The organism is Micromonospora sp. NPDC050417 (genome assembly GCF_044458865.1).
Lineage (GTDB): Bacteria > Actinomycetota > Actinomycetes > Mycobacteriales > Micromonosporaceae > Micromonospora_G.
In genome coordinates this window covers 57,672-114,197 of the sequence record NZ_JBITIH010000021.1, presented here as the reverse complement: position 1 = coordinate 114,197, position 56,526 = coordinate 57,672, and the positions used below count along the sequence as shown (strand labels likewise).

The following is a 56,526-nucleotide window of genomic DNA, read 5'->3' as shown; positions in this document are numbered from 1 at the left end:
CATCGAACGGTCGCGGTACGTCACGACCCGGCCCGACGCTGCGGGGCTGTGCCAAGGTGGGGCGGTGACCGTGCCCGCCACCGCGCCCCGCCCGCCGACCCCGGTCCGGCCGGGACGGATGCGACTCGTCCTGCGGGAGCTTCGCTCGTGGCGCCCGACCGTCGCCCGCCTGGCCGGGCTGCTGCGCAGCGCGGTCACCCTCTTCGTCGTCCTCGGCGGCACGCTCTGGCTGATGCCGGGAGTCGATGCGGACGGGTTGACCGCGATCGGCTGGGTGGTGGTCCTGGTCGCCGTCGTCGGCGCCCTGCTGCGACCCGTACTGCTGGCGTTGGCGACGGTGCTCGGGGGCCTGGGCGCGATGATCGTCGGCGCGAGCCTACAGACGATCATCCTGTACGTGGCGCTGCGGCTGGCCCCGGACGCGTACCTCTCCGGACTGCCGGCCGCGTTCGCGGCATCGTGGTTCGCGGTGGCGCTGGCCGCCGTGGTCAACTGGTTGACCGACTCCGGCACCGACGACGCCTTCGTCAGCGAGGCGCTACGGCTGATGCGCAAGGTCAGCCGGGCGGCCCACAAGCGGGGTACGCCACCTGAGGGCGACGGGCTGCTGGTCGTACAGCTCGACGGGGTGTCGGCTCCGCTGCTGCGCTGGGCGATCCACGCCGGGAACCTCCCCAACACCGGCCGCTGGCTCCGCCTGCGCAGTCACCGGCTCAGTGCCTGGCACACCGGCCTGCCGGCGACCACCCCGGGGGCGCAGGCCGGCATCCTGCACGGCAACGACCGGTCGGTGCCGGCGTTCCGCTGGTACGACAAGGAAGCCGGGCGACTGATGGTCGCCAACCGGCCGCGCGACGCCGCGGAGATCGAACGCCAGCTCTCCGACGGTCGCGGGCTGCTTCGCGACGGCGGTGTCAGCATCAGCAACATCTTCTCCGGGGACGCACCGGCGACGCTCTTCACCGTCAGCCGGGCCACCCTGCCGGGCCGCTCCTCCCGGGGCTATGCCGAGTTCATGATCAGCCCAGCCGGCTTCGCCCGCGCGATCGTGCTGGGTCTCGGGCGGGTGCTCAAGGAGCTGCACCAGGCCCGTGGTCAGCGGCTGCGTGACATCCGACCTCGGGTCAGCCGGTCCGGGGCGTTCCTGGTGCTCCGCCCCCTCGCCGGCATGCTGCGCGACATGAACGTCTCGCTGATCGCCGAGCAGATGGCACTCGGCACCCCGGTGATCTTCTGCGACTTCGTCGACTACGACGAGGTGGCCCACCACGCCGGGCCGGCCCGGCCGGAGTCGCTGGACGCGCTCGGCCGTCTCGACCAGGTTCTCGGCGTACTCGAACGGCTCGCCGCCGAGGCCGACCGGCGCTACCACCTGGTCGTCCTCTCCGACCACGGCCAGAGTCAGGGTGAGACCTTCCGGCAGCGGTACGGCGAGTCCCTGGCCCAGACGGTCGACCGCCTGGTCAACGCCACCGCCGAGGCGGCGCGGGCAGCCGACGACGGCCCGCTCCCGGCTGCTGGGGCCGGTCGGACCAGCCGAAACGCGCCGACCCGGAACGGCTCGGCCCGGGGTGAACGGACCGCGTCGGCCGCGACCGGCCCGGTCGAGCACTGGGGACCGGTGAACACACTGCTCACCGAGATCAGCGGCCGGCCGGGGCCGGGCGCGGCGGCGACCCGGGCGGCGGTCCGCTCCCGAACGGTCGACCGCGAGGTGCGACTCGGCCCGGCCCGCGAACATCCCACGCCACCGCGACCGGGCGGTGCCGGTGAGGCCCAGGAACTCGCCCGTACGGACGTGCTGGTGGTCGCCTCCGGCAACCTGGCGATGGTCTACTTCACCCGGTACCCCGGCAAGCCGACCCGGGCCGAGATAGAGGCCGCCCATCCGGGTCTGGTGAATGCCCTGGCCGCGCACCCGGGCGTCGGAGTGGTGGTGGTCGGCGACGAGTCCGGTCCGGTGGCCGTGGGCAAACGGGGCGAGCACCACCTCGGCGACGGTCGGGTGACCGGCGAGAACCCGCTGGCCGGGTACGGGCCACGGGCCGCCGCCGACCTGCTCCGGCATCAGGAGATCGCGCACGTCGGCGACCTGGTGCTGATCAGCACCGTCGACTCGGGCACCGAGGAGGTGGCCGCCTTCGAGGAGTTGGTCGGCAGCCACGGTGGGCTGGGCGGTTGGCAGACCGACGCCTTCCTGCTGCACCCGGCCGAGTGGCCGGTCGAGGCCGACCCGCTGATCGGGCCGGCCGCCGTACACCGGCAGTTGCTGACCTGGCTGCGGCAGCTCGGGTTGCGCGAGGCGGACGAGCCGGCGACCGCGCCGGACCGGAGGGCCGCGCCGATCCTGTCGGCGGACCGGGCGTTCGTGCCGGCGCAGGCGCCGGTCGGCGGCACGGGTCCGGCGCGGGGCTCCGGTGGTCGGTCAGGCGCCGGAACGCCGGCGGACCACACCGACGATCTGGCTGATCGCCACCACGATGACCACCGCGACCAGGACACCCTGCCAGGGCTCGGGGAAGATCGAGCCGCCGAGGACGCCGAACCCGGCGTAGACCACCGCCCAGAGCCCGCAGGCCGGGGCGTTGGCCAACGCGAAGCGCCGCCAGTCTAGGCCGGCCAGGGCGATGGTGAGCAGCACCGGGATCCGCCCGCCCGGCACCAGCCGGGAGATCAGCAACACCGACACCTCCCGCTCGCGCAACCGGGCGGCGAGCCCGTCGAGCCGGTCGCCGTTGCGCAGCCAACGCAGCCGGCGGGCGAGCTGTTCACCACCGACCCGGCAGAGAAAGTAGGTGACGGCGTCGCCGAGGTAGGCGCCGGCCGCCCCGGCCAGGACAACGAAGACGATCGTGAGCGAGTGCTGGTGGAAGGCGAGCGCCGCCGCCGCGCTGACCGCCGCACCGGTCGGCACGACCGGCAGTACGGCGCCGAATGCCACCAGTACGAAGAGCGAGGCGAGCACCCCGATGGCGTTGCTCACCGTACGGTTTCCACCGCTAGCGTCTCCCCCGGCAGCAGCTCGGTGGCCCGGATCTCGGGAACGGCGGTCGCGGCGTGCGTGACGAACCGCTGGCCCGGCTCGTGGAACATCCCCCGCCGGAACCGCAGGCCGGCCGGCCAGAAGGTGCCGAAGTGCACCGGCACCGCGTACCGGGGTCCGGCCAGCCGGGCCGCCTCGACGGCCTGGACCGGATCGAGGTGGCCGACACCGAGGGTGGGTCCCCAGCCGCCGACCGGGATCAGGGCGAGGTCGAGCGGCCCGAGGTCGGCCATCCCGGGGAAGAGCCCGGTGTCGCCGGCGAACCAGGTGTTCGCCCGACCGTGCACCGTGTAGCCGATCGCCATCGCGCGATGCCGCGACCAGGGCCCCCGCCCGCCGTCGTGGTTCGCCGGCACGGCCCGGACGGTGACCGCGTCGAGCTGGAACTCCTCGCCGGGCGCCAGTTCGACCGCCCGGGCCGCGCCGGCCGCGCCGAGCCGGCGACGCAGGAACGGGCGTGACCCGGCTGGCACCACCAGGGCGACCCGCTCCGGCAGCCGGCGCAGCGACACGATGTCGAGGTGGTCGGCGTGCAGGTGGGAGACGAGTACGGCGTCCGGCGTCCCGGGCAGGTGCGGGGTCGGCCCGCGCATCCGCCGCAGGTGGGCAATCCGGTCACGCAGGACAGGGTCGGTCAACAGCCGCACCCCGGAGTCCTCGATCCAGGCCGTGCTGTGCCCCCACCAGGTGACCTGAACCGCGGCTGCCACCCTGCCACCGTACGGGGGTGGGACGGCGGGGCGGGTGGGTGGGTGATCGGGGTCGCGGCGGTTTCGTCGCCGACGCCACGGGGCACAACCTTCGACAGCGGTGAACCACCGGCGCCACCCCGAAGCAAGTGGAGGTCACAGTGAGCATCAGCGACAAGATCAAGCACAAGGCCGAGGAGATCACCGGCGCGGTGAAGGAGAAGGTCGGCGACGCCACGGACAACGAGCGGTTGCAGGCCGAGGGCGCCGCCCAGCGGACCGAGGCGAACGTCAAGCAGGCCGGCGACCACGTGAAGGACGCCGCCCACGACACCCGGGACGCCTTCCGCCCCTGATCTGGACGAACCTCTGGTACGCCTGCCGGCTGGGCGCTCCGATTCCGGGGCGCCCAGCCGGCTTTGTCCGTATTTCGCCCACAAACGTTGACGAGGACCCACCGGGCGGCAGACCGCGCGGGTCGAGTCAGCTTCCCGCCGGCTCCTGGCGGCACAGGTAGACCTGATAGCCGGCGACGTTCCGCACACCGAGGATCTCGGTCGTCGACGGGGCCGATCGGGCGAAGTTTTCCGCCATGGCGCTTGCGGTCGGCAGCACGTACGCCACCAGCTCCGACTGTCGGACCTGCTCACGGTACGGGCGGTACCGGTCGAACCCCGGTGTGAGGTCCTCGTCGAGGACGGCACAGCGGATCTGTTCCCCGCTGACATAGGCGAGCCGGTTGCACGTCCAGTACTCGGAGTAGACCCGCGTCACGCCGTCGTGCCGCAACTGGTCCACCAGCACCCTCTCCGCGTCCGCCTTGGCCGCGTACGCGGGCTGGTGGGCAATGAGCTGCCCGGTGGCGACCAGCAGGCTACCGATGCCCGCGCCGGCGATCACAAGACAGGCTGCGGCGAGGGCCACACCGCCCCTGGTCGGCCGGGGCACCGTCACCCGACCCGGCCCGTGGTCACCAGGGGTCCCGGTCACTGCCCTGTCGGCGGCGGACTTCACGCCGACCCACAGTGGCCAGACAACCGCTGGCAGGGACACCATCCCATAGTGGAGGTAGCGGGCACTCTCGATCGGGGTCAGCGCCGACGAGGCGCTTGCGACGTACGCGCCCAGGGTCACGGCCCCACCGATGACGAGGGCGAGCCGACCGGCATGTAGACGGCGTTCGTCCGGGTCGACCGAACGGCGGATCCCGACGATCGCGATGACCACGGCCACGACCATCAGGCCCAGGTAGACCGGTCCCCACCAGAGCTGCCATGTCTCGCAGCGACTTGGCGCACACATACCGGAACTCAATGGCAGTCCGAGGATGACCCCGCCGTGTATCCGGTCTGACCACGCGGCCGTTTCGGTGGCACCGCTGAGAGATAGCAGGACCGACAGCGAATTGGGATGACCGGAACGGATGTTGAACCAGATCAACGGGGCCACGCCGCAGATGAACCCCGCGGCAGCCAGAAGCACGTGACGCTTTGTCAGCACTGACCGGCCGGCCCAGCCGACCAGGAGCACGGCAACTGCGACGTATGGCAGAGCAAGCCAGTGGGTCCACACGATGTACCCGGCCAGCAGGCCCCCCAGAAGGTAGGTGACCTGCCGCTTCTCCAGCCGCAGTGCCAATGCTGTCGCGGCCAGCATGAGCCCGGCGGTAGCGGTCGCAACGTCGGAGTAGCCCCCGGCGCCGATGATCTGATCCTTGACGACCCGATCGGATCCGAGCGCCATGACCACGACGGCAAGGGTCGCGAACCAGGGGGTGTACAGCGTGCGCGTCAGTCGAAAGACAAGAAAGAGAAACAGCGCGTACATGGCCAGGGTGGGTATCCGCATGACCCACCAATGAGTGCCGAGGGCTTGCACGAAGGGGGCCGCAAGATAGGAGTGGAGAGTTCCCATGTAGTCCTGGCCGTAGAAGAATATCGGCCAGTGGCGGCCCTCTCCGATGTGCAGCGCCGCCAGCGCGGCCGCTCCCTCGTCGCTGTTGGCCGGTGGAACGTCCAGCGCCACCAGAAACACCCGGTAGAGCAGGCCCGCGAGGCCGAAGGCAACAGCCAGACGACCGGGGGTGACCGCCCTCCTGACGAGCGATGCGGACGCCCCCACAAGCGTCTTCCTCGGTCCTTGTACGCGACTGCGAGGGAGAAGATCCCCGACCGACCGCCCCAACTGTGCTCCCTCGCTCGACGACTCCACTAGCTGGCGGAGCTTCGTGCGGCGAGTCTGGCACATCGCCGGCCGTCGCCACCGTCTGCTCGCACTGGTGCGGACGCGGGCGGCCGGCTGTCTCGCCAGGAGGTCTTCACGCTCCAGCCGTCGGCCATGGAGCGTGCTGGCCCGGCCTTCCCCGCAGGATCACGAACCAGCGGGGCTGGTCGCGTTCGGTCTGAGTGTCGCGCGTGCACCGGCGATCTTCACGGACCAGCGGACATCCCCGCTGGTCGAGCTTGTTTCCAAGCGATGAATTCACATCCATTGACTTTTAATAGTTAAGTTTCCTAAGCTTTCAGCCACCTGAAGCGTCGCAAACGGCACAACCCCACCTCCTGCCTCGAACCCGACCCTGGGCCCTGGTCGGCCGAGCGCTCTCGAACACCGCCCCGCCCGGAGCGGGGCCCATGGCGCGTACGTCGCGAAAGGTCGAACATGTCCAACACATCCCCCGCACTCGCCCGGACCGGCAGATCCCGCTTCCTCACCGGAGCGATGGCCCTGGTCACCGCCCTCGTCGGTACGGCAACCGCGCTCGCCCCGGCAACACCCTCGCAGGCGGCGGTGCTCCCCAACGGCTTCAAGAGCGTCGGTTACATGCCCTCCTGGGCCGGCAACGTCACCAGCATCCAGTACAGCAAGCTGACCCACATCAACTACGCGTTCGTGCTGCCGAACTCGAACGGCAGCCTTCAGGCGGTGGACCAGCCGGGCAAGCTCCAGCAGTTGGTCTCGCTCGGGCACCAGAACAACGTCAAGGTGCTGATCGCGGTCGGCGGTTGGAACGACGGCAACGACTCCGCCTTCGAGGCGCTGGCCGCCAACTCGGGCACCCGTACGACATTCGTCAACAACATGGTCAACTTCGTCAACCAGTACGGGCTCGACGGCGTCGACATCGACTGGGAGTACCCGGACCCGGGCGCCTCGGCCAACAACTACACCCTGCTCATGCAGCAGTTGAGCACCGCCATGCACAGCCGGGGCAAGCTGCTCACCGCCGCGGTCGTCTCCGGTGGCGGCACCGCCAACGGCATCCAGCCCGCCGTCTTCGGCTACGTCGACTTCCTCAACATCATGTTGTACGACGGCGGCGAGCCGCACGCCAACTACGACTGGTCGATCAGCAACGCCCAGGGCTGGAAGAACCGTGGCCTGCCGGCGAGCAAGACGGTGGTCGGCGTGCCGTTCTACAGCCGCCCGGGCTACCTCACGTACAGCCAGCTCGTGCAGCTCGATCCGGCGAACGCCAACCGCGACTGCACCACCGCCAACGGCGCCCAGCAGTGCTACAACGGCGTCCCCACGGTCAAGCGCAAGACACAGTGGGCGCTGGCCAACGCCGGCGGCATGATGAACTGGGAGTTGTCCCAGGACCGCAACGACGCGACCTCGCTGGTCAGCGCGATCTACGACACGGTGATGGGCGGTACGCCGCCGCCGCCGAGCGGTCGTACCGGCCGGATCACCGGCCTGGCCGGCAAGTGCGTCGACGTCGCGGCGGCCAGCACCGCCAACGGCACCCCGATCCAGCTCTACACCTGCAACGGCAGCAACGCGCAGACCTGGACGGTCGGCACCGACGGCACCATCCGGGCACTCGGCAAGTGCATGGACATCACCAGCGCCGGGACCGCCAACGGCACCAAGATCCAACTGTGGGACTGCAACGGCACCGCCGCTCAGGTCTGGCAGGGCCAGAGCAACGGCACCGTACGCAACCCGCAGTCGGGTCGGTGCCTCGACGTGACTGACAAGAGCACCGCCGACGGCGCCCGGCTCCAGATCTGGGACTGCTACAACACCAGCAACCAGATCTGGCAACTTCCCTGACCTGACCCTCGGCAGGACCGCACACGCAGGGCCCTCGGTGGACGCGACAGGCGTCCGCCGGGGGCCCTCCGGCTTGCCCGACGACTCGGCAACGTCCCCGCCGGGTGCTGGCTCGTTGGGATCTGGAGATCGCCGAAGCGACGAGGGGGCGCCGTGATCGACCCTGGCGCGGCTCGCCCCGGTCCACCGGGGCGCGGATCCTGTCGGGTCACCCGATGACCAGTGGTGAACAGTCGGAACGGGGAGTGCTGCGCAGCGCCGAGAGCTCGCAGCGGGCCACCTTCCTCGAACTCTTCTTCGACCTCGTCTTCGTCTTCGCGCTCACCCGGATCTCCCAGCGACTGATCACCGACTTCACCGACCGCCGGAGCACCCTGCTCGCCGAGGCCGGCCAGACGCTGCTGCTCTTCCTCGCCCTCTGGCTGGTCTGGACCTTCACCGCGCTGACCACCAGCCGACTCGACCCGGATCAGCCGGCGATCCAACTCGTGGTGGTGGGCACGATGATCGGCGCGATGGTGATGGCGGTCGCGGTACCGAAGGGCTTCGGCGAACACGCGGTCATCTTCGCCGTGGCGTACCTCGCGCTCCAGTTCGGACGTACGCTCTTCCTCTTCCTCGCCCACCGCCGGCAACGGGACGTACCCCTGCGGCTCTTCATCTGGTTCGGTCTCAGCGCGGTGCCGTGGCTGATCGGCGGGATCAGCGACGATGCCCGGCTCCGCGGACTGCTCTGGACCATCGCCATCCTGCTCGACTACGGCGGAGCCGTCGGCGGGTGGCCTATCCCGAAGCTGGGCCGGGCACCCACCGTCGAGCTTCCGATCGCGGGCGAGCACCTGGCCGAGCGGTACCAGCAGTTCCTGCTGATCACCCTGGGCGAGTCGGTCCTGGTGATCGGCCTGACCTTCAGCGCCGCCAGCTTCGCCGTCGAACGGACCAGCGCGTTCCTGATCTCGTTCCTGACCACCGTGCTGCTCTGGCGGGTCTACTTCCACCAGGCCGGTCACCTGCTGCCGGTAGCGATCACCACCGCCCGCCAACCCGCCCGGTTCGGCCGGTCCATGTCCTTCTCCCACCTGCTCATGATCGCCGGCATCGTGCTCACCGCCGTCGGCTACGAACTCTCCATCGCCCACCCACTCGGGCACACCACCCCGGTCTGGCTCTACACCATGCTCGGCGGCCCCGCGCTCTTCCTCGCCGGCCGATCCCAGTTCGAGTACCAGGTGTTCGCCAGGGTCTCCCGGTCCCGGATCGGTGGACTGATCGCGCTGGCCCTGCTGACGCCGGCGATGCTGCACGTACCACCGCTGGCGGTCGGCGGTGCGGCGGCGGTCGTACTGGCGGGGGTGGCGGTCGCCGACGCGCTCCGCTCCCGTGGCCGGACGATGCCGGAGGCGCCCACACCGCCGACCTGACCAGCACCGCTGACGTCAACCGGCGCCGCCGGCCGGCGGGGGCTCAGATCGCTTCGGTACGGACCAGTCATGCCCCCGTACCGCTCACCGGCTCGGGGGCATGACCCGGAGGGTCCGCGTCGCCGCTCAGCTCCGCTGGTCGAGGACGTGCTGGGCGAGCAGTTCGCCGTGCTTCTCGGCGGAGGCGTGTCCCGCCTCCAACTGCTGACGGGCCTGGTCGCGCAGTCCGGCCATCGCGGGATTGCTCTCGGCAAGGGTCAGCTCGATCTCACTGACGTGCAGTTCCATGCCGAGCAGGTCGCCGAAGATCCGGCGGTAGTACGGCGTGGCGTGGTCCCAGCCTTCGCGAGGGGTGCCGGGGCCGTAGCCGCCGCCCCGGGAGGTGATCAGTGCCGCAGGGCGTCCCGCCAGTGGCGGCTTCTCCGTCCCGATCAGCCGCCGGTCGGTGAGCAGCAGGTCGATCCAGCCCTTCACGTGCTGGGAGACGCCGTAGTTGTAGAGCGGGACGGCGAGCAGGTACGCCTCGGCCGCGAACAGTTCGTCGACCAACGCGGTGACGAGCGCGACGGCCTCGGTCTGCTCGTCGGTGCGCTGGTCGGCCGGTACGAATCCCGCGGAGACCGCCGAGGTCCAGGCGTACGGCGGCAGGGGCGACGCGACCAGGTCACGCCGGGCGACGAGGCCGGACGGGTGGGTGCGGGTCCACGCCTTCTCGGCGGTGTCGGCGACCGCGCGGCTGGTGGAGCGCTCGCCCAGGATGCTTGAGTCGAGTCGGAACAGGCTCACTGCTTTCCTCCAAATGTTCTGCGTTGCAGACCAAATTATTCGCAGACCATCTAGAAGCCAACACAACTGTGACCCGAATCATCTGCCCAACATCACTACAGGATTACAGAAGATCTGTTGGGCAGATTATCTTTTGAGATCGTTATGCTGGGGATGTGTCCCACGATGCAGCCACCACGCCGAACGCTCCCGGGTCTCCCGACAGGGGCGAGCAGGTCGCAGCCGACCTGCTCAAGGACGACTTCGGTTGGGCACTCGGAGTCATCCTGCGGCGCTACTCGAAGGCGGTCGAGGAACTCCTCGACGACGTCCCCGGCGGCGCGCGGGGCTACCAGGTCGTCGCATCGGCGAGCCAGAACCTCGCCATGAACCAGGGCGCACTCGGTGCCCAACTCGGCATCGACCGGACCGTCCTCACCTACCTGATCGACGACCTGGAAGCCGCCGGACTCGTCTCCCGCCAACCCGACCCGAGCGACCGCCGCAGCCGCAGGGTGGTCGCCACGGAAGCCGGGCAGACCCTCTGGCAGGACCGGCGCAACGCCCTCACCACCGCCGAGACGGAGATTCTCTCCGTCCTCGGCAACGAGCAGCCTGCCTTCAAGGAACTGCTCCAGCGGGTCGCGACACACGCGGACCGCCTCGACCCGCTACACAACGCCTGCCAGGTGGTGGAAGAACTCACCGAACCGCGCGGCGGGCGCCGGCGGCGCCGTACCGCCTGATCGCCAGGTCTCCCGGATGACCATCCGCGCCTGACCAGAGGTGCGTTACAGCAGGTCCTCCACGGTGATCGGAAGGTGCCGCACCCGGCGCCCGGTGGCGTGGTGCACGGCGTTCGCGATCGCCGCCCCGGAGCCGACGATGCCGATCTCCCCCACCCCCTTGACGCCGAGCGGGTTGACCACCGTGTCGGTGACCTCGATCGTGTCGACCACCACGTCCGGCACGTCGGAGTTGACCGGGATCAGATAGTCCCCGAAGCTCGGGTTCGCCCATCGCCCGAGGCGGGCGTCCATCCAGCTCGCCTCCAGCAACGCGTGGCTCAGTCCCCAGAGCATCCCGCCCATGAGCTGGCTGTGCGCGGTCTTGCGGTTCAACACCCGGCCCGGCGCGAAGACACCCACCATCCGCCGTACCCGGATCAGGCCGAGGTCGGCGTCGACGGCGACCTCGGCGAACTGTGCGCCGAAGGTGTGCAGTCCGTACCCGGGATCCGGCGGCGGCGGAGTCCAGACACCCAACGTCTCGACATCCGGGGTGAACTGCCGCGACAGCATCTCGGCGTAGGTCTCGCCGACGTCGGGCCGGTCGCGTAGCCGCATCCGCCCGTCCTCGACCGACACCGCGCCCGGGTCCGCGCCGTGCAGCGGCGACTGCTCGTCCGCGACGGCCCGTCCGACAAGCTGGTCGCGCAGTTGCGTGGCCGCGAGGTGCACCGCCGCACTGACCGCGCCGGTGCCGGCGGACCCGACCGCCGCGGTGATGTTCGGCAGGTCGCTGCCGCCACCGACGAACCGGACCCGCTCGACCGGCAGGCCGAGGCCATCGGCGGCGACCTGGGTCATCGCGGTGGTCACGCCGGTGCCGAACTCCGACACACCCGCCTCGACCACCGCGCTGCCGTCGCTGTAGAGCCGGGCCCGCGCCCGCTGCGGATTCGGGGGTGCCACGTGCGGGTACGCGGACGCGGCCACCCCCCAACCGATCAACGTCCGCCCTTCCCGGCGGCTGCCCGGGTTCGGGTCACGCCCGGCCCAGCCGAAGAGATCCGCGCCCCGCTGGAAGCACTCGCGGATGCCGTTGCTCGACCACGGGTGGCCACTGGTCGGGTCGGTATCCGCGAAGTTGCGCAGCCGCAGTTCGATCGGGTCCACCCCGATTCGCTCGGCGAGTTCGTCCACTGCGCACTCCAGCGCGAAGATCCCCGTCGCCTCCCCCGGACCGCGCATGAACGTCGGGGTGATGGTGTTTCCCTTGGCGATCCGGTAGATCCCCTCGTAGTTCGGCGTGCGGTAGAGGATCCCGGGCGACTGGAGCGAGGTCTCCGCCCAGTCGTCGAAGTATGAGGTGATGGAGAGCTTGTGGTGACGCAGGGCGGTCAATCGGCCCCCGGCGTCAACGCCGAGGGTGACGTGCTGCTCCTGCTCCTCGCGGTGCCCGCAGGAATGGAACATCTGCTCCCGGCTCAGGGAGAGCCGGACCGGCCGCTCCACCTGGCGGGCGGCGAGCGCGGCCAGGGTGACATGTGGCCAGATCATCGCCTTGCTGCCGAAGCTGCCGCCGACGAACTCGCTGACCACCTTGATCTGGGTGGGCGAGATGCCGAGCAGCGTCGCCACGGTCAACTGGGTGGCGGTCGGTCCCTGGGTGGAGTCGTAGACGGTGAGCCGGTGGGCGTCGTCCCAGACCACGGTGCTGGCCGAGGGCTCGATCGGGTTCTGGTGGTTGGCCGCGAACCGGTAGGTCACGTCGACCCGATCCGTCGCCTGGCCGAGGCCGGCTTCCACGTCACCCCGGACAACCCGGCCTGGCAGCATCCCGCCGAAGATCCGCTCCGGCTCGTACGCCTGGTCGCGTACCTGGTCGAGGGTGGTTTTGGCCGGCGTCTCCTCGTAGTCGACGCGGAGCAGGCTGGCAGCGTGCTCGGCGCGTTCGACCGTGTCGGCGACCACGATGGCGACCGGCTGACCGGCGTAGTGCACCACGTCGTCCTGCATCGGGAAGTAGCTCTGTCCCGGGGCCGCCATCCCGGCCAGTGAGGGAAGCAGTTTCGGTGTGCCGGGGATCTTCGGCAGGTTGAGGTGGGTGAGTACGGCGATTAGCCCGTCGGCCCGTTGAGCCGCGCCGGTGTCGATCGCGACGATCCGGCCGCTCGCCACCCGGGCGCCGACCAGGACCGCGTGCACCAGTCCGGGCAGCACCAGCTCGGCGGTGTAGCGGGCGGTGCCGCTGACCTTGGCCCGGCCGTCGACCCGGTCGAGGGTGGTGCCGATCGCCGGGCTCATGCCGCGCCTCCCGTTCCCGCGCTCTGCCGCCAGTCGTCGGCGGTGACCATCTCCAGGGCCCGTACGATGCTGCGCCGGGCAAGCTCGATCTTGTATTCGTTCATCCCGTGTGACACCGCCGGCAGCAGTTCCGCCCGCGCCGCCTCGCCGAAGTTCTGCACCGTCGCGGGCACCCCGGTCAGCAGCCGCTCGGCCTGACGTGCCCGCCACGGCTTGGTGGCCACCCCACCGAGCGCGAGCCGTACGTCGCTGATCGTGCCGCCGTCCAACGAGATCGCGACCGCGACCGCGACGAGCGCGAACTCGTACGAGTCCCGGTCGCGGACCTTGAGGTAGAGCGACCGTTCCGCCACCGGTTGGGGCGGAACCTCGACCTCCACGATGAGTTCACCGTGACCGAGCGGGTGCTCGCGTTCCGGGTTCTGCTCGGGCAGCAGGAAGAAGTCGTCGATGTCGATCCGACTCCGGCCGAAGGAACTCTCGGTGTGCACCACGGCGTCGAGCGCGACCAGCGCGACGGCGAGGTCGGAGGGGTGGGTGGCGATGCACTTGTCGCTCGTACCGAGCACCGCGTGCTCCCGGTTGACGCCGTGCAGCGCGGCGCACCCGCTGCCCGGCGACCGCTTGTTGCAGCCGGCGGCGAGGTCGCGGAAGTAGCCGCAGCGGACCCGCTGCATCAGGTTGCCACCGATCGAGGCCATGTTGCGCAGTTGCGGGGAGGCGCCGAGCAGGAGCGACTGGGAGATCACCGGGAACCGTGTCCGGACCAGCGGGGCCTGGGCCACGTCGCTCATTCGGGCCAGGGCGCCGATCCGTAGCCCTCCCCCGGGTGTCGGGTCGATCTGGCGCAGCGGCAGGTCGTTGATGTCGACCAGCCGGCCGGGCTGTTCGACGTAGATGCGCAGCAGGTCGACCTGGGTGGTGCCGCCGGCAAGGAAGGAGCTGTCCGCGTCCGCGCTGACGACGCCGACGGCGGTGGCGACGTCGGCCACCCGCGAGTAGCTAACGGGTCGCATCGGTCCCCCCGATGCCCATCTCGTCGCGTACCTGCCGGATCGCGGCCCGGATGTGCGGGTACGCCGCACAGCGGCAGAGGTTGCCGCTCATCCACTCGCGAATGTTCGCGTCGTCGGGCTGGTGTCCCTCGTGCAGGAACGCCACCGCCGACATGATCTGGCCGGGGGTGCAGTAGCCACACTGGAAGGCGTCCCGCTCGATGAAGGCGGCCTGCATGGGGTGGAGTTCGCCATCCTGGGCGAGCCCTTCGATGGTGGTGATCTCCCGGGCTTCGCAGGTGATCGCCAGGGTCAGGCAGGCGAGCACCCGCCGCTTGTCGACCCAGACCGTGCAGGCACCGCAGGCGCCCTGGTTGCAGCCCTTCTTGGTACCGGTGAGGTCGAGCCGGTCGCGGAGCGCGTCGAGCAGGCTTACCCGAGGTTCGATCGGGATCGTCCGTGGCACTCCGTTGACGGACAGCGTGATCATGACTTCCCCTGGGCCGCGTACGACCGCGGTGTCCGCGGTCCCCACCGCCCCGACGTACGACTTCACGCCGCACCACCCCCGCTCCTGGTCCAGGCGAGAGTATCGAGAAATCACTCTGTATCAGACAAAACCCGCCAAAAGCCTCCAGGGCTGACCGCTGTCGGACACCCCGACCTCGACCGGCGACTCCGGCCTCCAGCCACGCCGTTTTCACACCAGGACCGGTGTGCCGCCGAGCGTCGAGCCGCGCAGGCGGGCGGCGTCCTGGCTGGGCGGCGCGCCGAACTGACGGCGGTACTCACGGCTGAACTGTGACGGGCTGTCGTAGCCCACCCGCATGCCGACTCCCGCGACATCGTGGGGATGCGCGGCGAGCAGGAGTCGGGCCTCCTGTAACCGGATCTGTTTCTGGAACTGGATCGGGCTCATCGCGGTGACCGCCTGGAAGTTGCGGTAGAAGGCGGACGCGCTCATGCCGGACATCTGCGCCACGTCCTCGACACGGAACGCCTGCATGTAGTGGTCACGGATCCACCGGACCGCCCGCGCGACGTGAGTGAGGCTGCTGTCGGCAAGACCGAGTTGGCGGACGACGGCACCCTGCTCGCTGGTGATCAGCCGCCAGAGGACCTCCCGTTTGACCAGCGGCGCGAGCACCGCGCGGTCACGTGGCTGGTCGAGCAGACGCAGCAGCCTGATCACCGCATCGAGGAACTCGTCGGACGCGTCACTGACGGCCAGGCCGGACGGTGTGCCGCTGCCGGCGGGCGGAATGTCGCCAGAGGCCGCCTGCAAGAGCAGTTCGGCAATGGCGGCCGGGTGCAGGGTCAGGCCGAAGCCCAATGCCGGCCGCTCGGGGCTGGCCTCGGTGAAGTGGCCGGTGATCGGCAGGTCGACCGAGGCGACGAGGTACTGACCGGCGCGGTACTCGTACACGCGGTCACCGAGTGCGATGCGTTTCGCGCCCTGGGCGATGAGTGCGAGCACGGTGCCCGACATCGACGCCGACGGCGGTGGCGGCTGCTCGACCTTCGAGATCAGGACGCCGTCAATGGCGGTGGTCATGTCCGCTCGGGCATGTCGGGCGAGCAGGGTGCGCAACTCGTCAAGGCTCACGGACCGATTGAAGCACGGAACGATACTCGCGGCAAAGGTAGGATCAGGCAAGAGGTAAGGAGCATCCTTCTAACGTTTTTACTGGTCACAGTGTTTACATGGGTAGGTCGATATCCCAGGAACACGCGACAGTTCCACGAATGAGGAGATGCCCGATGACCGTCGACCACGGTTTCCACGCCACCATGACCGCGAAGCCCGGAAAGGGCGACGAGCTGGTCGAGTTCCTGCTCAACGCGCCGTCCCTGCCCCACGAGGACTGCGTCGTCTTCCTGGTCAGCCGCTCGGCCAGCAACCACGACATCGTCCACGTCACCGAGGGCTGGACCAGCGAAGAGGCCCACCGCAGGTTCTTCGCGACCGAGGAGGCGACAGCGCTGGTCGCGAAGCTCCAGCCGCTGCTCGCCGGCGAGTCGCAGTACGCCGACGCGGTGCCGGTCGGCGGCAAGGCCGCTTTCTGAGCCTGCCGGTCTGACGGCCCGCCCGCGCCGCCGGACAAGAGATCGACCTAATCCCCCTCGACGAAGGAACCCACCGTGACGCTGGCACGCCCCGACACCGACCCCGAGTTGCGCGCACTTCTCGCCGACATGCCGCTCATCCCCCAGCTCACCCCCGAGGTGCTCGCGCAGATCCGCCAACTCCCACCGACCCCGGTCGAGACCCTGCTCGAAGGTCGCGCGGTCGATCGGCACGAGGTCACCGTTCCCAGCCCGGACGGTGCGCGGATCCCGCTGGAGATCTTCCGCCCGACCGGGGCCGACCGCTCCACGTCGGCACCGTGCGTCTACTGGATGCACGGCGGCGGAATGGTCATGGGGGACCGCTTCTCCCAGATCGACATCCCGCTCGAATGGCTCGACCGGTTCGGCGCCGTCGTGATCTCCGTGGACTACCGGCTCGCCCCGGAGTCCACCCGCACGACGTTGGTCGACGACTGCTACCAGGGTCTGCTCTGGGTCGCCGAGCACGCCGACGACCTGGGCGTCGACCCCAACCGCATCGTCGTCGCGGGCACCAGTGCCGGCGGCGGCCTCGCCGCCGGAGTCACCCTGATGGCACGGGACCGAGGCGGCCCGACGATCGCCGCCCAGATGCTGATCTACCCCATGCTCGACCACCGCAACAACACCACCTCAAGCCGGCAGTACGCCGGCGGCCCGGGTGTCTGGACCCGCGAGATGAACGAGTTCGGATGGCGGTCGGTGCTCGGCGACCTCCCCGACGAGGACGTGCCCAGCTACATCTCACCCGCGCTCGCCGACGACCTCTCGGGCCTGCCGACCACCTACGTCGACGCCGGCACGGCCGAGGTCTTCCGCGACGAGGACGTCGACTACGCGACGCGGATCTGGGCGGCCGGCGGCCAGGCGGAACTGCACGTCTGGGCAGGCGGCTTCCACGGATTCGACGCGCTGTACCCGCAGGCGCGGGTCTCGGCCGCGGCACGCCGCACCCGCACCGACTGGCTCGCTCGGGTCCTGAACCCGGCGACTGAGGCGTAGGCGACCGAAACCTGGCGCGATACGTGGTTCGGCCGGTTGGTCTCCCCGGGTCCGCCCGGCCGAACCATTCGTACGGTCATTCGGGACTGGCGGCGCACCGCATGGTGACGCTCAGAACGGCCCCGTAACGTCTTTCCCGTGAATCGAACCTGGGATTACACCAGCTCGTTGCTCGCCGCCAACCCAGAGCCTGATTCGGGCGGGATCGTGGGTTTTGTCACCGGCCTGATGGAGACCCTCGGTGGTCCCGGCGCCGGGCTGGCGGTCGCCCTGGAGAACCTGTTCCCGCCCATCCCGAGCGAGGTGATCCTGCCGCTGGCCGGGTTCACCGCCAGTCAGGGCAACCTGAGCCTGTTCAGCGCGATCATCTGGACCACCATCGGCTCGGTGGTCGGCGCGCTCGCGCTCTACTACGTCGGCGCACTGCTCGGTCGGGACCGGGTACGCGCGATCGCCGCGAAACTGCCGTTGGTGAAGCTCGCCGATGTCGACCGGACCGAGGCGTGGTTTCTGAAGCACGGCGTCCAGGCGGTCTTCTTCGGCCGGATGATCCCGGTCTTCCGCAGCCTCATCTCCATCCCGGCCGGGGTGGAACGGATGCGGGTCACCACGTTCCTGCTCTTCACCGCACTGGGCAGCCTGATCTGGAACACCGTCTTCGTGCTGGCCGGTTATTTCCTCGGCGAGAACTGGCACGTGGTCGAGAGTTACGTCGGCGTCCTCCAGAACGTGGTGATCGCGGTGTGCGTGATCGCGGTCGGCTACTTCGTTGTCACCCGGGTACGCCGCGCCCGGCAGGCGAAGCTGGCGCCGGAGGAGGCGGACCAACCGGATCAGCCGTGGCAGGGGCAGTCGTGGGACGTACAGCCGGCGGCGGACCCGTACGCCGGGTATCCGGGTCAGGCCGATCCGGTCGCCGGGGCCCGCGCCCAGCGGGGCACGCTCTACGGCACCCCGCGCCGCCCCGACGACCACTGGTGAAGGAAGGGCCCCTTGTTATCGCTTTCGGTAGAGGAAGGGGCCCCTCCTCACCAGTCGTCAGGGTCGCGCCGGCTCCGGGACGCGCACCGTGACGACGGGCTGCGAGACCGCCGGGTCGCCGTGGGAGAGGCTGGGCAGCCAACCGAGCCACCTGGGCAGGTACCAGTTCCGCTCGCCGAGCAGGACCATCACCGATGGCAGCAACACGGCCCGGACGATGGTCGCGTCGATCAGCACCGCGACAGCCAGACCGAAACCGAGTTCCTTCATCGAGACCAGCGACCCGGTGGTGAAGAGCCCGAAGACCGCGACCATCACCAGCGCGGCACTGGTGATCACTCCTGCGCTGCTCCGGATGCCTCGGGAGACCGCGAGCTTGGTCGGCCAGCCCCGGTCGTGCCCTTCGCGGATCCGGCTGAGCACGAAGACGTGGTAGTCCATCGAGAGCCCGAACAGGATCACGAACAGGAAGAGCGGCACCCAGTTGGTGATCGACCCACTGGACTCGAAGCCGAGCGGTCCCTCACCGAAGCCGTGCTGGAAGACCAGGACCAGCAGGCCGTACGCGGCGGCGACGGAGAGCAGGTTGAGCACGATCGCGGTGCACGCCACCACCAGTGACCGGAACGAGACGAGCAGCAGCAGGAACGCCAACCCGAGCACGAACCCGAAGACCAGCGGGGCGCTGCGGCCCATCGCGTCGTTGTAGTCGACCGAGTCGGCCGCCCGTCCGGTCATCAGCACCTCCGTACCGGCGACCCCGGCGGTCGCGGCCGGGATGACGTCGTCGCGCACTGTCCGTACCGCCTGCTCGGAGGTGGCGTCGATGCCGGAGCCGGAGAGGCCCGCGCTGACGATCGCGACCGTACGGTCCGGGTTCACCTCGACCTTCACCGGCTGGTGCAGCGCGCCGGAGGCCAGCCCTCGCGTCTTGATGTCGTCGATGACGCCGGTGACCGCGGCGCTGGTCACGTCGTCGGCCCGGACGGTGATCAGGGCCGGGTCGCCGCCGCCGGGGAAGGCGGTCTGGACCTGGAGGAAGGTGGCGAGCGCTGGGGAGGAACCCTTCAGCGAGGTGATGTCCTCCTCCGCGGTCCGCATGCCGAGCGCCGGCACGGCGAGGGCAAGCAGTGTGGTCGCGGCGAGGACGGCGGCCAGCCCTGGCCGGCGGAGCACCACACCGAGGAAGCGACTCCAGCCGCGTCCGTTCGACCCGCGCCGGTACAGGCCCGGCACCCGGCCGAGGTCGATCCGGTCGCCCAGCTTCGACAGGACCGCCGGCAGCACGGTGAGCGAACCGAGGGCGGCGATCGCGACCACCAGGATGGTGCCGGTGGCGAGGCTGTTGAAGGCGGTGTCGCGGGTCAGGAACATGCCGGCGGTCGCGACGATGACGGTCAGGGCGGAGATCAGCACCGCCCGGCCGGAGGTGGCCGCAGCGATCGCCAGTGCCCATTCGGGGTCGGCGCCCCGGGCCCGTTCCTCCCGTTCCCGGCGCAGGTAGAACAGGCAGTAGTCGACGCCGACGGCGAGACCCATCAGCAGCATCAGGTGCATGGTGGTGTCGACCGTGGGAATCAGCCGGCTGGCCGCCGCGAGCAGACCGAGCGAGGCGGCGAACGCGGTCAGGGCCAGGCCTATCGGGAGTACGGCGGCGAGCAGCGCGCCGAACGCCACGATCAGGATGCCGAGTGTCACCGGGATGGAGAGCAGCGACAACCGGTGCATGTCGCCGGAGAGGATGGTGACGATCGACTCGTCGATGCTCGCGTCTCCGGTCTGGGCGACCAGCAGGTCTGGATGCTCCCGTTGTACGTCGGCGACGGCGTCGCGTACGGGGCCGACCCGGTCTGCGGCGGTGTCGGCCGGCCCGGTCAGGTCGAAGGTGACCAGCGCGGCGTGCCGATCTGCCGAGACGGTGTCGGCGTTGACGTTTGCGGTCAGGCCCGTTGCCTCGACGGCGGTGACGGTGGCGGTGATCGCGTCCCGGAACGCGGGCGCGTCCACCTCTAGCGAGTCGCCACGGATCAGCACCATCTCGCCGGCCTGGTCGGGGAAACCGGCTGCGGCGATGAGTTCGGTGGCCCGACCGGAGTCGCCGTGGCCGTACTCGCTGTCGGTGGCGTTGACGGTGCCGACGGCTGCGCTGAGCGCGGTCGCCGCGATCACGAACAGCAGCCAGCCGAGGATGGCCGTGGTGCGGTGCCGGGTACTCCAGCCGGCGATTCGCGCGGCGACGTTGCCGGCGGGCCTGCGTCGTGGTCCGGCGTACGGGTCCGGCCGGGCCGGCGGCGAGGGAACGGTCGTCGTGGTCATGGTTCGACGCTATGAGCCGGGCCGGCCGGGATCGATCCAGCTCACACCCCGGTTGCCGGTAGGGCTGACCGGGTCGTCCCGGTAGGGCAGGCCCAACCGTCCGGCCGGCACGCGGAGGCGACATCAATCATGAACCGTTTCATAAAGGGGAACTTCCCCCATGAAGCGTCGCAATCGTCGTACGCCGACTCCCCTCACTCCGGCCGACAACACCGCTCACAGCAGGTACTTTTGCTGGCTGGCGAAACAACCCGGACACCATCCGGTAACCGCTATTGACACCACGACAACCACGCCCCTACCGTCTGCGCTTGTATCGTTTCAGCTCTCTCGATGGAACAGCCGCGAGGAGGACGGAATGAGGGGTCTCACCACCAGACCATTCGGACGGACACTCGGTGTCCTCTGCGCCGCGACGCTGGCACTGGCCGGCGCCGCCTGCGGTGCGGGCGATCCGGCGGACAAGGACGACAACGCACCGGTCACCCTCCAGTTCGTCTGGTGGGGCAACGACGACCGGGCGGAGAAAACCCGCGCCGCCGTAGAACTCTTCGAAAGCAAGCACCCGAACATCACCGTCGAGACATCCTTCGGCGCCTATGACGCGTACTTCCAGAAGCTCTCCACCCAGATTGCCGGCGGCGACACCCCGGACGTGGTCCAAATGGACCGGGCCTACTTCCGCGAGTACGCCGAGCGCAACGCGCTGCTCGACCTCACCCCGTTCCTCGGCCGGACCCTGCACAACGAGGACGTGGCCAAGGCGCTCAAGCCGGCCGGCGAATTCGGCGACGCCGTGTACGGCATCCCCGCCGGGCTCACCACCCAGGGCCTCGCCTATGACCCGCAGGTCTGGGAGAAGGCCGGCGTCGCCGCACCGACCACCACCTGGACCTGGGACGACTTCCTCGCCGCCGCCACCAAGCTCAGCCAGAGCAGTGGTGGCAAGGTCGCCGGCACCACCGACTTCGGGTGGGCCATCGACTGGTTCGACGCCTGGCTGCAACAGCGTGGCAAGACCCTCTACACCGAGGACGCCAAGCTGGGCTTCACCGTCGGCGAGCTGACCGAGTTCTGGAACCTCACCGCCCAGTTCCGCGCTGCCGGCGCGGCCACCCCGGCAGCGGTGACCACCCAGGTCGACGGCGCGATGCCCACCTCCGCGTTCGTCAAGAAGCAGTCCTACTCGGAGATCAACTACGACTCCAGCTTCACCGCCTACCGCAGCTCGTACGGCGAGTCGGTGGCGTACGGACCGCTGCCCAGCAACACCGACAAGCGCGGCATGGTGGCACACGCCTCGATGTCGTTCAGCGTCTCCCGGGGCACCGAACACCCGGACCAGGCCACCATGCTGGTCGACTTCCTGATCAACGACGTGGAGGCGGGCAAGCTGCTCGGGGTGGCGCGCGGTCTGCCCACCAACACCAAGGTGCTCGCCGCGGTGGCTCCGGCACTCGCCCCCGGCGACAAGGCGGTCTACGACTACCAGCAGTCCGTCGCCGCCCTGCTGCTCCCCACCCCGCCCGCCCAGCCGAAGGGTGGCGGTGCGATCAAGCAGGAATTCCAACGGATCTACGACGAGATCATCTTCGGCAGGCTGCCGATCGGCGACGGCGCCAAGCGCCTGGTCGACGAGGCGAACGACGCCCTGGGCTGAGCCCAGCCCCACCGAACCTCCGTTCCGCACCTTCCACGCACCGTCGCAGAGAGGGTACGTCCGCTATGGAGTCACATCTCACGCCCACTCCGAATCCCCAGCCCGACTCCCCAGAAACCGAGACACCGGCCCTGTCCCGCCGGCTGGTGCTCCGCACCGGGGCGGTGGCGGCAGCCGCCGTACCGCTCGCCGGTGCCCTGGCCGCACCCGGCGCCGCCCAGGCCGCACCCGAGACCGGCGGCGGCACCACCGAAGCCGCTCCGGTGGCGGCGGTGGTCCCCGGACCGGCCAAGCTCCGCTGGCTCGACGGCCCACCGACCAGCAGCATCGGCGCCACCTTCGGGGTTCCCTGGCCGCGCGGCGGCCACCAGCCGGGCACCGAGTTCTGGGCCAGGGTCGGACACGACGCCGTGCCGCTGGACAGTTGGCCGCTCGCCTACTGGCCGGACGGCACGCTCAAGTGGACCGGCCACGCGATCGGCGCCAACGCCGCGCTCACCGACGAGTTGGAGATCCACCGCGGCAGGCCGACCAAACCGCCGCGCCGGATCGCCGTCACCGAGACCAGCGCCTGGCTGGAGGTGAACACCGGCGTCATCCGTACCCGGGTGATGAAGAGTGGGAACTTCCTGATCCACTCGATCAACCGGGGCCAGAAGAAACTCGCCTCCGAGGGCAAACTGGTCCTGTTGCTGGAGGACCGCACCCACGAGGAGAACGGCGGGCTCAAGACCGTCGAGTACGCCGGCACGGCCACCTCGGTCGAGGTCGAGCGGCTCGGTGATTCCTCGGCGGTCATCCTGGTCAAGGGGACCTACAACGGCAAGAACAACCGCAAGATCCTGCCCTTCACGCTGCGGCTCTACTTCTACCTCAACGCGGAGTCGGTGCGCCTGGTGCACTACTTCGTCTTCGACGGCGACCACAAGGTCGACTTCGTCAAGGGTCTCGGCCTCACCTGGGGCGTGCCGATGGTCAGCGACGAGGTGCACAACCGGCACGTCCGGTTCGTCAGCACCGAGGGCGGTGTCTGGGGCGAGGCCGTACGGGTGATGTCCGGCCTGCGCCGGGACGCCGGCTCGGCGGTCACCACCGCCCAGTTCAACGGAGTCGCCACTCCCCCGGTCAGCGCCTGGCCCTCCGGAGTCCGGTCCGAAATCGACGACGTGCCGATCTGGAACGACTACAAGCTGGTCCAGGCCAGCCCGGACGCGTTCCACATCGCCAAGCGGACCGGTGCCCACAGCACCTGGCTGGACCACGCCGGGCACGGCAAGCGGGCCGCCGGGCTCGGTTACGTCGGCGGGGTCAGCGGCGGGATCGCCTTCGGTCTCAAGGACTTCTGGCAGCGCTTCCCGACCCAGCTCGACATCCGTAACGCCGGTGGCTACAACACCACCGCCACCGTCTGGTTCTGGTCGCCGGACGCGCCCGCGATGGACCTGCGGCACTACGACAACAAGCGGCACGGGCTCAACCTGATGTACGAGGAGCCCGGCCGGGGCATCGACGACATCGCCGCCACCCCGGAGGGGATGGCCCGCTCGCACGAGGTGACCATCTGGGCCCTGGACGCCACCCCGTCCCGGGACCGCCTGGTCGAACTGGCCCGCGAGGTGCAGCAACCGGCGCGAATCGTGCCGACCACGGCGTACCTGCACGAGCAGCGGGTCTTCGGCGAGTGGGGCCTGATCGACAAGTCGACGGCCACACGGACGACGCTGGAGAACAGCATCGACGCCAGCATCGCGTACTACCAGGGGCAGGTCGACCAGCGACACTGGTACGGCTTCTGGCACTACGGCGACGTGATGCACAGCTACGACAACTCCCGCCACGCCTGGAAGTACGACGAGGGCGGCATGGCGTGGCAGAACGGCGAGCTGAACATCGACATGTTCCTCTGGTACCAGTTCCTGCGCTCGGGCCGGTCGGACGTCTTCGCGATGGCGGAGGCGATGACCCTGCACCTGGCCGAGGCGGACTCGTACCACGCCGGACCGTTCGCCGGTCTCGGCTCCCGGCACAACGTGGTCCACTGGGGCGACGGCGCCAAGGAGGCGCGGGTCAGCGCGTCGATCCTGAAGCGGGTCTACCACTACCTCACCGCCGACGAGCGCACCGCCGACTACATGCACCACATGCTCCAGGTCGACCAGACCCTGCTACGGGTGGAACCGCTGCGGCAGATCCTGCCGCCGCCGACCGCACCGACCCGGGTCCGGATCGGCCCGGACTGGACCGCGGTGGCGAGCAACTGGCTGGCCGAGTGGGAACGGACCGGCAACACCCACTACCGGGATCTGCTGCTGCGAGGCATGCAGGACATCGGAGCCATGCAGTACGGCTTCTTCAGCGGCTTCGCCGGGGCGGTCGGCTTCGACCCGGCGACCGGTGCGCTGACCACCGAGGGAACCGAGTTCCGCGACTCGTACAACCTGATGTTGCTCTTCGGTGGTGACCAGTTCCTCTACGAGCTGGTCGAACTGCTCGACGTGCCGGCCTTCAAGGAGCACCTGGTCAAGTTCGCGCTCTACGTCAACGGCACCGCCGCCGAGCGGACCGCGTTGTACGGGCGCAACTTCGGGCCGGGGACGTTCAACCAGTTCTACTCGCGGATGCTCGCCTGGGTCGGCAAGCAGCGCTCCGACAACACGCTCAAGCAGCGGGCATGGACCGGGATGGGTCCGAACAACGGCAACTTCCCGCCGGTGCAGACCATCTCCGGCACCACCACGCTGACCCCGGTCGACTACGCACCGGGCGTCTCGACCAACGATGTCGGCCAGCGCGGTCTGACCGTCATCCAGCTCCTCGGCCTCGCCCCGGAGCAGGCTCCATAGCTAGACAGGTAGGTCAGGGTCAGGGGCGCCGCCTGTCACGGGCGGCGCCCCTCCTCGCGTGAACAGCCCCTTTTCGCACACATCGCGTACAGACATCACCTATGGTCGGATGAGGTGCCGTCCGGACACACCTGCGCGAGTCGGAGCGCCTATCCGTGCGGCCCATCTCCACCAAGGGGTGATTTCCGTGGCCGAGTCCGACTACTACCCGGAATGGATCGACCAGCTCGACGAGAACGTGGTGCTCCAGGCGGCCGTACTGAACGCGGACATCACCGGCCGGGACCAGGTACGGAAAATACTTCAGTACGCCCGGACCCTGTACGAGTTCCAGGACTTCCGATTCGCGGGCCGCTACGACGACGGGTGGATCGAGGAATACCGGTCGAAGGTCCGGGGCGTCACGACCCACAACATCGCGATCATCCACTACAACGATCAGGGCAGGGTCGACCAGCTCGTCATGAACCACCGCCCGCTCTCGGCGATGTTGCGGTTCTCCCAGCTCGTCGGCGAACATTTCGGGGACGAGTTCGGGCCGGACATGTTCTACCGCCCGAGCGGGCAGGGGGTTTGACGTGCCGGACGGATGGCAGTGGGACAGCACCCTGTTCCGGGGCAGCGCGGCCTACTACGGGTCCGGCCGGCTGCCGTACGCACCGGGCTTCGCCCAGACGCTGGCCACCGCACTCGACCTGGACGGCCGGGGTCGACTCCTCGACGTCGGCTGCGGACCAGGCACCGTCACGCTCGCCCTGGCGCCGTTCTTCAGCGAGGCGATCGGTCTCGACCCGGACAGGGACATGCTGGCCGAGGCCGAACGACAGGCCAAGCGTGGCGAGGTGACCAACGTACGTTGGGTGGCTGCCCGCGCCGAGGACCTGCCAGCCGGTCTGGGTGAGTTCCGGGTCGTGGCGTTCGCCCAGTCCTTCCACTGGACGGATCGGGACCAGGTCGCCGCGACCGTGTGGGAGATGCTGGCACCGGGCGGCGCGTTCGTGCACGTGAGCGACCTCAAGAATCCGCCCGCCGAACCCACGCCGCTGCCACTGCCCGCTCCCCCGTACGCGCGGATCGGTGACCTGGTCCGGCACTACCTCGGCCCGGTACGCCGCGCGGGGCAGGGCAAACTCGTCAACGGTACGCCGAGCGGGGAGGACCGCGTCCTGGCGCGAGCCGGGTTCGACAGCTTCGAACGACGGGTGGTGCCGGCCGGGAACATCGTGATCCGGAGCGCGGACGACCTTGTGGCGTGGACGTTCTCCCGATCCGACTCCGCCCCGCACCTGTTCGACGACCGACTGGCGGACTTCGAGCGGGACCTGCGCACACTGCTGCGGCAGGCGTCACCCGAGGACCGTTTCGCCGAGCACCTTCCGCCGACCGAGATCATGATCTGGCGAAGGCCGTACGGCGAGCGGTGACCGGCGGCCGTACGGCCCCGCTCCGGTGATCTCGCGCTAGCGCGTATCCCCCTCGCACCACGTCCCGGGCCTGCACAGGCGGGACCACATGCGTTGGCCGTCCACGTCCAGGCACTGCCCGGACGCGGCCCGCCAGACCACCCGGCACCACATCTACCGTTACGTCCACTATGGATAACTTGTCCGAGCGCCTGATCCCGATCCTCGGCAACCGGTGTGTCGAGGAGCGCAACGACCTGCACCCGATCGACCCGGGCCTGGGCATCCCGCCCGATTCCCGGGTTCTTTACGAACGCTTTCTTGGCGGGGAGTCCGTACGGCGACAACCCTGATGATCGAGCAACGACCCGCGAAGGAGGGAGCCCGGACGTGACCGAGCCCGACGACGACCTGAGCGCCCCGCACCGCCCCGGCGACGACTGGCGCTGCCGCGACGACGGCCAGCCATGGCCGTGCCCGATCTTCCGACAGCGAATGCGGTTGCTTTACCCGGACGACCCGCACCGACTCGCCGCGTTCATGCGTCACTTCCGCGACAAGGCGGCCCCCGCGCTGCCTGAATTGACCGCCAAGCAGGTCGAGGCCCGGTTCATCGGTTGGATCAACGACTCGCCGCCGCGCCGGCTGCACATCGTCTGACCCGGCCATCGACGCCGGCGCATCGCGTCTTGCCATCACCCTTGCCCGGCGAGCATGATCGTCGTTCGTGGACCGGGCTCTCGAAGTGACGACACACATCCTGATCGTGGCGCTGCTGACGTTCAAACTGGCGGCGGTGGTCCGGGGTACGAGATACCGCGACCGGTTCCACGAACAGATCAACGCCACGCCCGAGGCGCGGAGCGTGTTCTACCGCCGGTTCATGGTCACCTCGTGGGCGGTGGCCGCCCTGGTCCCGGTCATCGTCCTCGCCAGCCCCGACCTGACCGCCACCGACGTCGGTTGGGCCTGGCCGAGCGGCGACGGGCTCGACTACCTCTTCGCGGCGGCGATGGTGGTGGCGCTCGGGCTCGGCGGCCTGCTCGCCCGACACCGGATGCGCCGTGGACACGTCTATGCCAGCCGGGCCCGGTCGGCCTCGATCGTGCCCCAGACGAGGCGCGAACGCCGACTCGCGGTCGCGGTCTCCGTCACCGCCGGCATCACCGAGGAAGCGATCTACCGGGGTTTGTTCATCGCGGCCGGCGTGCTCGTGTACGACCTGCCGAAGCTGCTGGTAGTGGTGGCCAGCCTGGTGCTCTTCGTGGCCGGGCACACCTACCAGGGCCGTCTCGCGCTGCTCGGCATCGCCTACTCCGGCAGCGTCTTCACCGTCCTCTACCTGGTCTCGGGCAGCCTCCTGCTGGCGATCGTGGTGCACGTCTGGCAGGACCTGGTGGCACTGCTGCTGATCCCCGCCCGGACCACGGCGCCCGCCTCCACCGAAGCCGAACCAGCGCTGGAGATCACCCGATCCGACCAGGTCACACTGGCCGGGCCGCCATCGCCGCAGCCGACCACACCGCAGCCGACGCCGCGCCCCGTGGTGCGTGCGCCGATCCCACGATGACCGGAGCCCGCACCGACGGGGCGAAACGGAGTCAGTCGAGCGCGAACGTGCCGGTGACGATCTCGCCCGCCGGCTCGTATCTGGTCATGATGACGCCGGTGGAGGAGACGGTGCTGTCGACGAGCTTCAGCCCGGCGGGCAGGGTGCCCTCGGCGAAGAGCCGCTTGCCCGACCCGACCACCAACGGAAAGAGCCAGAGGCGGTACTCGTCGACGAGGCTGTGGCGCAGCAGCGTCTGCATCAGATTCCCACTGCCGTGCACCTGTAGCTCTGGCCCGTCGCCCTGCTTGAGTGCCGCGACCGCCTCGGCCGCGTCACCCTCGATCAGGACCGAGTTGCGCCACTTCAGCTCCGGACGGCTGCGCGAGGCGACGTACTTGGTGGCACCGTTCAGTGCCGTGGAGGCGGCGTCCTCCGGGGCGTTCGGCCAGTGCGCGGCGAAGATGTCGTAGGTCTTGCGGCCCAGGACGAGGTCGAACGGCGGCGCCATCGACGCACCCATGACCTCACCCATCCGCTCGTCCCAGTAGTTCACCGACCAGCCGCCGTACGCGAAGCCGCCCTCGTCGTCCTCCCCCGGGCCGCCGGGGGCGTGCATGACGCCGTCGAGGGTCAAGAAGGTGTTCACGATCAGCTTCCGCATCCCTGGGTCCTTCCGATCGAATCGCGGGTACGCGCGCCTCAGCTACGGACGGCAACCGCCCCACTGACGTACAACCAGTCGGTTGTAGGTTATTGACGGCCGTCCCCGAACGCAAGCACCTGCGCGGATCAGGGGGCGGTGGCGGTCACGAAGACCCGCCGTATCGAATCGAACATCTCCAGGGAACGCCGCCCCTCCGCCTGGAGCGACCGCATCGCCTGGTCCGACCCGACCACGGCGACCACCTCCTCCCACATCTCCCGCTCGGCCTGCCGCCACTCGCGCATGTCGCGCACCTCCACCTCGACAAAGCCGGCTTCCGGCAGGTCCCGCCGAAGATCCACGTGGTGCAGGCGGGGCGGGATTCGCTCGTCCGACGGGTCGACCACCTCCCAACCGGTGACGGCGAGACGACCGCCGGGAGCCAGCAGCCGCCGGAACTCACGTAGTGCGGCGAGCGGAGGCTCGGCGAACTGCACCGCGTCCACGCACATCAGTCCATCCGCGACACCATCCGGCAGACCGGCCGCGACCAGTGCCCCGACCCGGAACTCGGCCCGACCGGCGGGCAGCAGACGGGCACCGGCAGCCGCCGCCTCCTCCACCGCCACGGCCGAGAAGTCCACCCCGACCAGCCGCGCCCCCGTACGCCGGGCGACCTCGATGCCGTAGCCACCGCGACCACAGGCGAGGTCGAGCAGCAGCCCGTCGGGCGGCAGACGCAGTTCCCCGGTCAGCTCGCCGATCCCCTGCCAGGTGAGCGTGCTGGTGGAGCGCAGGTGTGGTGGTAATCCCAGCGCCCGAGCCCAGATGGCGTCACGAACGGGCGAGGCGGTCATGTCCGCGTACCACTGGTCGAAATAGTTGGCGTCCGGCATCGTCGCAGCCGGCTTGTCCGCTGTCATGCCCGCATTGTCGCCGCCCCCGCCCGCAGGACGTGAAACGGAAACGTCGTACGTCCTCTGGCGATGTAAGGAAGGGCCCCTTGTTATCGCCTGGGCGATAACAAGGGGCCCTTCCTTAACGCAGCAGCAGTTACTTCTTCGCCACGTCGATGTCGGTACGACGAGCCGGCAGCGGGTACGCCGGGTCGAGGTAGAAACTCGGGTGCGGCGGCTGGTTGTAGGTGATGTTTTCGCACGCGACCTGGTTGCGGTACTGCGGATCGTGCATCAGGGTCCGGATCTTGTGCTCGGTCGGGATGGTGGTGGTGTAGAGGCGGAGCTTGTCGTTGCCGACCCGCAGCACCAACTCCTCCCGCCAGTCTCCGAACAGGTCCGCGGTGAGCGTCGGGGTCGACTTGCTTCCGTTGTTCGACGAGGCGTCCGTCGCCACCAGCAGGTCGGTCTTGTTGACCGTGCTCGGCCGGGTGGTGTAATTCGTGTTCGCCTTGGAGATCCGGTTGCTGTCGAGCAGCTCGCGGGTCAGGTCGCCGTCCCAGTAGATGAGGAAGTTCTGCGGCAGGTTGCCCGCGCCGTAGAGACGCTCACCGGTGACCGCGCTGTAGACCGACCCGTTGGACCAGTATTCGGCACCGGGGCTGTTCGGGTCGATGTTGTCGGCGGCGCCCCGGCCGTTGTCCTTGCCGGCGTAGAAGGCGGTCATCAGTTCGCCGGTCACCGGGTCGTAGACGCCGCCGCCCGGGCGTACACCGTCAACCGTGTTGCCGGCCCGGTCCTTCGCGTCCTGCCAGGCGTTCCACGCCTCCTGGACCAGGAACACCTCCTGGCCGGGACGGTCCGGGTTGAGGTCGCCGATGTGCATGGCGTCGCCGTGGGCCAGGTAGACGAACTTCGCGTTCTGGTCCGGGTTCTTGATCTGCGGGGTGAGGTCGACGTTGGTCGCCGGCGGCGGGGACGGGAACCAGGTGTTCGCCACCGTCTTGATGGCCAGGTTGTCGTCCAGCACCATCGCGCCGTACACGATTTCGTCCTTGGCGTCGCCGTCGACGTCGGCGACCATCAGGCTGTGCACCCCGCGCTCCTCGCCGACCTTCGGGTCGGGCAGCCGGTCGGAGTCGAAGGTGTTACCGAGCACCAGCTTGTTACCCCGCATGGAGTACGCGGCGACCGTGGTCTTGGCGTAGTAACCGCGCGCCATGATGGCACTCGGGTGTACGCCGTCGAGGTAGGCGACACCGGCGAGGAACCGGTTGGAGCGGTTGCCCTGCGGGTCACCCCACGGGAAGTAGCCCCACTGGGTTTCCGGGTTCTGCCAGTACGGGTCGATCTCGGCCTTGAAGAACGCGCCCCGGTGGTCGACCGGCGCGGCACCCCAGTTCGGCTCCCCGTACGGGAACGCGTAGTCGACCGTGTCCAGCACCCGACCGGTGGCACCGTCGAACGCGGTCAGGTACTCGTTGCTGGTGCCGATCGGCCCGTACGTGTAGACCTTGCCCCACTGGCGCACGTTCTGCTCCGGCGGAGTGTTGCCGCCCGGCAGCACCCACGAGACGCTGTACGTGTTCATCGCGTCGGTGAACTTGTCGAGCTTCGCCTCGTCACCGCTGCGGATGTACGACTGGATCTTGTCGGCGGTGGCCTGCTTGTTGCCGACCACGTCGCGGACCTGGTAGCTGCCGTCGGCGAGGACCTTGCCGGTGGTGGTGCCGTCGGCGGTCTTGATGATCAGCTCGGATCTGCCGTCGCCGTTGAAGTCGGCGACGACGAGTTGGGTGTCGTGCGCCCCGGCCCGGATGTTGTAGCCGACGTTGACCCGCCAGAGCAGCGTCCCGTCGAGCTTGTACGCGTCGATGATGGCCGGCGCGGTGAAGCCGTACGCCGACGAGTCCTTGCTGTCGCTCGGATCCCACTTGAGGATCAGCTCGTAGCTGCCGTCACCGTCGAGGTCACCGACGCTCGCGTCGTTGGCCGAGTAGGTGGCGGTGTTGGTCCGCAGGGTGCCGTCCGGGTTCTTGGCGTACGCGAGCTTCGGACCCCGGTCGAGTTCGTCGACGTACCGGGTGAAGGCCTTGTCCAGTTCGGCGAAGAGCTTGTCGCTGATGCCGTACCGGTCTCCACCCTTCCAGGTGTTGCGCGTCCCGAACGGGTTCTTCGGCGCCCACGACGGATCGCCGAAGTACGTCCGGAACGGCGCGATCAGCGCCGCGAACTCCGCTTCGGTGACTCCGGCCGGGTTCTCGTGCGCCTCCCGGATGTGCCGCAGCAGGTCCATGTTCACCGGCTCGTACTGCTTGCCGGAGACGGTGGTGGCGTAGGTTTCGAGCACCGGCGTGATCGCCGCCGGTGGCTGCTTGAGCTGGATGTCCTGGTACTGCTGGGACAGCGGGGTGACGGCGGCGGACTTCGGTCGGGTCACCCCGTTCACGATCGCCGCGACCCGGTACGCCGACGTCGCCGTACCCGCCGCATCGGTGTAGTTGCTGCTCCCGGTCACCGTCGCCACCAACTTGTTGTCCCGGTACACCCGGTACGCCACGTCGTCCGGCTCGTCACCCAGGAAACGCCAGCTCAGGTAGACACCACCGTCCACCTTCACCGCGACCAGGCCGCGATCCAGAAACTCCAACTGACGCAACCCCGGACCCGGATCAGCCACCGCAGCCGACGGAGCGACCAACCCCGTCGCCACCAACGGCAACGCCGCCAACAACGCCACCGTACGGCGCAGCCGGTGACCCCTTCGAATTCTGTTGTGCATGGGATTCCTCTCTCCCGCACCGGCTGGGAGGCCGACTGCGGGAAATGGGCGCGAGCCGCTGCTCCGGGCGGGAGCAGCCGGTGCTGCGCCGGGTGGGGACAGACAAGGACCAACAGGTACGGACAGAAGCGGGAGGAGCGGACCGGATCAGCGGTTGCCGAGCACGGCCACCTCGGCCGGTGCGGGGCGGGCGACCTGGTTGCCGGTGAGCACGAGTTCGCCGGTGACGCCGTCGACCGGGACCGGCCCGGAGTTGGTGGCGTTCTCAGCAACCGGTGAGGCGCCGAGGCGGACCGTGTCCGGTGACGCGCCGAGGCGGACCGTGTCCGGTGACGCGCCGAGGCGGACCGTGTCCGGTGACGCGCCGAGGCGGACCGTGACCAGGGCGGTGCCGGGCGGGACGAGGACGGCGAGCGGCGGCCGGGTCGGCCCGGCTGCCCGCCATGGCCGGGAACGGCGGGCGGATCGGGAGCGAGACGGGGGTAGCTGCGGCATGTCGGAGCCTCCTGGAGGGAGCGGGGGGATTCCGCAAGGAGATGAACCGTTTCAATAAGCCGCGGCCAAGATATCCAGGACATTACGAGGGTGTCAAGGAAAACGGCGCCTTCAGAGAATTGGCGCCCGCTTTCAGTAGATAGCGGTGCGCAACGATTGACGCGGGCGTCGGACCGCCGGTAACTTCCGTGGATTGAACTGTTTCAGCTCAACCCCCGCAGGGGCTGCGGTCAGACCTGCCCGCCGAAGAAACCGAAACGGGAGAGCGGCCCGACCAGTTCACGCTCCTCGTACGCGAGATGCGACAGCAGCGCGTCGGTGAGCACGTCCACCGCCTCCTGCACCCCGGAGAGGTCCTCCGGGTGGCGCACCAGATCGACCAGGGCCTGGTCGACCGCCTCCAGCACGTCGTGGATCACCTGGTGTTCCTGGTCCAGCCGCTCGATGACCGCCGCCAGCCCCTGGTCGGAGGCGCGCAGGTGCGGAAAGATCGCGCCGCTTTCCATCGTGTGGTGCTGGGTCAACGAGAGGCAGTACGACTGACAGATGGAACCCAGGGTCCAGTTGTTGGAACGCAGCGTCATCGCGTTCAGCTCGCCACGGGCTACGCCGACGTCCATGGCATTGGCGCGTACCTGTTCGAGGATGTCCCTCACCCGGGTCAGTTCCGCCCGGTAGTGGTTGTGCACCTCGATCAGGTGCTTGCCGGCGGAGAGTCCCCGACCGGTGAAGCGCGTCTCGCCGTCGGGTTCGGGCGCGGTCGGCCGGGTGCTCTCGTCCCAGACCTCGGTGGCGCTGTGCCGGGTCTGTGGTGGGGGCGTGGGAACGAGGCCGGTACGGGCGGTCAGCCAGTGCTGGGTGTCGGTCACGGTGGTCCCTGTCTCTCACGAGGTCGACGGGCGCGGTGGGCCCGGGTAGGGGAATGCTCAGCGGGGCCAGTTACGCCATCGCCGGACGGTCGGAATGATCGTCGCCTCCTCCAGATCGAGGTGGGCGAGCAGGCCGCCGCGGACGTCGTTCAACGCCAGGATCAGCCGCTTGCGGGTCTCCGGACGGTCGTCACTGGCGAGCAGCTTGGCCAGCGCCTCGACCTGGTCGAGCAGGTCGGAGATCCGGCGATGGTCGGCCTCCAGCCGGTTGACTGCCGGGATCAACGCCGGGTTGGCGCGACGCAGGGCCGGAAAGATCCGCACGTCCTCGTTGCCGTGGTGGCCGTGCACCAGCCGGCACCAGCTCAGACAGTTGACCCGCAGTTGCCAGAGCGGGCTGCGGGTCTGCAACGACCGGACGGTGGCCTGCACCCGGTTCGCCGACGCTCCCCGGTCGACCTCGTCGGCGAGCCGCCGGAGCTGGTTGAGGTCACGGCGCAGTACGCCGTGGATCCACTTCAGCTCCTTGACCAGATGCTCTCCCGGGGCCTCCCGTTCGGCACGACCACGCTTCATGGCGTCGACCGTACCAGGTAGTTTTTGAACCCAAACGATTGGGCAGAGCGGATCATTTTGTCTCTGCTAACATAATCCGCATGACGGCCGAGCAGACCCGGTCCCGGCGGGCGGTGGACCGCATCGGCCTGTTGCTGGCCCGCCACGGCGGGATCAGCAACGCCCGGATGCGCCAGGCACTGGAGGCTACCGGCCTGACCACCCGACAGGGCATCACCCTGATGCATCTCGCCGAGACCGGTCCGATCGGCCAGCAGGCCCTCATGGAGGCGCTTGAGGTCGACCCGAGCGCACTGGTGGCGATCCTCAACGACCTCGAACGGGACAACCTGGTCGAACGGCGCCGGGACCCGGCCGACCGCCGACGGCACATCGTCGTGATCACCGAGGCCGGCGCCGCGGCGGTCACCAGGGTCGACACCACCATGAGCGCGGTGGAGCGGGAGCTTCTGGCCCACCTCGATCCGGACGAGATCGCCACCCTGCACACGCTGCTGGCCCGGATCAACACCTCGGTCAACGACGAGGCCTGCACCGAGAGCTGACCCCCGCCACCATCAGGGGTACGCCACCGCGCAGCGGGTACGCGCCAACTGTCGACCCCGGGCCGCGTGCGTCACGCGGACCCCCCGGGTGTCACATGGGGAGGAGGCGTACATGATCGGGCTACCGACCGAGAACGACCCTCGACTGGAGGCCACCTACCGCTCCGACCGCGCCTGGAGCGGCGTGACCACAAGCGGCGACGGGCGGGTCTTCGTCAGCTTCCCCAACGCCGACCGACCCGGCGTCCAGGTCGCCGAACTCAGCGCGTCCGGACAGATCGTGCCCTACCCGGACCAGGCGTGGAACACGCCCCATCCCGGGCCCGAAGCCATGGAGGCGTTCGTTCAGGTCAACGGGTTGCGGATCGGCCCGGACGGACGACTCTGGATCATCGACGCGGGCGCGCCGGGAGTCGGCAGCCCGGCCGTGCCGGGTGGTGCCCGCCTGATCGTGGTCAACCTGAGTACGGACACCGTGAGCGACATCTACGACCTCGGGCCGATCACCAAGGCCCGGAGTTACCTCGACGACCTGCGCTTCAACGGGAACCACATCTACCTCACCGACGCGGGTGAACCGGGACTGATCGTGCTGGACCTCGCCACCGGTGAGCTGCGTCGGTTGCTCGACGACCACCCCAGCGTGGCGGACCAGCGCCCGATGTACGCCGACGGCCAACTGTTGCGTACGCCCGACGGGAGTGAGGCACGGGTCCACGCCGACCAGTTGGAGGTCTCCCCGGACGGCCGCCAGCTCTTCTACCAGCCGGCGTCCGGACCGATGTCCCGGATCGCGACCCGATGGCTGGACGACCCGCTGGTGACCCCCGGCGAGTTGGCCGATCAGGTGGAGACGTGGCTGGACACGCCGACCACCGGTGGGACCGCGATCGACGCGAACGGTGTCATCTACCTCAACGACGCCAACCAGCGACGCATCCTGTCGATCACGGCGGAGCGGGAGGTGGAGACGCTGGTCGCGGATCCACGACTGGTCTGGGCGGACGCGATGTGGCTCGACGGCGAGGGCGACCTCTGGATCCCCGTGCCGCAACTGAACCGCAGCGCCGGATTCAACGGCGGCGAGCAGGCGATCGAATATCCGGTGTGGATCTACAAGATGCACGTGGGCGCGATCCCCGCCGCCAACGACCACCGCTGACCCCCGAGCACCACTCACGCGCAGCACCGACGCACGAGCACCAGCGCCGCCCCGAGCTGTGACCACGGCCCGGGGCGGCGTTCCTATGCGTTAATCATGCAGCTCCGGTCGAGACTGGATCATGCATCAATACGGTCGGTGTCGGATATGTGCGACTGAGCTGAGGTTAAGGCAGTTTTGATGCCCGTGTCGCGCGGGAAAGTTGGTAGGACGCCGATCGCGCAGCCGCATAATGCAACGCAGGTCGCCAGGCATCCGGCCAAAAGCGACATACCCGAGAGTGAGAGGTGGAGCCGTGAAGCTCACCTTCGTTCGCAAGACCGCGCTGTCCCAGGTGAACAACTGCCCATCCCTATACCGCACCGACCGCGACACCTTCGTCGTCCAGGGGTGGCGGGTATCGGATCCGGAGGCCCTGGCCCAGCTCGACGTACCCGCGCACGAGACCGTGGTCGAGGTTCCGGTCGACGTACTGGCGGAGATCGCCAAGGCGCTCTAGTCACGGGCGATCGGCTCACCGGCCAGGGGCACGTCCCGGATGACCGGCCGGTGAGCCGATCACCTCGGCTGGCCGGGACTCCGGCCGGCGGACCCTCGGGCCGGCGAGGGGTCCGGACCGGCCCCCGGCGGCCGAGCCGACCCGATGCCCGCGGGTCGAGTCGCTGCTTTACAGCGTGCGATGGCGTATGAGCGGTACCGTGACGCCTACCCAAGCGCAGCTTAGGAGCAGGTGATGTCCAGCAACCAGACCGGCAACGATCGAGGGGCGCTAGGGGCGAGACTGCGGGAGCTGCGTGCCCGCGAGGGCATCTCCGGCGTCAACCTGGCGGGCCGGCTGGGCTGGGTCCAGTCGAAGATATCCCGGATCGAGACCGGTCGACAGCTACCGACCGAGGACGACGTACGGGCCTGGGGTGTCGCCGTACGACTCGACGATTCCCTGGTCGACGAGTTGCTACGGCAGCTCCGGGAGCTGCGTGGCGAACACATCGCCTGGCGACGCGGGGCCAGCGACACCGCCCAGTCCGGCACCCAACGCTCCATGATGGAGCTTGCCGCCGAGGCGACCCTGATCCGCAACTTCGAACTGGGCGTGGTGCCCGGCCTGCTCCAGACCGCCGACTACGCCCGGGTACGTCTCGCCGAGAACGTCGAGTTCCACGGTGCCCCCGCCGACGATCTGGAGGAGGCGCTGCTGCTCCGGATCCAACGACAGCAGGTGCTCTACGACTCCAGCAAGCAGTTCCGGTTCCTGGTGACCGAGTCCGTACTGCGGATGTCGCTCTGTCCGGTGGACGTGATGCGCGGACAGCTCGACCGACTGACCGCGCTGATCGGCCTGAGCAACCTGGAACTGGGCGTCATTCCGGTCGACGCCCGCCTCCCGCTGGCCCCGCTGCACGGCTTTGTCATGTTCGACGACACGATCACGGTGGAGACCTGGGCCGAGGAGCAGACCTGGCAGACCTCCGTCGACGCGGAACGGTTCGGCCGGATCTTCGACCGGTTGGGCGACGTGGCCCGGCACGGTGAGGACGCGCGCGACATCATCCACGCCGCCCTGGCCGGGCTCCCCGGCCCGGAGCAGTAGCGAATCAGGATTCGAGGACGGCCGAGGCCACGGCGGACGCGACCGGGAAGACCTCCGCGAACGCGGCGTGCACCGGAGTCCCGGACAGGTTGTCGTAGACCCCGAAGACGACCTCGTCGAACCCGTTCACCTCGGCCAGCGCCCCGGCGAAGGCCCGTGCCACCGTGGCGGCGTCGTTGCGGAACACGCCACAGCCCCAGGCCCCGAGCACCAACCGCCGGTGGCCGTGCGCCGCCGCGACCCGGAGCACCCGTTCGGCCCGACGCCGCAACACCGCCGGCACCTCCGCCGCGTCCGCCGGCTGGTTGCGCAGGATCGCGCCGAGGTTCGGCGCCGCCGAGGTCAGGAAGGCGACCTGGTATGGCTGGTCGAGCAGGTTCCCCTTGTCGTCCCGGAAGACCGGCACCGCCGGCGAATAGATCACCCGGTCGCTGTACCGCAGGTCGTGCTGGGCGCGGTGGAAGTCGTAGAACTCCGGGGCGGTACGGAGACAGGGATAGAGCGCGGACGCGCGGGCGAGGCTCTCCTCCTGCGCCTTCGCCCCGCCGAGAAAACCGCCACCCGGGTTCTTTGCCGAGGCGAAGACCAGGCAGGCCGCGTCCGGGGCGAGCCGTCGGGCGGCGACCAGGGTGGATTCCCGGGTCACCGTCACCACCGTGCCGGCACCGCCGACGTCGGCCGCCGGTGGCTCGGGCAACGGAGTCTCGGGCAGGTAGTGGCGGGTCCCGGCGACCGCCGACGCGACCGCCCCGGCGATGCTGATCTCCCTACCGGCGGAATCCCGGTAGTGCCCGGACTCGGCGATCTCCACCGTCTGGCGGGCGATCTCCCGTAGTCGCCCGCTCATCGGGTGGTCAGCCCTTCCGCTGGGCACCATCCGCGCACTGGGCGCAGGTGCCGAAGATCTCAAGGGTGTGTCCGACGTCGGTGAAGCCGTGCTCCTCGGCGACCCGCTTGGTCCAGGTCTCGACCGTCGGCCCGGCCACCTCGACCGTACGCGCACAGTGGCGGCAGACCAGGTGGTGGTGATGGGTGGGGCTGCACCGACGATAGAGCTGCTCCCCGTTCGGCAGCCGCATCACGTCGATCTCGCCCGCGTCGACCAGCGTCTGCAGGGTCCGGTAGACCGTGGTCAGCCCGACGCCGACGCCTCGCTGACGCAGGTCGGCGTGCAGTTGCTGGGCACTGCGGAACTCGTTCAGCTCGCCGAGCAGCGCGACGACCTCGCCACGCTGTCGGGTGTTGCGGGTCGTCCCCGGCATGGATTTGATCACGAGTGGACACCCTTCCGACTCGGCCTACAGGCGCAGCCAAGTGTACGGGGATACCCGGTGGCGCGTTTCACCACGATCGCGACGTACCGCGTCCGCCCGGTGGACGGGGCGTCGGCGTGGCGACCAAAGAGGGGGCGGGGAGGTCGCCACGCCGACTGTTCACCGTGCCGGTCCGCCGACTGCCCGGTGGTCCGGTGACCCGGTGGTCCGGTGACCCGTCTCTCCTGCGGCTACCGGGACGCCTTGCGGATGCCGGGCAGTTCGCCCCGGAGTGCCAGCTCACGGAAGCGAACCCGGGAGAGGCCGAACCTGCTCAGCACTCCGCGCGGCCGGCCGTCGACCTGGTCCCGGTTGCGCAACCGGACCGGGCTGCTGTCCCGGGGCAGCCGGTTGAGGTGGCGGACCGCCTCGGCCCGCGCCGACGGCTCGCTGTCGGGGTGGACGATCGCCCGTTTGAGTGCGGTCCGGAGAGCGGCGTGCCGGTCCACGAGTGCCGCGCGTCGGTTCTGCCGGTTGCCGAGGCTGCGCCGGGCCATCAGCGCTCCTCGCGGAAGTCGACGTGCCGGCGTACCAGGGGGTCGTACTTGCGCAGCACCAGCCGGTCGGGGTCGTTGCGACGGTTCTTGCGGGTGACGTACGTGTAGCCGGTCCCGGCGGTGCTCTTCAGCTTCACCACCGGTCGGACATCGGTCTGGCGGGCCATCAGAGCTTCACCCCACGGGCTCGCAACTCGGCTACGACCGCGTCGATCCCCTTGCGGTCGACGGTGCGCAGCGCCTTGGCGGTGAGGGTCAGCCGGACCCAGCGCCGTTCGCTGGCGAGCCAGTAGCGGTGGCTCTGGATGTTGGGGTTCCACCGGCGGCGGGTGCGCCGGTGCGAGTGGGAGACGGCGTTGCCGAAGCTCGGTTCGGCGCCGGTGACATCACATCGTCTGGACACGGTAGTTCCTCCTCTGACCCACACCGTAACGGAAACCGTTTTCATTTTCACCCCCGGGTGCCGGTCGGTGGCCGGGGCGGTCGTGCCTATAATGACAACCGTTTTCATTTAGAACGAAGGGACCCCGCATGTCGTCATCGCTTGCCCCGGCGGGCATCCCGCAGGCCCGTACCGACCTGCGCCCGGCGGTCACCGTGCTCTCCGGGTTCTGGCCCTCGGCCACCTTCGCGGTCGCCCGCGCCCTGCTCACCGACGACCCGACACTGCTGCTGGTCCGGCACGACCTGACCGACGTACGCCACGGCACCGTCCGCCGGATCGTCCGCGACCAGACCGGGGTGATCGAGGACGAGGCGATCACGCTGGCCCACGGCTGCGTCTCGTGCACGCTGCGCGAGGACGTCCTGCCGACCCTGGCCCGACTGGCCCGGACCCGACCCGGACGGGATCTGATGCTGATGCTGCCCGAGGTGGTCGAACCCGAGGCGGTCGCCGCCGCGTGCGCGTACTGCCTGCTCGACGGGGTTCCGGTCACCGACCTCGTCCGCTTCGACTCGTACGTGACCGTGGTCGACGCCGAACACCTGCTCGACGGCCTCGGCAGCACCGACGACCTGGTGACCCTCGGCATCGAAGCCGCCGAGGAGGACGATCGCGCACTCGCCGACGTCATCTCCCGGCAGATCGAGTACGCCGACACCGTCGTGCTCTGGGGCGAGTCCCCCGACGGGGCGTACGGGACCGGGCAGCTCGCGACCCTGCTGCACCGGATGGCGCCGTGGGCCGTCCACGTCGCCGCCGCCGCACAGCGACGGGTGGACGTCACCGCCCTACGCGGGCACCTGCGGCACACCCACCGGCACCGCCCGGAGACTCCCGGCGTACTGGCCCGTGGCATCGAGGGCTACCCGCTCGGCGTACACGCGCCACTGCCCGACTCCGGCGTGGTCTCCGCGGTCTTCCGCGCCCGCCGCCCATTCCACCCGACCCGGCTGCACGACGTGCTGGAGACGGTCACCGGCGAGGCCCTGCGCTCCCGTGGTCACCTCTGGCTGGCCAGTCAACCGCAGACCGCGGTCGCCTGGGAGTTCGCCGGCGGCGGACTGAGCCTCGGCACCCTGGGGCGCTGGCTGGTCGACCTGCCGACCGAACGCTGGATCGAGGCGAGCGAGCAGCGCCGACTCGCCGCCGACCTGGACTGGGACCCCTACTACGGGGACCGGAGCAACCACCTCGTCTTCATCGGCCTCGACCTCGACCCGGTGGAGATCCACCGGCTGCTCGCCGGTTGCCTCCTCTCCGACGCCGAGTTGGCCGACGGGGAGTCGGAATGGCGGGCGTACCCCGACCCGTTCGCGGGCTGCTTCCCCCTCGGCGACGACCACGATCCCGTCGTGGAACAGCCCGAACCCGCCGGGGAACAGCCCGAAACCGTCGGACAGCAGCCCGATCCGACCGGGCAGCGGCCCGAACTCGAATCAACACCGGAAGGAACCGAACCACGATGAAACCGAACATCCACCCCGCCTACCGCTACGTCGTCTACCGCGACCGCAGCGCCGACTTCGCCTTTCTCACCCGGTCCACCGCCAACAGCGAGAAGACCATCGAGTGGAGCGACGGCAACACGTACCCGGTGATCGACGTGGAGATCTCCTCCGCCAGCCACCCCTTCTGGACCGGCCGCCAGCGTCTGCTCGACACCGCCGGCCGGGTGGAGAAGTTCCGAGCCAAGTACGCCCGCCACCACCGCTGACCCCGATCGACCGGGGACGTCGGCCGCTCAGGCCCTCGGCACACCGCCGGAGCCGTGCCTGAGCGGCCGACGATCAGGAGGCCACCGGGAGGTGAGGGTGGTCGTCGAGGTCGGCGAGATCCCACTCGGGGAAGGGATCGGGCAACGCCGACCAGGACTGCTCCCCGATCGCCAACTCCCGCTCGGTGAGCAGGCAGCCGGCCAGCGCGGCCCGCAGCGGCTCGACCGCCAGGTCCACGCCGATGAAGACCAGTTCCTGCTGGCGGTCGCCGAAGACCGGGTGCCAGCGCGCGCTCACCTCGGCCCGCTCCGCCGGGTCGTCCGGCCACTCGCCGGAGACGACCACCGGCACCCCGACCGGGTCACACCGGCCGCTCGGCCCGGCCTGGGACCAGAGCGCCTGTACGCCGGGGCGGCTGGCAAGCCAGAGGAACCCCTTCGAGCGCAGGACGCCGTACGCGGCGAGTCCACCGCCGGTGAGCAGGTCCCAGAGCCGCTGTGGGTGGAACGGGGCGGGCGCCCGGAAGACGGTGCTGCTGATGCCGTACTCGATGGTCTCCGGGACGTGCGTGCCGTTCAGCTCGGCGACCCAGCCGGGCGCGGTCTCCGCCCGTTCGAGGTCGAAGAGCCGGGTGTGCAGCACCTCCGGCAGCGCGACCCGCCCGTGTGTGGCGCGCACCTGCCGGGCGCCGGGGTTGAGCCGGGTGAGCAGGGCCTCGACGGTGGCGAGTTCGGAGGGCTCGACCAGGTCGGTCTTGTTGACCACGAGTACGTCGGCGAACTCGACCTGGTCGACCAGCAGATCGGCGATGGTCCGGTCGTCCTCGTCGTACGCGGCCAGCCCTCGCTCCTCCAACGACTCGCCCGCGTGGATCTGGGCGATCAGGTGAGCCGCGTCCACGACGGTGACCATGGTGTCGAGCCGGGCCAGATCGTCGAGTACCCGGCCGCCGTACGCCCGGTCGGCGCTCCCGGTCCGGTCCGCGCTCACGGCGGGCGCGGCGGTGTCGGCCGGATCGGGTCCGGTGTCGATACCGAAGGCGAAGGTGGCGGCCACCGGCATCGGTTCGGAGATGCCACTGGACTCGATGAGCAGGTAGTCGAACCGGCCCTGCCGGGCGAGTCGGGCCACCTCGTCGAGCAGGTCGTCCCGGAGCGTGCAGCAGATGCAGCCGTTGGTCAGCTCGACCAGGCGTTCCTCCGTCCGGGAGAGCGCACCTCCGTCCCGGACCAGCGCGGCGTCGATGTTCACCTCGCTCATGTCGTTGACGATCACCGCCACCCGGAGCCCGTCGCGGTTGGCGAGTACGTGGTTGAGCAGGCTGGTCTTGCCCGCGCCGAGAAATCCGGAGAGCACGGTCACCGGCAGTCGCGACAGGACCGTCATCCCTCCCCCACCACCTGGCGGCCCTTGTAGAGACCGCAGTGGGCACAGGCCCGGTGCGGCAGCACCTTCTCCTGCCGGGGGCACGGGCAGGTGACCAGGGTGGGCGGGCTCGCCTTCCACTGGGCGCGACGGTGCCGGGTGTTAGCGCGCGAGGTGCGGCGCTTGGGTACGGCCATCGGGGCCTCCTTCCAACCACCACACGATAACGGTACTCATTTTCATTAAGCCGGTCCGGGTCCCGGATGCACCGCTCGACGCCCCGTCGAACCCGTAGCCGACGATGTCCCGTGCCGGCGAACTCACCGACGATGAGGAATGATCCGGCGCAGACCGGGTAACAGGCGGCGTGACGTGGTGGAGGGCGACAACCGGGGTACGCGGGCTCCCGGCGGCGCGCCCGGCACCGGTCGACTCCGGGCCCGGAGCCACCCCCGGGCCCGGCGGGCCGACCCGATGAGCGACCAGATCCGCCGCCCCGGACGACGGGCCGCCCTGATGGCCACGCTCGGCACCGCCGTGGCGAACGCCGTCCCCGCCGTGACCGTGCTGCCCCGGGTCCGGCTGCGACTCTTTCCCCGGCTCAGCGGCTTCGGTGCGACCGACCACGTGGCGCTGACCTTCGACGACGGGCCGGACCCGGCCTCCACTCCCCGGTTCGCCGAAGCGCTCGCCGCCCACCAGGTACGGGCGACGTTCTTCCTGCTCGGCTCGACCCTCGCTGACGCGCCCTCGGTGGGGCGGGACCTCGCCGCGGCCGGGCACGAAGTGGCCGTACACGGTTGGGCGCACCGGAACCTGCTGCTGCGCGGCCCGTACGCGACCCATCACGACCTGGCCCGGACCCGGGACCTGGTACGGGAGACGACCGGCCAGACACCCCGCTTCTACCGGCCGCCGTACGGGGTGCTGAGCGCCTCAGCCCTGCTGGCGGCGAGACGACTGGCCCTGAGCCCGGTGCTCTGGACCTGCTGGGGGCGGGACTGGACGCGTACCGCCACCCCGGCGTCGGTGCTCGCCACGCTCCGGACCGGGCTCGCCGGGGGCGGCACCATCCTGCTGCACGACTCCGACTGCGCCTCCGCACCGGGCGCCTGGCGGTCGAGCCTGGCCGCGCTGCCGTACCTGCTGGACGAGTGCGCCCGGCGCGGGTGGCGGGTGGGTCCGCTCGGCGAACACGGGCTGCCACCCCGTCGCCCGGGACGCCTCAGCGCACCCGGTCCCGCACCTCACCCGGAATGATCACTTCGTCGGCCGGCCAGACCACGGTCGCGGCCGAAGCCGCCGGGTGCGACCGGGCCCGGGAACGGACCCGCGTACGTTGCCGCCGGGCGAGCACACCACCGACCCGGTTCGCCCGGCGCAGCGCCTCGAACAGGCGGTACGCCCCGGTGGCGACGAGCCGGTGCTTGACCCCGGCAGCGCCCGACGGAACCTGGTAGCCGGCGACCGGTCGATACCGGCGGAACCGGTCGACCATGGCGGCGAAGAACTCCCGGCGCCGTGCCGCCGGCACCCGCTGGGCATGCCCGAGCACCTGGAGGAAGTGCCAGACCATCCGCTGGAACACCAGGCCACGCAGACCGTCCCGGATCTCCGGACGGGCGGCCATGAAGGCGAAGACCCGGTCCCAGTGCGGAAAGAGTTCGAAGTGGCGCTCGCTGACCGTGTGCGTGATCGCACCGGTACGGCGCTGTCGGTAGGCGTAGCAGTCCCGGTCCAGCAGGCTGATCCGCTCCGCCGCCAACATCAGCGGGAAGCTGAACGACACGTCCTCGTACCAGCCGTCGCCGAAGGAGAGTCCGAGCTCGGTCAGGAACCGCCGTCGAACGATCTTGTTGCAGGCGATGTGCAGTACGGAGAGGAGCGCCGGGCGGTCCGCCAGGGTGAAGACCTGCGGCGCACCGGGCGGGCCGAGCACCCGGGACACCGACTCGGTCCGGACCCGGCCGTCCCAGTAGATCCGACTGAACCCGGTCACGAGCAGGTCGGGTCGGGTGTCGGCCAGCCGGTCGGCGACGGCGCCCAGGGTGCCGTCAGGCAGCCAGTCGTCGCTGTCGACGAACCAGACGTAGGTACCGGTGGCACGGGCCAGGCCGGCGTTGCGCGCCCGGCCCAACCCACGGTTGCGGTCCAGGGTCACCACGTGCAGGCGTGGGTCGGTGGCCGCGTACCGGGCCAGGATGTCGGCGCAGCCGTCGTCCGAGGCGTCGTTGACGGCGATCACCTCGAAGTCGGCGAAGGGCTGCCGCAGAATCGAGTCCAGGCAGCGGGCCAGGTATTCCTCGACCCGGTAGACCGGCATGATCACGCTGAGCAGAGCCACTGGTCTCGACCTCCGGCAAGCGCACGAACCGGACGGTCGTCGCCCCCGGCTGACCTGAAAATCAGGCATATGTATGACGAGTGAGACCACGGGTTCGTTGCTGGTCCGTGGAAGATTCGACACCCGCCTGCCTGATCGGCGCGGCACCACAGAGGTGTTCGGGCCGGAGGTTGCCGCCCGAGCCCCGAGGTCAGGTGCCCGGGATCAGGTGCCGGCGATCCAGTTCCAGGCGTTCACCACCCACTCGGTCTGCCGCAGGTAGGCCACCCCGACGCCGGCGAGGAAGATCCCGGCGACCAGGTGTGCCCCCCGGGCGCTGCGGCGTACCCGACCCAGTTGCCGTTCCAGCACGACCCGGCCGAGCAGCCGGGTCAGGGCGAAGAGACCGACCGCCACCAGCAGGGTGAGCAGGAAGGCCACCACCGGACTGGTGAAGTCGCCTCGGGCCGAGATCGCCCAGACACCCCAGCAGACGAAGGCGAAGAGCCCGCCGAGCGTGCTCCAGTGACTGCCCTTGCGCAGTTGCCGCAGGTGGTACGCGAGCGGCATCCGCTCCCGTGGCTCGTCCTCGATCGGCCAGCCGGTCCCGGTCTCCTCGTGTGGGGCGACAGGAAAGGACTCGGTGCTCCGCTCGGTCCGGGGCGCGCGTGGGCCGACCGAAGCCACCCCGCGCTGGAAGCCGTCCCGCTGCGGCGGCACCTCGACGGTCTGCTCGGCCCACGGCTGCGTGGTCTGGTCGGTCCACCGCTGCGTCTGGTCTGACATCTGTTCCTGTCCTCCCCCATCGGGGCCGGGTGACCCGTCCCGATTCGAGGGTAACCAGAGCACAAACCGTCCGCGTGGCGGCATCGACCGATTGTGGAATCGGGCATCGATCGACAGACCGACGGAGATCGCCCATCTCCGGTCGACCGGAGGGCGGGTACCGTCGGCACATGGCTGATCCTGAGCGTCGTCGACGTCGGCACCGGCACGGTTCCACCGCCGGCCCCGATGGCAGCACCGACGACTGGACTCCGGAGGGGCGGTCGGCGACCACCTCCGAGGTGCACGATCCGGTCGTGGAGTCCGACGCGCCGCGACGCTCGCCCGGTCCCGACAGACATCGGGGCGGCAACGGTGGTGGGCACGGGAACGGATCCGACGACCGGGACAGCGAACGCGGCCTGCGCGGTCTGATCGGATCGGGCGCCTCCCAGGTCGGCGTCAGCGCGGCGATGCGGGCACGGGACGCTTCCCGTCCGTCCGAGGCCGACCTGGCCGAGGCCGAGCAACGGGTGGTGGTGATCCGCCGCAACTGGGTGCCCCGCGAGGATCTGCCCCGCAACGGCCGATGACCGTACCCGGTCCGGTCTCTTTGTCGTAGATCGGTCACTTATGTTGCTGACACCGCGATAACTCTGCGTAAATCCGACCCGTACGTTCCGCACAGCGCGACGTCCCCAGCCCGCCCCCGCCGGGCAGCCGGCGCCGGGCGCGGAGTCGCAGGTAGGGGGCACGGATGTCGGATCCACGGGTACCTGTCGGCAACCACCGGGGCCGGCAACGGAATTCACTCGCCGTGATGCTCGTTCTCGTACTCGCGGTAACCCTGGCGCCAGTGACAGCCACCGCCGGCACCCGGAGCGCGGCACCGGTCAGCCCCGAGGTGACAGCCGCCGTACGTGCCGGTGCCACCGCCACCTTCCTGGTCTACCTCCGGGAACGGGCCGACCTGGGCGGCTCCGCCCGACTCGGCGACTCCGACGCCCGCGCCGTCGAGATCCACCATCGACTCACCGAGACCGCGCTCCGTACCCAGCGGGGTCTGGTAGCCGAACTGACCACGAGGAAAGCACGGCACACGGCGTACTGGATCAGCAACGCCGTCCGGGTGGAGGGCGACCAGGCCCTGGTCGACGCGATCGCGGCCCGCCCGGAGGTGGAACGGATCGTGCCGTCACGCAGCTACCCGCTGGTGAAACCGAAGCCGGTCGAACGAGCCGAGGCGGCCGAGGCCGAGTGGGGCCTGCTCAACATCGAGGCTCCCCGGGTCTGGGACGAACTGCGCGTACGCGGAGAGACCGTCGTCGTCGCGAACATCGACACCGGGGTCGAGTACGACCACCCCGCGCTGGTCGCCGCCTACCGGGGCAACCAGGGCAGCGGCACCTTCGACCACAACTACAACTGGTACGACCCGTCCGGTGTCTGCCCGGACGCCGCCCCCTGCGACAACAACTCACACGGCACCCACACCATGGGCACCATGGTCGGCAGCGACGGCCCGGAGAACCGGATCGGGGTCGCGCCCGGCGCCCGGTGGATCGCCGCCAAGGGCTGCGAGTCCAGCACCTGCTCCGACGCCGCACTGCTCGCCGCCGGCCAGTGGGTGCTCGCCCCGACCGACCTCGGCGGCCACAACCCCCGCCCCGACCTGCACGCCGACATCGTCAACAACTCGTGGGGCGGTGGCAGCGGCGACCGCTGGTACGCCGACACCGTGGACGCGTGGCGGGCGGTCGGCATCTTCCCGAACTTCTCCACCGGCAACACCGGTCCGGAGTGTGGCACCGCCGGCTCCCCCGGCGACTACCCGCACTCGTACGCCGCCGGTGCGTACGACAGCGACAACGTCATCGCCGACTTCTCCAGCCGGGGCGCCTCCTCGGTCGACGACGGGATCAAGCCGAACATCGCCGCCCCCGGCGTGGAGATCCGTTCCAGCGTGCCGGGGCACTCGTACGACTTCTTCAGCGGCACCTCGATGGCGGCACCGCACGTCGCCGGCACGGTGGCGCTGCTCTGGTCGGCGGCGCCGACGTTGCGCGGGGACCTGGCCGCGACCGAGGCGCTGCTCGACGGCACCGCCATCGACGTCGACGCGGTCGAGTGCGGCGGCACAGTGGACGACAACAACACGTTCGGCGAGGGCCGACTCAACGCGTACCAGGCGGTCCTGGCCGCCCCACGCGGGCCGGTCGGCACCGTGACCGGCACGGTGACCACCGCGACCGACGGCGACCCGGTCCCCGGCGCACGGGTCAGCGCCGCCGGGCGTGGGGTCAGCACCGGCGACGACGGGCGTTACTCGCTCGTGCTGCCGGCCGGCCGGCAGACGGTCACCGCCGCCGGCTACGGCTTCGTCGCCCAGACCACGACCGTCGAGGTGCCCGAGGGCGGTGCCGCCACCCGGAACTTCGCCCTGGTGGCGGCGCCGACCGTGACGGTCTCCGGGCGGGTCAGCGACGGCTCCGGCCACCGCTGGCCGCTCTACGCCGCGATCGAGGTCCCCGGCCGCCCCGGCGGCCCGGTCTTCACCGACCCGGTCACCGGACGGTTCAGTTTCGCCGTGCCGGGCAGCACCACACACCGGCTCACCACCACCGCCCGCTACCCCGGCTACCCGCCGGTGACCACCACGGTGAAGCTCGGCGCCACGGACAAGACCACGAACATCGCGGTGCCGGTCGGAGCCGACTGCCTCGCCCCCGGGTACGCCAACGCCGACGGCGGCTGCGTCGCCGTGCCGGGCGGCCTGGTCGCCGGCTTCACCACGGACCAGAACACCTCGGCCCCGCTGACCGGGGTCAAGGTGGTCCGCGCGGACCAGGCGACCGGGCTGCCGTACGCGTTGTCGGCGGCGACGCCGGACGACCCGAACCTGCCCGACGGCTTCTACTCGCTCTTCTCCAACCGGGTCGGCAGCCTCCAGTTCCAGGCCGGCCGGTCCGGGTACGCCACTTCGTCGGCAGCGGTGGTGGTGGCCCGGGACAACGTCACACGGGCCGACTTCGCGCTGCGGGCCGGCCGGTTGACGGTCAGCCCGCCCAGCGTGGTGACGCACCAGCCGTACGGCAGCACCCGTACCGCGACGGTCACGCTCACCAACACCGGGAGCGCCCCGGCCGAGGTCGAGACGCTGGAACGCCCCGCCTCGTTCGGCCCGCTCTCCCGGCCCGGTGCCCCGCTGGTGGAGCGGAAGGTCACCAGCCCCGGCGCCGCCCCCCGGGCAGGTACGTCTCGTCCGTCGCTCGGCACCTCTCCGTACCGGGGCGCCGCCCGGAACCCGTCGGCTCCACAGGACTGGTCACCGGTCGCCGACCTCCCCTCCCCCGGTTACGACAACGCGGCAGCGACCTGGGGCGGCCGGGTCTACACCGCCGGCGGCGGCCTCGGGGAGGGCAACGCGCACCACGCCTCGGTCTACGACCCGGCGACCGAGAGCTGGGCCCGGCTGTCGGACCTGCCCGGCGGGCGTGGCAAACCGTCGATGGCGATCACGAACGACAAGATCTACGTCGTCGGTGGCTGGGAGGAGGACGAGGACGACTGGGACGCCCCGCCGCTGCCGAGCGTCGTCGGTTACGACCTCGCCACCGGGGGCACCTGGCAGACATTGGCCGGGGTGGTGAACCCGGCGCCCCGCGCGGCGGCCGGCACCGCCGTGGTCGGCGGCAAGCTCTACCTGGTCGGGGGCTGCGTGGACACCGAGTGCGCACCCTCCGCCGACCTGGTCGTCCTGGACCTCGGCACGCTGCGCTTCAGCACCGGCGCGAGCTACCCCCGCGACGTCTCCTGGGCCTCCTGCGGCGGCATCGACGGCCGGGTCTACTGCGCTGGCGGGGCCGGGAACGATCCGGTCAACGACGCCTACGTGTACGACCCGGAGACCGACGCCTGGAGCCCGCTACCCGCGCCGCCGGTGCCGCTCTGGGGCTCCCAGTACGCCGCCGCCGGCGAACTGCTGGTGGTCAACGGGGGGCTCCGGGGCGACCAGGACGTGATGACCAACCGCACCATCGCCTTCGACCCGGTCCGCCAGAGCTGGTCGGAGCTGCCGAACTCGCACTTCGCCCAGTTCCGGGGCGCCGGGGCGTGCGGCGCGTACAAGCTCGGCGGTCTGTCGGAGGAGGGGACCGCGTCTGGGCAGGTGGAGCGGCTCGACGGCCTCCAGGCGTGCGAGGACGCGGTCGACGTACCGTGGCTGGCGCTGACTCCCGCCACGTTCACGCTCGCGCCGGGTGAGTCGAGGACGGTGACGGTGAGCCTCACCGCCGGGGCGGTGAACGGGATCGACCAGCCCGGCGCGTACGCCTCGACGGTGGCGTTCCGGGCGGACATCCCGTACCCGGCGCCGACGGTCCCGGTGACGATGAACGTCGCGCCACCGCCGAGCTGGGGCAAGATTCAGGGGACCGTACTCGGCCGGCCCTGCTCCGGGGCACCGGTCCCGGTGCCGGCGACAGTGCAGATCAACCTGGTCACCGACCCCACCAGCGGTTACACGCTCAGCGCGGACGAGCAGGGCCGGTACGCCCTCTGGCTGCCCCGGGGGCGGTACGACGTAATCGTCGCCCGGGACGGTTGGAAGCCGCAGAGCCGACGGCTGCGGATATCGGCCGGCCTGGTGTCGACGGTTGATTTCACCCTCGACCCGGTCCGCTCGTGCGGAAACCGGGCGGGCGGCCTCTGAGCCGGCGCGGCCTCTGAGCCGGCGCGGCCTCTGAGCCGGCGCGGCCTCCGAGCCGGCGGCCTCCGAGTGGGAACCGGGCGGGCGGTCTCTGGGCCGCTCCGCCCGGTGCACCGACTCAGGCGGGCAGGCTCGGCAGGGCGCCGGTCTCCTCATACTCGGTGACCTGGGCGATCCGGCGGGCGTGCCGCTCGTTGCCGGAGAACGGCGTGGTCAGGAACGCCTCCACGATCGCGGTCGCCTCGTCCAGGGTGTGCTGGCGGGCGCCGACCGCGACCACGTTCGCGTCGTTGTGCTGCCGCGAGAGCTGGGCCGTCTCGACGCTCCAGGCCAGTGCCGCCCGGACTCCGGCGACCTTGTTCGCGGCGATCTGCTCGCCGTTGCCCGAGCCGCCGATCACGACCCCGAGGCTCTCCACGTCGTCGACCACGTGGTCGCCGGTGTGCAGGCAGAACGACGGGTAGTCGTCGTCCGGGTCGAACACGTGCGGCCCCACGTCGACCACCTCGTAGCCCTGCTTGGCCAGGTGGTTGACCAGGTGCACCTTCAACTCGTAACCGGCGTGGTCGGATCCCAGGTAGACGCGCATGGCAGGCAGTCTCTCAGCTCGCTTCGGGGCCGCGACGCGCAGGCGCCGGCAACCAGGTCCGGCTCACATCCGTACCGGCCCGGCTCATGCGTTCAGCTCCGCCAACACCAGGCCACCACGGGCCTTCGGGGTGAACCAGGTGCTCTTGCGGGGCATCTTCTGCCGGGCCAGGTTCACCGCCACGAAGTCGTCGACGGTCACCGGGGCGATCAGCACGGCCAGCTCCGCCCGCCCCCGGTCGACCTCACCGGCGAGCCACTCGGCGGAGTAGTCGCCCCCGACGTACGTGATCCGCTTGTCGCCCGGGTCCAGCCCGAGCGCGTCGCGCAGCAGCACCCGCTCGACCAGGGCGTGGTCGAGGTTCTCCACCACCGCGCCGTCGGCGCCCGGCAGCGTCACCGCGTACGTCCGACCGGCCAGGTAGAGCCTGACCGGCTCCCCCGGTGCCGGCACGGTCGGCGCCCCGTCGACCGGTTCGACCCGTGCCCCGACCGACCGGAGCCGGTCGAGCAGTTCCTCCGGGGTGCTGGTCAGCTCGCTCACCAGCCGGTTGTAGGGCTGGATCGCCACCGAGGCCGGTGTGGTGATCACGCTGAGGAAGCGCGGAATGCCGCCGGTCTGCGCGGCCAGACTGCGGTGGTTGCCGTCCGCGACGACCAGTTCACCGCCGCCGGCCAGCGCGCGTAGCTCGTCCTGCGCCGCCCCCGGGCCGAGCAGCCAGATCGCGTGCGTCCGGCCCGCCTGGTCGATGTCGGTCGCGGCGGGCGCCCCGGCCGCGTCGGTCGCCGCGGCGAGCGCGACGTGCAACTCGTCGCCGCGCCCGGTCTGGAGCAGCAGTACGGGTGAGAGCAGGTGCCCGGTCGCGTCGGCGAGAGCGACCCGCTCCCTGACCTTGGCGATGAAGACGTCCTCGTTGCGGATCACCAGCCCCGGCTCGTCGGCGTTGGTGGAGATCTGGTCGGTGTCGACCAGGGCGAACATCCCGTAGCCGGGCTCGTCGACCGGTGAGCTGATCCGGTAGAGGACGACCACCTGCTCCGCCGGGGTGTAGCTGCCGTCGGCCTTCGCCTCGGCCAGCCGGGCCACGGCGTCGGGCAGGGACTCGGCGAAGGAACGGCCGAGGCTTTCCGGCGCCCGGTGCGGCATCTCGATGGCGAGAGCGCTGTGCGGGTTGGCCTCGATGATCGCGGTGATCTCCGCGTCGTCGGCGAACTCGTCATAGTTCTGCGCGCCGGTGCCGCCGGTGGTGATCCAGGCCCGGGCGATCGGGTGTACGACCGTCATGTCCGGTGACGCTACCGGGCGGGCGTCGTACCCGGCTGTCGATCCCCCACGCGAGTCCACTCGCTGGGTGTGCTCGACGTGCGCGGTCAGTTGGCCGGCGCGTGGCGGCGGTGCCGCCCGCCCCGGCGGCGTGCCACCGGTGCGCTCGCCAGCAGCGCACTGGTCGGCACCGGCGCGGCCCCGACCACGATCGGCGGGGCGACCAGGTCGGCGAGGTGCTCGGGCAGACCGGGGTGCAGCGCGGGCCACCGGCAGCCGTCCACCGACCAGTAGGCGCCGCCCAGGTTCCGGGCCACCACCTCCGCCGGCAACGCACGGGGCTGCTCAAGATCAGGGTGCTGCTTCGGCATCGGGGCCTCTCCGGTGGTCGGTCGTGACCGGGCGGCCGGCGGAGCCGCCGCGTCGGACGCAGGGTCCAACGAGCGCACCCGCCGCCCGGTCACGCCGCCTGGTTACGGCATCCGTCACGCCTGCCGGTCAGTCGAAGACCGGCCCCACCGTGCGCGAGCGCTTCAGCTCGTAGAAGCCGGGAGTGCCGGCGACCAGCAGTACGCCGTCCCAGAGGCGGCCGGCCGCCTCGCCCTTCGGTGCCGGGGTGACGACCGGGCCGAAGAAGGCAACGGTCTCCCCCTCGACCGGGCCGGGAGCGTGGATCACCGGCGTGCCGACGTCGGTGCCGACCGGACGCATGCCGGCCTCGTGGCTGGCCCGCAACGCCTCGTCGTACGCGGTGGAGTCGGCGGCCTCGGCCAGCGCCGGGTCCAGACCGGCGTCGGTGAGCGCGGCAGCGTACATCTCCGGGCCCCGTTCCTCCTTGCGGAGGTGAATCCGGGTGCCGAGCGCGGTGTAGATGTCACGGACCGCCTGCTGCCCGTACTTCTGCTCGACCGCGATGCAGATCCGCACCGCCCCCCACGCCTTTTTCAACGATTCGCGGTACTCCGCCGGTAATTCGTCCCGCCCCTCGTTCAACACGGAGAGGCTCATCACCCGGAATTCGACGTCGACCGGGCGGACCTGCTCGACCTCCAGCAACCAGCGGGAGGTCACCCAGGCCCAGGGACAGGCCGGATCGAAATACATGGTGGCGCTCGTGCGCTCAGGCACGGCGACTCCCTTCACTATTGACGAACGGCGAATTCCTATCCAACTCCACAAATCTTCACCCCGACGATGCCTGTACGGCACTGGGATGAGACCGTGAGTTGGACCACCCCCGCTCACTCCCCCGCGTGAAACACTCGACCGGGAGCCACCGGGGGTGGATCTTCGCTGTCAGTGGGGACAGCAGGCGAGCTGCGGATGGAGAAATGACGTGCCGGGAGTGCGCAACCTTACTCAGGTCGAGGCAACCGAGCGGGCCCGCCTGCTCGACGTAGCCGGATATGACATCAGCCTGGACCTGACCTCCGGCGACCAGGCCGCCGACGATCGTACCTTCCGTTCGGTGACCGAAGTCCGGTTCCGCTGTACCGAGCCAGGCGCCAGCACCTTCATCGAACTCGCCGCCGACTCGGTGCGGTCGGCGACGCTCAACGGCACGCCGATCGACCTCGTCACCTGGTCCGCGGAGAAGGGTCTCACCCTGACCGACCTGGCCGCCGAGAACACCCTCGTGGTCGACGCCGACTTCGCCTACTCGGCGAGCGGCCAGGGTCTGCACCGTAGCGTCGACCCGGTCGACGGCGAGACGTACCTCTACAGCCAGTTCGAGACGGCCGACGCGCAGCGCGTCTTCGCCTGCTTCGACCAGCCCGACCTGAAGAGCGTCTACACCTGGCACGCCACCGTCCCCGCGCACTGGCGGGCGATCTCCAACATGCCGGTGACCAGCGAGGAGACCAACGGCGAAACGAAGACCGTCCACTTCGCCGAGTCGGCCCGGATGAGCACCTACATCACCGCTCTCTGCGCCGGCCCGTACCACGAGGTCCGCTACACCCACGACGGCATCAGCATGGGCTACTACTGCCGGGCCAGCATGGCGGAGTACCTCGACGCCGACGAACTGCACCTGATCACCACACAGGGATTCGACTTCTTCCACGAGCAGTTCGGGGTCCGCTACCCACTGCCGAAGTACGACCAGCTCTGGGCACCGGACTTCAACGCGGGCGCGATGGAGAACTTCGGCTGCGTCACCCACTCCGAGACGCACTACATCTTCCGTTCCCAGGTCACCGACTTCGAGCACGAGCAGCGGTCGAACACGGTGCTGCACGAGCTGGCCCACATGTGGTTCGGCAACCTGGTCACCATGCGGTGGTGGAACGACCTCTGGCTCAACGAGTCGTTCGCCGAATGGGCCAGCCACTGGGCCAACTCGAACGCCACCCGGTTCACCGACGCGTGGACGACCTTCCTGTCCGTCCGCAAGAACTGGGGCTACCGGCAGGACCAGCTCTCCTCCACCCACCCGGTCTACTGCGAGATGCCGGACCTGGAGGCGGTCGAGGTCAACTTCGACGGCATCACGTACGCCAAGGGCGCCAGCGTGCTCAAGCAGCTCGTCGCGTACGTCGGCGAGGAGCCGTTCCGGGCCGGTCTGCGCACCTACTTCGCCCGGTACGCCTGGGGCAACGCCACCTTCGACGACCTCCTCTCCGAGCTGGAGGCGGCCTCCGGCCGGGAGCTGCGCAAGTTCGCCGCCCAGTGGCTGGAGACGTCCCAGGTGAACACGCTGCGGCCGGAGGTGACGATCGACGCCGACGGCAACTACCAGCGGGTCGTCGTACGCCAGGAAGCGCCCACCGACTACCCGACCCTGCGCACGCACCGGATCGGGGTCGGCCTCTACGACCTGCGCGACGGCCGGCTGGTCCGGCGGGACCGGCTTGAGGTCGACGTGGCCGGCGAGGCGACCGAGCTGCCCCAGCTCGCCGGGGTGCCGGCGCCGGACGTACTGCTGCTCAACGACGACGACCTGACGTACGCGAAGCTTCGTCTCGACGAGCGGTCGATGGCAACGGTGGTGCAGCACGTCGGCGCGTTCGAATCCTCCCTGGCACGGGGCCTCTGCTGGGCCGCGGCCTGGGACATGGTCCGAGACGGCGAACTGGCCTCCCGTGACTACGTCGCCCTCGTACTGGCCGGGCTCCCCGCCGAGACCGACATCAACCTGGTCACCCAGACTCTGCGCCAGGCGACGAGCACACTGGCCATGTACGCCGACCCGGAGTGGGCGGTGACCGGCTGGGCCGACCTGGCGCGTACCGCCCGTACCGCGGTGCGGCTCGCCGAACCGGGCAGCGGGCTGCAACTGGCCTGGACCCGCGCGTACGCCTCCGCGGTCCGCTCCGACGAGGAGCTGGCCACGATTCGCGGCTGGCTCGACGGGGTGGACGTGCCGGACGGGCTGGCGATCGACACCGAGTTGCGCTGGACGCTGCTGCGGGCCCTGGTGGCGAACGGTGCCGCCGGGAGCGCCGAGATCGACGCCGAACTGGCCGGGGACCGGACCGCGAGCGGTGAGCGCGAGGCGGCGCTGAGCCGGGCGCTGGTCCCGACCGCGCAGGAGAAGGACGCGACCTGGGCCGCGCTGACCGGCGAGGAGGCCCTGCCGAACTGGCGCAACCGGGCCCTGCTCCAGGGTTTCCAGCACCCGGCCCAGGTGGAGCTGACCGCGCCCTACAGCGCCCGGTACTTCGAGTCGCTGGGGCAGGTGTGGGCGAGCCGGGACAGTGAGCCCGCGCAGGAGTTCGTCGTCCTGGCGTACCCGTCCTACCAGGTGAGTGCGGAGACGATCGCCGCCACCGACGAGTGGCTGGCACAGGAGGGGCACCCGGCCCCGCTGCGCCGGCTGGTCACCGAGGGCCGTGACGGGGTGGTCCGGGCGCTGAACGCCCGTGCCCGCGACGCCGCCTGACACGCGAAAACCCCGGCGGGGTCATCGGATCACCGATGCCGCCGGGGTTTTTCAGCAGGTGGTTAACAGGGGGCCCTTGTTATACGGAAAGCGATAACAAGGGGCCCTTCCTTACGCCGCCTTGCCGGCGCGGCTGGCGAGCTGGTCGAGGCCGCTGATGATGCCACCGGCGAGGTCGCCGCCACCGAAGGCGGCCACCATGGAGAGCGCGGCCAGCTTGGCGTCCCGGTC

Annotated in this window: 53 protein-coding genes and 1 pseudogene (1 of these 54 cut by a window edge); 25 read left to right on the top strand and 29 right to left on the bottom strand. The window is 70.1% G+C overall.

What is annotated here, in order from left to right; translation table 11 throughout:
• Positions 1 to 118: 118 nt before the first annotated feature.
• A pseudogene (locus ACIBF5_RS25220) lies at positions 119 to 1,441 on the top strand (alkaline phosphatase family protein); the annotation flags it as partial.
• Positions 1,442 to 2,425: 984 nt separating this feature from the next.
• On the opposite strand, the gene ACIBF5_RS25215 reads toward ACIBF5_RS25220, so the two are convergent.
• Together ACIBF5_RS25215 and ACIBF5_RS25210 are read right to left on the bottom strand one after the other, a co-directional pair.
• Positions 2,426 to 2,983, bottom strand: a complete 558-nt coding sequence (locus ACIBF5_RS25215; RefSeq protein WP_396815337.1) for a DedA family protein — start codon at positions 2,981 to 2,983, stop codon at positions 2,426 to 2,428.
• Positions 2,980 to 3,753, bottom strand: coding sequence for an MBL fold metallo-hydrolase (locus ACIBF5_RS25210; RefSeq protein ID WP_396815336.1), 774 nt, complete (start codon positions 3,751 to 3,753; stop codon positions 2,980 to 2,982). The genes ACIBF5_RS25215 and ACIBF5_RS25210 overlap by 4 nt, the downstream gene beginning before the upstream one ends.
• Before the next feature lie 140 nt (positions 3,754 to 3,893).
• On the opposite strand from ACIBF5_RS25210, the gene ACIBF5_RS25205 reads away from it, so the two are divergent.
• Positions 3,894 to 4,088, top strand: a complete 195-nt coding sequence (locus ACIBF5_RS25205) for a CsbD family protein (RefSeq protein ID WP_396815335.1) — start codon at positions 3,894 to 3,896, stop codon at positions 4,086 to 4,088.
• A 127-nt stretch (positions 4,089 to 4,215) separates the two neighbouring features.
• Here ACIBF5_RS25205 and ACIBF5_RS25200 read toward each other — a convergent pair whose 3' ends face one another.
• Entirely contained in the window at positions 4,216 to 5,916 is a 1,701-nt protein-coding gene (locus ACIBF5_RS25200) for an ArnT family glycosyltransferase (RefSeq protein WP_396815334.1), read from the bottom strand.
• A gap of 477 nt (positions 5,917 to 6,393) precedes the next feature.
• On the opposite strand from ACIBF5_RS25200, the gene ACIBF5_RS25195 reads away from it, so the two are divergent.
• Both ACIBF5_RS25195 and ACIBF5_RS25190 read left to right on the top strand, forming a co-directional pair.
• A complete protein-coding gene (locus ACIBF5_RS25195; protein ID WP_396815333.1) occupies positions 6,394 to 7,791 on the top strand; it encodes a glycosyl hydrolase family 18 protein in 1,398 nt (465 codons plus the stop codon).
• Between the two features lie 215 nt (positions 7,792 to 8,006).
• Positions 8,007 to 9,212 (top strand): low temperature requirement protein A, encoded by a 1,206-nt coding sequence (locus ACIBF5_RS25190; RefSeq protein ID WP_396815332.1) that lies wholly within the window; start codon positions 8,007 to 8,009, stop codon positions 9,210 to 9,212.
• 126 nt (positions 9,213 to 9,338) lie between these two features.
• Here the strand turns inward: ACIBF5_RS25190 and ACIBF5_RS25185 are convergent, their stop codons facing one another.
• Complete coding sequence (locus ACIBF5_RS25185; protein ID WP_396815331.1) at positions 9,339 to 9,998, bottom strand: FMN-dependent NADH-azoreductase; 660 nt, start codon at positions 9,996 to 9,998, stop codon at positions 9,339 to 9,341.
• Positions 9,999 to 10,153: 155 nt separating this feature from the next.
• On the opposite strand from ACIBF5_RS25185, the gene ACIBF5_RS25180 reads away from it, so the two are divergent.
• A complete protein-coding gene (locus tag ACIBF5_RS25180) occupies positions 10,154 to 10,723 on the top strand; it encodes a MarR family winged helix-turn-helix transcriptional regulator (protein WP_396815330.1) in 570 nt (189 codons plus the stop codon).
• Positions 10,724 to 10,768: 45 nt separating this feature from the next.
• Here the strand turns inward: ACIBF5_RS25180 and ACIBF5_RS25175 are convergent, their stop codons facing one another.
• From ACIBF5_RS25175 to ACIBF5_RS25160, 4 genes are all read right to left on the bottom strand, one after another.
• Positions 10,769 to 13,006 carry a xanthine dehydrogenase family protein molybdopterin-binding subunit gene (locus tag ACIBF5_RS25175; protein WP_396815329.1) on the bottom strand — a complete coding sequence of 746 codons (2,238 nt, stop codon included), beginning with the start codon at positions 13,004 to 13,006 and terminating at the stop codon, positions 10,769 to 10,771.
• Positions 13,003 to 14,022 (bottom strand): FAD binding domain-containing protein, encoded by a 1,020-nt coding sequence (locus tag ACIBF5_RS25170; protein ID WP_396815328.1) that lies wholly within the window; start codon positions 14,020 to 14,022, stop codon positions 13,003 to 13,005. Before ACIBF5_RS25170 ends, ACIBF5_RS25175 begins: the two co-directional genes overlap by 4 nt.
• Positions 14,009 to 14,491 (bottom strand): (2Fe-2S)-binding protein, encoded by a 483-nt coding sequence (locus ACIBF5_RS25165; protein WP_396815327.1) that lies wholly within the window; start codon positions 14,489 to 14,491, stop codon positions 14,009 to 14,011. The genes ACIBF5_RS25170 and ACIBF5_RS25165 overlap by 14 nt, the downstream gene beginning before the upstream one ends.
• A gap of 210 nt (positions 14,492 to 14,701) precedes the next feature.
• The gene (locus tag ACIBF5_RS25160) at positions 14,702 to 15,607 is read right to left on the bottom strand and encodes an AraC family transcriptional regulator N-terminal domain-containing protein (protein ID WP_396815326.1); all 906 of its coding nucleotides are present in this window, start codon (positions 15,605 to 15,607) and stop codon (positions 14,702 to 14,704) included.
• Between the two features lie 155 nt (positions 15,608 to 15,762).
• Here ACIBF5_RS25160 and ACIBF5_RS25155 point away from each other — a divergent pair, with 155 nt between their 5' ends.
• The 3 genes from ACIBF5_RS25155 (at position 15,763) to ACIBF5_RS25145 (ending at position 18,093) form a co-directional block, all read left to right on the top strand.
• Complete coding sequence (locus ACIBF5_RS25155; protein ID WP_396815325.1) at positions 15,763 to 16,068, top strand: putative quinol monooxygenase; 306 nt, start codon at positions 15,763 to 15,765, stop codon at positions 16,066 to 16,068.
• Between the two features lie 75 nt (positions 16,069 to 16,143).
• Complete coding sequence (locus tag ACIBF5_RS25150; protein WP_396815324.1) at positions 16,144 to 17,112, top strand: alpha/beta hydrolase; 969 nt, start codon at positions 16,144 to 16,146, stop codon at positions 17,110 to 17,112.
• A 138-nt stretch (positions 17,113 to 17,250) separates the two neighbouring features.
• Positions 17,251 to 18,093 (top strand): DedA family protein, encoded by an 843-nt coding sequence (locus tag ACIBF5_RS25145; protein ID WP_396815323.1) that lies wholly within the window; start codon positions 17,251 to 17,253, stop codon positions 18,091 to 18,093.
• Between the two features lie 57 nt (positions 18,094 to 18,150).
• Here ACIBF5_RS25145 and ACIBF5_RS25140 read toward each other — a convergent pair whose 3' ends face one another.
• Positions 18,151 to 20,409: an MMPL family transporter gene (locus ACIBF5_RS25140; RefSeq protein WP_396815322.1), complete on the bottom strand. Its 2,259-nt coding sequence runs from the start codon at positions 20,407 to 20,409 to the stop codon at positions 18,151 to 18,153.
• Positions 20,410 to 20,767: 358 nt separating this feature from the next.
• On the opposite strand from ACIBF5_RS25140, the gene ACIBF5_RS25135 reads away from it, so the two are divergent.
• The 7 genes from ACIBF5_RS25135 to ACIBF5_RS25105 all read left to right on the top strand — a co-directional run bounded on the left by ACIBF5_RS25135 (position 20,768) and on the right by ACIBF5_RS25105 (position 27,885).
• Entirely contained in the window at positions 20,768 to 22,069 is a 1,302-nt protein-coding gene (locus ACIBF5_RS25135) for an ABC transporter substrate-binding protein (RefSeq protein ID WP_396815321.1), read from the top strand.
• Between the two features lie 65 nt (positions 22,070 to 22,134).
• Positions 22,135 to 24,912, top strand: coding sequence for a hypothetical protein (locus ACIBF5_RS25130; RefSeq protein ID WP_396815320.1), 2,778 nt, complete (start codon positions 22,135 to 22,137; stop codon positions 24,910 to 24,912).
• A gap of 187 nt (positions 24,913 to 25,099) precedes the next feature.
• Positions 25,100 to 25,489 (top strand): hypothetical protein, encoded by a 390-nt coding sequence (locus ACIBF5_RS25125; RefSeq protein WP_396815319.1) that lies wholly within the window; start codon positions 25,100 to 25,102, stop codon positions 25,487 to 25,489.
• A gap of 1 nt (position 25,490) precedes the next feature.
• Positions 25,491 to 26,336: a class I SAM-dependent methyltransferase gene (locus tag ACIBF5_RS25120; protein WP_396815318.1), complete on the top strand. Its 846-nt coding sequence runs from the start codon at positions 25,491 to 25,493 to the stop codon at positions 26,334 to 26,336.
• A gap of 179 nt (positions 26,337 to 26,515) precedes the next feature.
• Positions 26,516 to 26,668, top strand: a complete 153-nt coding sequence (locus ACIBF5_RS25115; RefSeq protein WP_396815317.1) for a hypothetical protein — start codon at positions 26,516 to 26,518, stop codon at positions 26,666 to 26,668.
• Positions 26,669 to 26,705: 37 nt separating this feature from the next.
• Positions 26,706 to 26,975 (top strand): hypothetical protein, encoded by a 270-nt coding sequence (locus ACIBF5_RS25110; RefSeq protein WP_396815316.1) that lies wholly within the window; start codon positions 26,706 to 26,708, stop codon positions 26,973 to 26,975.
• 67 nt (positions 26,976 to 27,042) lie between these two features.
• The gene (locus tag ACIBF5_RS25105; RefSeq protein ID WP_396815315.1) at positions 27,043 to 27,885 is read left to right on the top strand and encodes a CPBP family intramembrane glutamic endopeptidase; all 843 of its coding nucleotides are present in this window, start codon (positions 27,043 to 27,045) and stop codon (positions 27,883 to 27,885) included.
• Between the two features lie 31 nt (positions 27,886 to 27,916).
• Here ACIBF5_RS25105 and ACIBF5_RS25100 read toward each other — a convergent pair whose 3' ends face one another.
• The 6 genes from ACIBF5_RS25100 to ACIBF5_RS25075 all read right to left on the bottom strand — a co-directional run bounded on the left by ACIBF5_RS25100 (position 27,917) and on the right by ACIBF5_RS25075 (position 34,128).
• Positions 27,917 to 28,528 (bottom strand): dihydrofolate reductase family protein, encoded by a 612-nt coding sequence (locus tag ACIBF5_RS25100; protein WP_396815314.1) that lies wholly within the window; start codon positions 28,526 to 28,528, stop codon positions 27,917 to 27,919.
• Between the two features lie 128 nt (positions 28,529 to 28,656).
• Positions 28,657 to 29,433, bottom strand: a complete 777-nt coding sequence (locus tag ACIBF5_RS25095) for a class I SAM-dependent methyltransferase (protein WP_396815313.1) — start codon at positions 29,431 to 29,433, stop codon at positions 28,657 to 28,659.
• 130 nt (positions 29,434 to 29,563) lie between these two features.
• Positions 29,564 to 32,188, bottom strand: a complete 2,625-nt coding sequence (locus ACIBF5_RS25090; protein WP_396815312.1) for a rhamnogalacturonan lyase — start codon at positions 32,186 to 32,188, stop codon at positions 29,564 to 29,566.
• 147 nt (positions 32,189 to 32,335) lie between these two features.
• Positions 32,336 to 32,683, bottom strand: a complete 348-nt coding sequence (locus ACIBF5_RS25085; protein ID WP_396815311.1) for a hypothetical protein — start codon at positions 32,681 to 32,683, stop codon at positions 32,336 to 32,338.
• Between the two features lie 230 nt (positions 32,684 to 32,913).
• The gene (locus ACIBF5_RS25080; protein ID WP_396815310.1) at positions 32,914 to 33,552 is read right to left on the bottom strand and encodes a hemerythrin domain-containing protein; all 639 of its coding nucleotides are present in this window, start codon (positions 33,550 to 33,552) and stop codon (positions 32,914 to 32,916) included.
• A gap of 57 nt (positions 33,553 to 33,609) precedes the next feature.
• The gene (locus tag ACIBF5_RS25075) at positions 33,610 to 34,128 is read right to left on the bottom strand and encodes a hemerythrin domain-containing protein (protein ID WP_396815309.1); all 519 of its coding nucleotides are present in this window, start codon (positions 34,126 to 34,128) and stop codon (positions 33,610 to 33,612) included.
• Between the two features lie 80 nt (positions 34,129 to 34,208).
• On the opposite strand from ACIBF5_RS25075, the gene ACIBF5_RS25070 reads away from it, so the two are divergent.
• The 4 genes from ACIBF5_RS25070 (at position 34,209) to ACIBF5_RS25055 (ending at position 37,426) form a co-directional block, all read left to right on the top strand.
• Positions 34,209 to 34,673, top strand: coding sequence for a MarR family winged helix-turn-helix transcriptional regulator (locus ACIBF5_RS25070; protein WP_396815308.1), 465 nt, complete (start codon positions 34,209 to 34,211; stop codon positions 34,671 to 34,673).
• Positions 34,674 to 34,785: 112 nt separating this feature from the next.
• Positions 34,786 to 35,835, top strand: coding sequence for an L-dopachrome tautomerase-related protein (locus tag ACIBF5_RS25065; protein WP_396815307.1), 1,050 nt, complete (start codon positions 34,786 to 34,788; stop codon positions 35,833 to 35,835).
• A 295-nt stretch (positions 35,836 to 36,130) separates the two neighbouring features.
• Positions 36,131 to 36,334 (top strand): hypothetical protein, encoded by a 204-nt coding sequence (locus ACIBF5_RS25060; protein WP_121156554.1) that lies wholly within the window; start codon positions 36,131 to 36,133, stop codon positions 36,332 to 36,334.
• A 234-nt stretch (positions 36,335 to 36,568) separates the two neighbouring features.
• A complete protein-coding gene (locus tag ACIBF5_RS25055; RefSeq protein ID WP_396815306.1) occupies positions 36,569 to 37,426 on the top strand; it encodes a helix-turn-helix domain-containing protein in 858 nt (285 codons plus the stop codon).
• Between the two features lie 4 nt (positions 37,427 to 37,430).
• On the opposite strand, the gene ACIBF5_RS25050 is transcribed toward ACIBF5_RS25055, so the two are convergent.
• From ACIBF5_RS25050 to rpmB, 5 genes are all read right to left on the bottom strand, one after another.
• Positions 37,431 to 38,273, bottom strand: coding sequence for a TIGR02452 family protein (locus tag ACIBF5_RS25050; RefSeq protein ID WP_396815305.1), 843 nt, complete (start codon positions 38,271 to 38,273; stop codon positions 37,431 to 37,433).
• 7 nt (positions 38,274 to 38,280) lie between these two features.
• Positions 38,281 to 38,688 (bottom strand): Fur family transcriptional regulator, encoded by a 408-nt coding sequence (locus ACIBF5_RS25045; RefSeq protein ID WP_396815370.1) that lies wholly within the window; start codon positions 38,686 to 38,688, stop codon positions 38,281 to 38,283.
• Between the two features lie 242 nt (positions 38,689 to 38,930).
• Complete coding sequence (rpsN, locus tag ACIBF5_RS25040) at positions 38,931 to 39,236, bottom strand: 30S ribosomal protein S14 (RefSeq protein ID WP_396815304.1); 306 nt, start codon at positions 39,234 to 39,236, stop codon at positions 38,931 to 38,933.
• Complete coding sequence (gene rpmG, locus ACIBF5_RS25035) at positions 39,236 to 39,403, bottom strand: 50S ribosomal protein L33 (protein WP_121156558.1); 168 nt, start codon at positions 39,401 to 39,403, stop codon at positions 39,236 to 39,238. Before rpmG ends, rpsN begins: the two co-directional genes overlap by 1 nt.
• Positions 39,403 to 39,639 carry a 50S ribosomal protein L28 gene (rpmB, locus tag ACIBF5_RS25030; RefSeq protein WP_396815303.1) on the bottom strand — a complete coding sequence of 79 codons (237 nt, stop codon included), beginning with the start codon at positions 39,637 to 39,639 and terminating at the stop codon, positions 39,403 to 39,405. The genes rpmG and rpmB overlap by 1 nt, the downstream gene beginning before the upstream one ends.
• Before the next feature lie 128 nt (positions 39,640 to 39,767).
• Between rpmB and ACIBF5_RS25025 the strand changes: the two genes are divergently transcribed.
• Positions 39,768 to 41,147 carry a CobW family GTP-binding protein gene (locus ACIBF5_RS25025; RefSeq protein ID WP_396815302.1) on the top strand — a complete coding sequence of 460 codons (1,380 nt, stop codon included), beginning with the start codon at positions 39,768 to 39,770 and terminating at the stop codon, positions 41,145 to 41,147.
• A complete protein-coding gene (locus ACIBF5_RS25020; protein WP_396815301.1) occupies positions 41,144 to 41,395 on the top strand; it encodes a type B 50S ribosomal protein L31 in 252 nt (83 codons plus the stop codon). The genes ACIBF5_RS25025 and ACIBF5_RS25020 overlap by 4 nt, the downstream gene beginning before the upstream one ends.
• A 73-nt stretch (positions 41,396 to 41,468) precedes the next feature.
• On the opposite strand, the gene ACIBF5_RS25015 is transcribed toward ACIBF5_RS25020, so the two are convergent.
• A complete protein-coding gene (locus tag ACIBF5_RS25015) occupies positions 41,469 to 42,782 on the bottom strand; it encodes a GTP-binding protein (RefSeq protein ID WP_396815300.1) in 1,314 nt (437 codons plus the stop codon).
• Positions 42,779 to 42,958 (bottom strand): 50S ribosomal protein L32, encoded by a 180-nt coding sequence (gene rpmF / locus ACIBF5_RS25010; RefSeq protein WP_121156563.1) that lies wholly within the window; start codon positions 42,956 to 42,958, stop codon positions 42,779 to 42,781. The genes ACIBF5_RS25015 and rpmF overlap by 4 nt, the downstream gene beginning before the upstream one ends.
• 139 nt (positions 42,959 to 43,097) lie before the next feature.
• Here rpmF and ACIBF5_RS25005 point away from each other — a divergent pair, with 139 nt between their 5' ends.
• The gene (locus ACIBF5_RS25005) at positions 43,098 to 44,021 is read left to right on the top strand and encodes a polysaccharide deacetylase family protein (RefSeq protein WP_396815299.1); all 924 of its coding nucleotides are present in this window, start codon (positions 43,098 to 43,100) and stop codon (positions 44,019 to 44,021) included.
• Here the strand turns inward: ACIBF5_RS25005 and ACIBF5_RS25000 are convergent.
• On the bottom strand, positions 43,987 to 45,105 hold the full coding sequence (locus ACIBF5_RS25000) for a glycosyltransferase family 2 protein (RefSeq protein ID WP_396815298.1): 1,119 nt from the start codon (positions 45,103 to 45,105) through the stop codon (positions 43,987 to 43,989). The two genes, ACIBF5_RS25005 and ACIBF5_RS25000, sit on opposite strands and share 35 nt — an antisense overlap.
• Before the next feature lie 204 nt (positions 45,106 to 45,309).
• On the bottom strand, positions 45,310 to 45,870 hold the full coding sequence (locus ACIBF5_RS24995) for a hypothetical protein (protein ID WP_396815297.1): 561 nt from the start codon (positions 45,868 to 45,870) through the stop codon (positions 45,310 to 45,312).
• Between the two features lie 170 nt (positions 45,871 to 46,040).
• On the opposite strand from ACIBF5_RS24995, the gene ACIBF5_RS24990 reads away from it, so the two are divergent.
• Positions 46,041 to 46,442 (top strand): hypothetical protein, encoded by a 402-nt coding sequence (locus tag ACIBF5_RS24990; RefSeq protein WP_396815296.1) that lies wholly within the window; start codon positions 46,041 to 46,043, stop codon positions 46,440 to 46,442.
• A gap of 227 nt (positions 46,443 to 46,669) precedes the next feature.
• On the top strand, positions 46,670 to 50,560 hold the full coding sequence (locus ACIBF5_RS24985) for a S8 family serine peptidase (RefSeq protein WP_396815295.1): 3,891 nt from the start codon (positions 46,670 to 46,672) through the stop codon (positions 50,558 to 50,560).
• A 115-nt stretch (positions 50,561 to 50,675) separates the two neighbouring features.
• Here ACIBF5_RS24985 and ACIBF5_RS24980 read toward each other — a convergent pair whose 3' ends face one another.
• From ACIBF5_RS24980 to ACIBF5_RS24965, 4 genes are all read right to left on the bottom strand, one after another.
• A complete protein-coding gene (locus tag ACIBF5_RS24980; protein ID WP_396815294.1) occupies positions 50,676 to 51,146 on the bottom strand; it encodes a ribose-5-phosphate isomerase in 471 nt (156 codons plus the stop codon).
• 84 nt (positions 51,147 to 51,230) lie between these two features.
• Positions 51,231 to 52,430, bottom strand: a complete 1,200-nt coding sequence (locus ACIBF5_RS24975; protein ID WP_396815293.1) for a DUF1015 family protein — start codon at positions 52,428 to 52,430, stop codon at positions 51,231 to 51,233.
• A gap of 86 nt (positions 52,431 to 52,516) precedes the next feature.
• Positions 52,517 to 52,780, bottom strand: a complete 264-nt coding sequence (locus ACIBF5_RS24970; RefSeq protein ID WP_396815292.1) for a hypothetical protein — start codon at positions 52,778 to 52,780, stop codon at positions 52,517 to 52,519.
• A gap of 127 nt (positions 52,781 to 52,907) precedes the next feature.
• The gene (locus ACIBF5_RS24965) at positions 52,908 to 53,537 is read right to left on the bottom strand and encodes a disulfide bond formation protein DsbA (protein WP_396815291.1); all 630 of its coding nucleotides are present in this window, start codon (positions 53,535 to 53,537) and stop codon (positions 52,908 to 52,910) included.
• Between the two features lie 217 nt (positions 53,538 to 53,754).
• On the opposite strand from ACIBF5_RS24965, the gene pepN reads away from it, so the two are divergent.
• Complete coding sequence (pepN, locus tag ACIBF5_RS24960) at positions 53,755 to 56,295, top strand: aminopeptidase N (protein WP_396815290.1); 2,541 nt, start codon at positions 53,755 to 53,757, stop codon at positions 56,293 to 56,295.
• Positions 56,296 to 56,406: 111 nt separating this feature from the next.
• Here pepN and ACIBF5_RS24955 read toward each other — a convergent pair whose 3' ends face one another.
• On the bottom strand, positions 56,407 to 56,526 hold the 3' end of the coding sequence (locus ACIBF5_RS24955) for a DUF5130 family protein (RefSeq protein ID WP_396815369.1). 294 nt of this gene lie beyond the right edge of the window; only the last 120 of its 414 coding nucleotides appear in the window; its start codon lies beyond the right edge, outside the window — the gene reads right to left on this strand; the stop codon is at positions 56,407 to 56,409.

What these genes read in the sequence shown, in the direction of transcription:
- ACIBF5_RS25195 (WP_396815333.1), top strand. Translation starts at nt 6,394, where the DNA reads ATGTCCAACACATCCCCCGCACTCGCCCGGACCGGCAGATCCCGCTTC.
- ACIBF5_RS25190 (WP_396815332.1), top strand. Translation starts at nt 8,007, where the DNA reads ATGACCAGTGGTGAACAGTCGGAACGGGGAGTGCTGCGCAGCGCCGAG.
- ACIBF5_RS25175 (WP_396815329.1), bottom strand. Translation starts at nt 13,006, where the DNA reads ATGAGCCCGGCGATCGGCACCACCCTCGACCGGGTCGACGGCCGGGCC.
- ACIBF5_RS25170 (WP_396815328.1), bottom strand. Translation starts at nt 14,022, where the DNA reads ATGCGACCCGTTAGCTACTCGCGGGTGGCCGACGTCGCCACCGCCGTC.
- ACIBF5_RS25165 (WP_396815327.1), bottom strand. Translation starts at nt 14,491, where the DNA reads ATGATCACGCTGTCCGTCAACGGAGTGCCACGGACGATCCCGATCGAA.
- ACIBF5_RS25155 (WP_396815325.1), top strand. Translation starts at nt 15,763, where the DNA reads ATGACCGTCGACCACGGTTTCCACGCCACCATGACCGCGAAGCCCGGA.
- ACIBF5_RS25140 (WP_396815322.1), bottom strand. Translation starts at nt 20,409, where the DNA reads ATGACCACGACGACCGTTCCCTCGCCGCCGGCCCGGCCGGACCCGTAC.
- ACIBF5_RS25135 (WP_396815321.1), top strand. Translation starts at nt 20,768, where the DNA reads ATGAGGGGTCTCACCACCAGACCATTCGGACGGACACTCGGTGTCCTC.
- ACIBF5_RS25130 (WP_396815320.1), top strand. Translation starts at nt 22,135, where the DNA reads ATGGAGTCACATCTCACGCCCACTCCGAATCCCCAGCCCGACTCCCCA.
- ACIBF5_RS25100 (WP_396815314.1), bottom strand. Translation starts at nt 28,528, where the DNA reads ATGCGGAAGCTGATCGTGAACACCTTCTTGACCCTCGACGGCGTCATG.
- ACIBF5_RS25095 (WP_396815313.1), bottom strand. Translation starts at nt 29,433, where the DNA reads ATGACAGCGGACAAGCCGGCTGCGACGATGCCGGACGCCAACTATTTC.
- ACIBF5_RS25090 (WP_396815312.1), bottom strand. Translation starts at nt 32,188, where the DNA reads ATGCACAACAGAATTCGAAGGGGTCACCGGCTGCGCCGTACGGTGGCG.
- ACIBF5_RS25085 (WP_396815311.1), bottom strand. Translation starts at nt 32,683, where the DNA reads ATGCCGCAGCTACCCCCGTCTCGCTCCCGATCCGCCCGCCGTTCCCGG.
- ACIBF5_RS25075 (WP_396815309.1), bottom strand. Translation starts at nt 34,128, where the DNA reads ATGAAGCGTGGTCGTGCCGAACGGGAGGCCCCGGGAGAGCATCTGGTC.
- ACIBF5_RS25070 (WP_396815308.1), top strand. Translation starts at nt 34,209, where the DNA reads ATGACGGCCGAGCAGACCCGGTCCCGGCGGGCGGTGGACCGCATCGGC.
- ACIBF5_RS25065 (WP_396815307.1), top strand. Translation starts at nt 34,786, where the DNA reads ATGATCGGGCTACCGACCGAGAACGACCCTCGACTGGAGGCCACCTAC.
- ACIBF5_RS25055 (WP_396815306.1), top strand. Translation starts at nt 36,569, where the DNA reads ATGTCCAGCAACCAGACCGGCAACGATCGAGGGGCGCTAGGGGCGAGA.
- ACIBF5_RS25050 (WP_396815305.1), bottom strand. Translation starts at nt 38,273, where the DNA reads ATGAGCGGGCGACTACGGGAGATCGCCCGCCAGACGGTGGAGATCGCC.
- ACIBF5_RS25045 (WP_396815370.1), bottom strand. Translation starts at nt 38,688, where the DNA reads ATGCCGGGGACGACCCGCAACACCCGACAGCGTGGCGAGGTCGTCGCG.
- rpsN (WP_396815304.1), bottom strand. Translation starts at nt 39,236, where the DNA reads ATGGCCCGGCGCAGCCTCGGCAACCGGCAGAACCGACGCGCGGCACTC.
- rpmG (WP_121156558.1), bottom strand. Translation starts at nt 39,403, where the DNA reads ATGGCCCGCCAGACCGATGTCCGACCGGTGGTGAAGCTGAAGAGCACC.
- ACIBF5_RS25025 (WP_396815302.1), top strand. Translation starts at nt 39,768, where the DNA reads ATGTCGTCATCGCTTGCCCCGGCGGGCATCCCGCAGGCCCGTACCGAC.
- ACIBF5_RS25020 (WP_396815301.1), top strand. Translation starts at nt 41,144, where the DNA reads ATGAAACCGAACATCCACCCCGCCTACCGCTACGTCGTCTACCGCGAC.
- ACIBF5_RS25015 (WP_396815300.1), bottom strand. Translation starts at nt 42,782, where the DNA reads ATGACGGTCCTGTCGCGACTGCCGGTGACCGTGCTCTCCGGATTTCTC.
- rpmF (WP_121156563.1), bottom strand. Translation starts at nt 42,958, where the DNA reads ATGGCCGTACCCAAGCGCCGCACCTCGCGCGCTAACACCCGGCACCGT.
- ACIBF5_RS25005 (WP_396815299.1), top strand. Translation starts at nt 43,098, where the DNA reads ATGATCCGGCGCAGACCGGGTAACAGGCGGCGTGACGTGGTGGAGGGC.
- ACIBF5_RS24995 (WP_396815297.1), bottom strand. Translation starts at nt 45,870, where the DNA reads ATGTCAGACCAGACGCAGCGGTGGACCGACCAGACCACGCAGCCGTGG.
- ACIBF5_RS24990 (WP_396815296.1), top strand. Translation starts at nt 46,041, where the DNA reads ATGGCTGATCCTGAGCGTCGTCGACGTCGGCACCGGCACGGTTCCACC.
- ACIBF5_RS24985 (WP_396815295.1), top strand. Translation starts at nt 46,670, where the DNA reads ATGCTCGTTCTCGTACTCGCGGTAACCCTGGCGCCAGTGACAGCCACC.
- ACIBF5_RS24980 (WP_396815294.1), bottom strand. Translation starts at nt 51,146, where the DNA reads ATGCGCGTCTACCTGGGATCCGACCACGCCGGTTACGAGTTGAAGGTG.
- ACIBF5_RS24975 (WP_396815293.1), bottom strand. Translation starts at nt 52,430, where the DNA reads ATGACGGTCGTACACCCGATCGCCCGGGCCTGGATCACCACCGGCGGC.
- ACIBF5_RS24970 (WP_396815292.1), bottom strand. Translation starts at nt 52,780, where the DNA reads ATGCCGAAGCAGCACCCTGATCTTGAGCAGCCCCGTGCGTTGCCGGCG.